We start from the raw sequence: 57,274 nt of genomic DNA on the forward strand, positions 1-57,274 counted from the left end.
TTCCCGCCGCGCCGCTGGTTGTGGCTGGCACCGATCGGTCTGGTCAATTCGGCGTTGCCGTTCGTGCTGTTCGCGTACGCCGCAGAGCGTGCGCCGGCTGCCATCGGTGCGATCTGCAATGCGATGACCGTGCTGTTTGCCGCGTTGATTGCGTTCCTGTTCTTCGGCGAGAAGATCGGTGTGCGCCGTGCGGGTGCGCTGCTGGTCGGCTTTGCCGGCGTGGTGGTGCTGGCCACGGCCAAGATCTCGGGCCTGAGCATTGGTACCGCGGTGCTGGCCGGTGCGGCGGCGTCCCTGCTGTACGGCCTGGGCGTGAACCTGGTGAAGCGGCACATGACCGGTCTGCCTTCGGCCGCTGCCGCCGCTGCCACGTTGTCGTGCGCCTCATTGTGGTTGTTGCCGATGGCGCTCACGCATCTGCCGCAGGGCCCGATTCCGGGCAAGGCATGGGGTGCGGCGATCGCACTGGGCGTGGTCTGCACCGGATTCGCCTTCCTGATGTTCTATCGCCTGATCGGCCGCATCGGCCCGTCGCGTGCGTCAACGGTGACCTACCTGGTTCCGTTGTTCGGTGCTGCGTTCGCTTGGTTGTTCCTGGGCGAAGCGGTGACGGTGCAGATGTTGATTGCCGGTGCGTTGATTCTGGGCAGCGTGGCGGTCAGCCAGAAGGGCTGAGGCTCATTGGCGCCCACGCATCGGTAGCGCCGGGCCATGCCCGGCGAGCCCTTTTCCGCGGCTGCGGGGAGGTGTCACTTTCTTTACTCGTGCAAAGAAAGTAACCAAAGAAACACGCCGCCACACCGCGAGCCGCCGTGCTTCGCACGTCGGTGCCCTGCGCTCCTCGGTCCGCCGAGGGACGGCGCGGGAACTCGCTGCGCTCAGACACCCGCGCCTCTTCGCCCTCGCCGGACCTGCGGTGCTCGGCTCGCTCAAGGCGGACCCAGATCAAAGGCCACAGCTGCACCCAGTATATCCACGCCATGCGTGGAGGCATTTGCTGTTGATCTTGACCTTTCAGTCCGTCTTGAGCGAGCCGAGCATCGCAGGGGACCGACGTACGAAGCACGGCGGCTCGCGGCCGGCGGAACGTTTCTTTTGGTTACTTTTCTTTGCGTACAAAGAAAAGTAACGCCCATGAACGGTGAAGCACCTTCAGCACGCGCCACGCGCAGAACCCGCGACGGCCTTACTTCACCGGCACCGGAATATTGCACAGGTCGATATGCCCGGCCGGGCGCTTGTAGAAATCATCCACGCGGTTGCGCCGCGCTTCGACCGTATCGGCGAAGGTCTTCGAGTCGGTGCGCAGCACCTGGATCGGCGTACGTTCGGCCACAGGTACATCACTGACGCGACGGATCGACATGATCGGCGTGCGCAGCTTCGGATCCGTGTAGAAACCCATCGGTGCCGGTCCGCGCGGGATCGCGCTGAGCAGTTCCATGCCCTTCAGCACGCGGCCGACCAGGGTGATGTTGCGGTCCAGCTGGCGCGGCGATTGGCCGGTCACCACGTAGAGTTCTGCACCGATGCTGCTGTCTTCCTCGTTGCTGCGGCCCGCACCCAGCATGCCGTAGCAGTGCGCCAGCCAGGCCTTGCCGGCCTGCGGGTCCTGACCGACCGGGAAGCCGTCGACGAAGCCGGTCTGCGCTGCCCAGCCATCGCGATCCGGCAGCACGCTCACCTTCAAACCGGTATTGGCACGCTCGAACTCGGCTGGCAGCTTGCGCGCGGCGCTGCCGAACGGCTTGGCCTTGGCTGCATCGTCGGCGTCGGCATCGCCGAACTGCACCACGAAGTTGTCCTGCGAGCGGTAGATGCTGGTGCCGTCCCAGAAGTGCTCGTGGGCGAAGGTCTGGATGTTGCCGACATGGCGCGGGGCGAACTGCGGCGCCAGCTCGATGATCACCCGCCCGGCCGGCAGGTCCATGTAGAGCAGGTTGGCCGGGTCCGGCGTGCGCCAGTCGCTGGCCGCCGAAGCATCGAGGATCTGCTGCGGGCTGCGGTAGGGCGTGGCCGCGCTGGCGAGTGCGGGCAGCAGGCAGGCCAGGGCGAGGGTGGTCAGGGCAAGGCGGCGACGGTGCGGCATGGGATCCCCGGAACATGAACGAGGCCTCGATTCTGCGCGAGCCGCACGGCCTCGCCAACCGGCAGAGTGACTAACGACACATTCGCTATAGCGGACTTCGCACTACTGTTGACTTCAACGTAGTGGAGGGCCGGTCATGTCCGAAGACGATGTCCACCTGAAGAAGTTCCAGAAGGAGCTCAGCGCCGGCACGGTCTCGTTGGCCCTGCTGGCGGTGCTGGCCCGCGCCGGGGAGCCGCTGTACGGCTACCTGATCGCCAAGGAGCTGGAGCGCGTGGGCGAGGGCGTGCTCAGCGGCAAGCAGAGCGCGCTGTACCCGGTGCTGCGCAACCTTGAAGGCGCCGGCCTGCTGGAGAGTCATGTGGAGCCATCCAGCAGCGGGCCGCCGCGCCGCTACTACCGCATCAACGCGCGTGGCCGGGAGGTGCTGGAGCAATGGCGCCAGGCCTGGCGTGACACCCGTGATTCCGTCGATTCCGTGTTGGAGGGGATACCGCAATGAACGACCTGAACCTGGCAGGCAACAGTCTGCCCAGCACCATTCCGCAGTACCTGGCGCAGTTGCGTGCGGCACTGGACGGTGCCGATCCGGCGATGGTGCAGGACGCCCTGTACGACGCCGAGGAATACCTGCGCTCTGAACTGGCAGCGCAACCCGGCCGCAGCGAAGCCGAGGTCATCGCCGATGTCGCCGGCAGCTACGGTGCACCGGACGAGGTGGCGGAGATCTATCGCGAAACCGAGCTCACGGTGAACCGCGCGCTGCGTACGCCGCGGGCCGACACGGGCCCGGTGCTGCGTGCAGCGGCCGAGGCCAGCGGTGCTGCACCGGCGGCGCAGCCGGCAGTCCCCGCGCAGCGTTCGCTGCTGGCGCGCTTCTTCGGCGTGGTGACCGACCCGCACACCTACGGCGCGCTGTTCTACATGCTGTTGTCGCTGGCCACCGGCATCTTCTTCTTCACCTGGGTGGTCACCGGCCTGTCGTTGTCGCTGGGCCTGCTGATCCTGATCATCGGCGTCCCGTTGACCGTGCTGTTCTTCGGCTCGGTGCGTGGGCTGGCGTTGCTGGAAGGGCGGCTGGTGGAAGCGCTGCTGGGTGAGCGCATGCCGCGCCGGCCGCAGTACACCGACCGCAGCCGCAGCTGGCTGCAGCGTATCGGCGACATGTTCACCGATGGCCGCACCTGGCTGACCCTGCTGTACTTCGTGCTGATGCTGCCGCTGGGCATCATCTACTTCACGATCGCGGTGACCCTGCTGTCGCTGTCGCTGGGTTTGATCTGGGCGCCGGTGGCGGCGATCTTCAGTGGCGATATCCCCGGCATCTACATCAACGACGTGAACGTTCTGCCTATGGCGGCCTCGCCGCTGGTGGCCATCGTGGTTGCAGCGGTGGGCGTGTTGCTGCTGCTGCTGACGATGCACCTGGCACGCGGCATCGGCAAGCTGCACGGAATGCTGGCCAAGAACCTGCTGGTGCGGTTGTAAAGCGGGAATCCACGCTTGGGTAGGTGCCAACCTTGGTTGGCACGATGCCGCCGGCATCGGGATTCACGGCAGAGCGCCAACCAAGGTTGGCATCTACCGGAAGCAGGGCGGGTTACCCCGCCTTGCGGCGCAGCGGGGTGACGTTGCTCTTCTTCTTCGTCGCCTTCGCTGCCGGGGCTTCGGCATGCGCGGCGAAGAAGTCACGCACCTTCGGGTAGACCACTTCGCGCCAGCGACGGCCGCTGAAGATGCCGTAGTGGCCCGCGCCTTCGACGATGAAATGCTCGCGGCGGTCAGCAGCAATGCCGGTGCACAGCGACTGCGCCGCTTCGGTCTGGCCGAGGCCGGCGATATCGTCCAGTTCGCCTTCAATGCTCAGCAGCGCGGTATCGCGGATCGCCGACGGATCGACCTTTTCACCGTTGACCACCCACTCGCCACGCGGCAGCAGGAAGTCCTGGAACACCACCGAGATGGTGTCCAGGTAGTACTTGGCCGGCATGTCCAGCACGGCGTTGTACTCGTCGTAGAAATTGCGATGCGCGTCGGCATCCTCCAGGTCGCCCTTCACCAGGTCGGTGTAGAAATCCCAGTGCGAACTGAAGTGGCGGCTGGGATTCATCGACAGGAAGCCGGCGTGCTGCAGGAAGCCGGGATACACGCGGCGACCGGCACCGGGATAGCTGGCCGGCACGGTGTGGATGACATTGTTCTCGAACCACGACAGCGGGTTCTGCGTGGCCAGGTTGTTGACCGCGGTCGGGCTGCAGCGCGCATCGATCGGGCCGCCCATCATCACCAGCGTGCGCGGCGTCGGTTCACCGCGGCTGGCCATCAATGACACCGCGGCCAGCACCGGTACGGTCGGCTGGCAGACACTGACCACGTGCAGGCGCTCGACACCGAGATGGCGGATGAACTCCTGGATGTAGGCGATGTAGTCGTCCAACCCGAACTCGCCTTCGCTGCCGGGCACCATGCGCGCGTCGACCCAGTCGGTCACGTACACACGGTGGTCGCGCAGCAGCGTGCGCACGGTGTCGCGCAGCAGCGTGGCATGGTGGCCGGACAACGGCGCCACCACCAGCACGAACGGCTGGTTGAGCATGGTGTGCAGCTGGTCGGCTTCATTGCTGTGGCGCTTGAAGCGCAGCAGCTTGCAGAACGGCTTGCTGAGTTCCTCGTGCACCACGATCGGCACGCGCTCGCCCTCGACCTCGATTTCGTTGATGCCCCACTCGGGCTTCTCGTAATCCTTGCCGATGCGATGGAACAGCTCATTGACCGCCGCCAGGCGATCAGCGCCGGGCATCTGCGACCACCAGTGTCCCTGGTTGGCGAAGAACTTGGCGTTGGCCTGGGCCTGGTGCACCCAGGGGGCGAGCAGGTTGCGGGTCAGTTCGTGCAGTTGATAGAGCATGCCGACCGAATATGTATGGTCTTATGTTGCCGCGCAGCATAGCGCATCCAACTGTCCCGGACGTTAAGCGCACTCAATGGGCGGTATTCAGCGGGCGGCCTGCTCCAGCGCGGCAGCTTCACCGGCCAGTGCTGGTCCCAGCCAGAGGTGGGACCCGACCGCCTGCAGGCCTTGGCGCGTCAGCTCGCGCCGGTACCAGCGGGCCGGACGTGACTGGAAACCGTCATGGTCGCCCTCGAATTCATCTTCGGCAGCGAAGGTCTCCAGGAACGCCACGCCTGCGGTCAGCTCGGCGACACCGGCCAGGCCCGCGCGCAGTTCGCGGTTGGGCACGTAGTGCATCACGTCCGAACAGACCAGCAGATCGACCGGGGCGCAGGGCCGCAGCCAGGCGAAATCGCCAAAGCTGGCGAGGTGCAGGTTGCGGGTCCGACCGTAGCGGCGCACAGCGTACTCGCTGCTGTCGAAACCGAGGTATTCGACCTTCGGACGCAGTTTCAGCAGCGGCGCGCGCCAGGCGCCTTCGCCGCAGCCGATGTCCAGCACGCTGCGGATCGGCCGTTCCAGGTAGTACTCGGCCGTGGCCACGGCGAGGGCGACCTTGCGCGCCAGGCGCGCGCTGCCACCGATATCGGCGCGGCGGTACCAGCGTTGGAAGTAGGCGGCGTCGTAGGTCTTGTCCATGGCGGTCCGGTGCAGTCGTGAAATCGGCGCCTATCGTACGGTGTTGCAGCACACCATGCGTCGATGTGTCGCGGCGGTTGCACGTGGGGTGGCCTCGCCACGACATGCGAGAATGACGGACATCCACGCCAGCCGCCGGAGCGAGCGCATGCAGAGCTACTACTGGGTCAAGACCTTCCACATCGTGTTCGTGGTGGCGTGGATGGCCACGGTGTTCTACCTGCCGCGCATCCTGGTGAACCTGTCCGAGACGGCGGGGCAGCCGGCGGTGGTCGAGCGCCTGCAGCTGATGGGCATGCGCCTGTACCGCTTCGGCCATTCGATGTTCGGCCTGGCGTTCGTGCTCGGCCTGGTGCTGTGGCTGGGCTACAAGGTGATTCCGGATTTCCCGACCATGGTCGCTCCGGGCGGTGCGGGCTGGCTGCATGCCAAGCTGGGCTTGGTGGTGGTGCTGCTGGCGTACTTCATCTGGATCGGGCGCCTGCTCAAGGGTGTGGCCAAGGGCAGGGCGCTGCCATCCTCGCGCGCGCTGCGCTGGATCAACGAGATTCCGTTGCTGGCGTTCATTCCGATCGTGTGGCTGGTGCTGGCCAAGCCGTTCTGAGATCCCGCATCCCGCGCGTTCGAACATGTCACTTTCTTGCTCGTGCAAGAAAGTAACCAAAGAACACGCCGCCTAACGCGAGCCGGTGCTACGCACCGGTTCCCTGCGCTTCTCGGTGAATCAGGGGGCGGCGCCGAACTCGCTGCGCTCAGACACCGGCGCCTCTTCGCCCCTGATTCCCCTGCGATGCTCGGCTCGCTCATGGCGGACCCCAACGTCAACAGCCGCAGCTACCCAGTAGATCCACGCCATGCGTGGATGCCGTCAGGGCGCAAACAAAAGAGCCGGGCGTCTGCCCGGCTCTTTGCGTATCCGACGTCAGGAAACGATCACGCCGCTTCGTACGTGCCGTAGCTGCGCAGGCGCTTGTAGCGCTGCTCCAGCAGCTCTTCGGTGGACAGCGCATCCAGCGCTTCCAGCTCGTTCAGCAGCACGGCCTTCAGGCGCTTGGCCATCTGCGTCGGGTTGCGGTGGGCGCCGCCGGTCGGCTCGCGCACGACCTTGTCGACCAGGCCCAGGCCCTTCAGGCGCGGCGCGGTCAGGCCCAGCTGCTCGGCAGCATCCTTGGCCTTGCCGGCGTCCTTCCACAGGATCGAGGCGCAGCCTTCCGGGGTGATGGTCGAGTACACCGCGTATTCCAGCATCACGGTGCGGTCGCCCACGCCCAGCGCCAGCGCGCCGCCGGAGCCGCCTTCACCGATCACGGTGCAGATGATCGGCACCTTCAGCTCGGCCATCTCGATCAGGTTGCGCGCGATCGCTTCGGACTGGCCGCGCGACTCGGCGTCGATGCCCGGCCAGGCGCCGGCGGTATCGATCAGGGTCAGCACCGGCAGGCCGAAGCGCTCGGCCATCTTCATCAGGCGCAGCGCCTTGCGGTAGCCCTCGGGCTTGGGCATGCCGAAGTTGCGCTTGATCTTTTCCTTGGTGTCGCGGCCCTTCTGGTGGCCGATGACCATCACCGAGCGACCATTGATGCGGGCCAGGCCGCCCATGATCGCCTTGTCGTCAGCGAAGGCACGGTCGCCGGCCAGTTCCTGGAACTCATCGCAGATGATGCGGATGTAGTCGGCGGTGTACGGGCGCGACGGGTGGCGTGCCAGCTGCAGCACCTGCCACGAGGTCAGGTTGCGGAAGATCTGTGCGGTACGCACGCGCAGCTTGTCCTGCAGCGCATGCACTTCGGCCTCGACATTGACCGCCGGCCCGGCACTGGCGTTGCGCAGTTCCTGGATCTTGGCTTCCAGGTCGGCGATGGGTTGCTCGAAGTCGAGGTAGTTCGGATTCATCGGAAGCCGTCGTGTAAAGAAGAGGGGAATTCTAGCCGAATGCGCAGGAACGGCCCGTACGCCTTCGTCTGGAAACCGACGGTAGCGCAGTGGGGGCCAGCGGCGCCAGTCGGGCCGCCGGCCGCCGGTTCAGGGCAGGACCAGCGCGCTGCGGGCCATTTCGGTGCTGCGGATCGTCACGAAGTCGTTGTAGGCCTGGTTGGCCGCCACCGGCAGCTTCGCGCCCAGCGTCATGGTGGCGTGGGTGAAGGCCATCTGCGCCTGGAAGTCTTCCTTGCGCAGGGCCTTCTGCTCGCTGGCCGTGGTGGCCTTCAGCCAGCGCGCATAGATGTCGCGCACGGGACCGGCATGGGCCTCGAAGGCCGGGTCCAGCGCGGGCAGCGCGGGCGCCGGTTGCAGCGTGTAGGCGGGTGCCACGTAGCCGGCGGGCTGCTCGCGCTTGTAGGCCCCGGGCTCGCCCATGCCGGCCTCGACATAGGCGATGAAGTCCGGCGCGGTGAAGATCTTGGTGCTGATCCTGCCGCCGGTCGAATCGACGTGGGCAACCACCTGCTCCTCGGGGAACGGCTCGCGCACGCCGAAGTTCCAGGTCTTGTCGATGAACAGGCCGTGGTGCTTTTCGAACGGTCCCTTGAACTCGACCCCACCCAGCTCGATGCCCAGGCCGCTGACGCCGAAGTTTTTCAGCTTGTCCTCGCCGGTCACATAGATCTCGCGCGCGGTCACGTATTCGCTGAGGCTGGGGTTGATCAGTCCGCCGCGGCCGTCGGCGTAGACGATGAAGCGCACGTCGCCCAAGCGGTCGGTATGCAGCTGATGCTCACCGGCAGCCAGGCTGATCGGCCGCGACGCGTGCGCGGCCACCGGCAGTTCCTTGCCATCGATGCTGATCGCCAGCGGCGCATCGGTCGGGTTGTCGATCTCGAAATCGACCTTGGAGGAACAGCCGGCCAGCGCGAGCGCGGCCACCATCGGCAACAACAGGTTCTTCATTGCGGGCAATCGTCCTTGACGTATGCAGCGGGAAAACAACAACGGATCCGGGGCCAGCCTCAGCTGGCCCAGGGCGGGCTGTAGCGCACCTTCAGCGTGCGCACCGCCGGCTCGGCGCGCAGCGCCTCCATCAGCTTGGAATCGACGCGCACCGCGCTCTGTCCGGAGACATCGAGCATGCCGGCGATGCCGCCATCGGGTCCCTTCAGCAGCAGGTCCAGGCGCAGGGGCGTGCGGCCGGGGCGATGGCGGTCGAGCAGGGCATCGATGCGCTCCCACACCGGCCGCTGCTGGCGCAGGTCCAGCCGCAGCGACAGGCGCGTGGCGTAGTTCGCACAGACCTCGTCGAAGTCCCAGCACTGGCGGATGCGCAACGCGAAGCCGCCATTGAATTCGTCTTCGCGCAGGCCGCCCTTGACCACCAGGATCCGGTCCTTGGTCATCAGGTGGCCGAACTCGGCCATGGCATCGGAGAACGCGCTGCATTCGACGCGGCCCCGACCATCTTCCAGCTGGATGAAGATCTGGCTCTCGCCCTTGCGGCGCACGCCGACCACCTGGCCGGCAAGCACGGTCTGCACTTCCGGGCGCCAGCGCTTCTCGCCGCCGCCACTGTTGCTGTTGGCGCTCCAGATCTTTTCCACCGAGCCCAGATCGGTACCGACCAGATCGCGCACGTCATCGCGCCAGGGATCGAACGGGTGGCCGCTGAGGTAGAAGCCCAGCGTGTCGCGCTCGCCGTTGAGGCGCTGCAGCAACGGCCATTCGTCGGTTTCCTGCAGCTCCAGGTGGATGGCCTGCACGCCCGGCTCGGGGCCGCCGAACAGCGAGTTCTGGCCGGACGCGCGCTCGCGCGCCATCTGTTCGGTGGCCTTGATCACTTCCGGCAGCTGCAGCATCAGCGAGGCACGGTTGTGGCCCAGCTCATCCAGCGCACCGCAGTTGATCATGGCTTCCAGCGTGCGCCGGTTGAGCTTGGCCGAACCGATGCGGGTGCAGAAGTCGAGCAGGTCGGTGTAGTCGCCGCCGCGCAGGCGCTCGTCCACCACCGCTTCGCAGGCCCCCTGGCCGACGCCCTTGATCGCACCCAGGCCGTACTGGATCGTGTCCGGCGTGGCCGCTTCAAACATGAAGGCGGACTGGTTCACCTTCGGCGGCAGCACGGTCAGGCCGAGGTTGCGTACCTCGTCCAGGAAGCCGACCACCTTTTCGGTGTTGTCCATGTCCGAAGACAGCGTCGCGGCCATGAACTCGGCCGGGTAATGGCGCTTGAGCCAGGCCGTCTGGTAACTGACCAAGGCGTAGGCGGCGGCGTGCGACTTGTTGAAGCCGTAGCCGGCGAACTTCTCCATCAGGTCGAAGATCGCATCGGCCTTGGCTTCGCCGACGCCGTCCTTGGCCGCACCTTCGCGGAAGATCTCGCGGTGCTTGGCCATTTCCGCCGGCACCTTCTTGCCCATCGCACGGCGCAGCAGGTCGGCGCCGCCCAGCGAGTAGCCGCCGACGATCTGCGCCATCTGCATCACCTGCTCCTGGTACACCATGATGCCGTAGGTGTCGCGCAGGATGCGCTCGGTGCGCGGATCGGGATACTCCACGTCTTCGCGCCCGTGCTTGCGGTCGACGAAGGAGGGAATCAGGTCCATCGGGCCGGGGCGATACAGCGACACCAGCGCGATCAGGTCTTCGAAACGGTCGGGCTTGGCGTCCTTCAGCAGGCGGCGCATGCCCGAGGATTCGAACTGGAACACCGCACCGGTATTGCCCGAGGCGAAGATGTCCTTGTAGGTGGGCGCATCGTCCAGCGGCAGCTGGGTGATGTCCACCGGCGGAATGCCGGCGCGCTCGTGGCGCTTGTTGATCGCCTTCACCGCCCAGTCGATGATCGTCAGCGTGCGCAGGCCGAGGAAGTCGAACTTCACCAGGCCGACTTCTTCAACGTCGTTCTTGTCGAACTGGGTGACCGGATTCTTGCCGCGGCCCTCTTCATCGTGTTCGGCGAACAGCGGGCAGAACTCGCTCAGCGGCTCGGGCGCGATCACCACGCCGCCGGCGTGCTTGCCGGCGTTGCGGGTGAGGTCTTCCAGCTGCCGCGCCAGGTCGATCAGGTCGCGGACATCGTCCTCGCTCTGGTAGCGCTGGATCAGCTCGGGCGAGGCCATCTCGCTGTCCTTGCCCTCACCCATCGCATCTTTCAGCGAGATGCCGAGGATGTTCGGGATCAGCTTGGCGACACCGTCGACCAGGCCATAGGGGAAGCCGAGCACGCGGCCGGAGTCGCGCACCACCGCCTTGGCCGCCATGGTGCCGTAGGTGATGATCTGGCTGACCCGCTCGCGGCCATACTTGCGCGCGACGTAGTCGATGACTTCGTCGCGACGGTCCATGCAGAAGTCGATGTCGAAGTCGGGCATCGACACGCGTTCGGGGTTGAGGAAGCGCTCGAACAGCAGGTTGTACGGCAGCGGGTCCAGATCGGTGATCTGCAGCGCCCACGCCACCAGCGAGCCGGCACCGGAACCGCGGCCCGGACCGATCGGGATGCCCTGCGCTTTGCCCCACTGGATGAAGTCGGCCACGATCAGGAAGTAGCCGGGGAAGCCCATCTTGATGATGGTGTCCAGCTCGAACTCGAGGCGGTCGCTGTAATCCTGCGCGGTCATGCCGGGCGCGATGGGATTCTTTTCCAGGCGCGCGGCCAGGCCCTTGCGCGATTCGCTGCGGATCCAGCTGTCCAGCGTCTCCTCGTCGGGCACCGGATAGTCGGGCAGGAAGTAGGTGCCCAGGCGCATCTCGATGTTGCAGCGCTCGGCCAGCGCCAGCGTGTTGTCGATCGCATCGGGGATGTCGGCAAACAGCGCGCACATCTCCTCGGCCGACTTCAGGTACTGCTGGTCGCTGTACTCGCGTGGGCGCTTGGGGTCATCCAGCACGCGGCCGGTGGAGATGCACACGCGTGCTTCGTGCGCGCTGAAATCGGACGGCGACAGGAAGCGAACGTCGTTGCTGGCGATCACCGGCAGGCCGCGCTGGCCGGCGGCCATCAACGCGAACTGGTTGAAGCTTTCTTCGCCATCACGGCCGGTGCGGGTCAGCTCCAGGTGCAGGCCATCACCGAACACGCGCTGCCAGTCGGCCAGCTGCTGTTCGGCCAGGTCATGCTTGCCATCCAGGGCCAGGCGCCCGGCCAGGCTGTCACGGCCGGCCAGGGCGAACAGGCTGGCGTTGCCGGCCTTCAGCCAGTCCGGGTGCACGGCCACGCCGCCCTCGGGGCGATGGCCTTCCATCCAGGCGCGGGTCAGCAGCCGCGACAGGCTCAGGTAGCCTTCGCGGTCGCGGCACAGCAGCGTCATCCGCCACGGGTCCTGGCCTTCCTCGGCGATCATCACGTCGGCGCCGGCGATGGGCTTGATGCCCACACCTTCGGCAGCCTTGTAGAACTTGACCAGAGCGAACAGGTTGTTGAGGTCGGTTACCGCCAGCGCAGGCAGGCCGAGTTCGACCGAGCGCGACAGCAGGTTGGCCTGCTTGGCTTTTTTCGGGTCAGCCTGGTCCGGCTTGGCCGGCACGCGGATGGTCGAGTCCGCCAGCGAGAACTCGGTGTGGACGTGGAGATGTACGAAGCGGGAGTTGGACATGCCGGACCAGGTTGGAGCGCGCAGGCCCCGGGTGCAGACGCGGGAATCGTCGCCGGGGTCGGGAAGCGCTGGAGTGCCCGGTCAGGGTAGCGAGGGCAGGGGGTGGCGACAAGCTCTTGACATGCCCGGGAAGACGGCCGGGTTCAGGCGTGCTGGAGGCCGCCTTCTGTAGAGCCGAGCCCATGCTCGGCTGCTGTGGACAGCCGAGCATGGGCTCGGCTCTGCAACTCCAGCAGGCTCAGGCGATGGCCGCGACAGCCGGCGTTTCCAGGCACGCGCGCACCGGGGCGAAGCTGCGCCGGTGCTCCGCGCACGGCCCGTGTTCACGCAGGGCGGCCAGATGCGCCGGGGTGCCGTAGCCCTTGTGCTGGTCGAAGCCGTACTGCGGGTGGCGAGCGTGCAGGTCCAGCATGTAGCGGTCGCGCGAGACCTTGGCCAGGATCGAGGCCGCCATGATCGCGCGGTCGATGCCATCGCCGCCGACCAGCGCCTGCGCCGGCAGCACCAGCCCCTTGGGCACTACGTTGCCATCGATGCGGGCGAAGCCGGCCACGTGGGCCACCGCCGCGACGACATCGCGCATGCCCTGCAGCGTGGCTTGATAGATGTTCAGGCGATCGATGGCTTCCACGTCCACCAGCACCACGTGCCAGGCCAGGGCGCGGTCGAGGATGCGGTCGTGCAGCTGCTCGCGGCGGGCCGCGGTCAGCTGCTTGGAATCATCCAGGCCGTTCAGTCGTGGCCGCTGTGGATCGAACACCACCGCTGCCACCGCGACGGGGCCAGCCAGCGGTCCCCGACCCGCTTCGTCGACACCGGCGATGCGGTGACCGGGGTCGATCACCGCGGCGCCATCAAACAGGGCCAGGCTGGCCGCTGCGGCATGGCGACGGCTCATGCTTTTTCCTGGCCGCGGACCAGCAGTTCGCCGACAGCATCGGCTGCGCGCGCCGAGGCGTTGCGGCGCAGGCGTTCATGCAGGCGTGTGTAGGTGCCCTGCAGGTCGGCGATCCGCTGCGGGTGGTCGAACCACTGCTGGACAGCGGCGGCCAGTTTCTCCGGCGTGCAGTCGTGCTGCATCAGTTCTGGCGCCAGGTCCTGACCGGCAAGGATGTTGGGCAGGGCGAAGCGGTCGACCTTGATCAACCCCAGCGCCTTCACCAGGCGGTACGTCAGTTCGTTGACCCGGTAGCCGACGACCATCGGCCGCTTCACCAGCATCGCTTCCAGGGTCGCGGTGCCGGAGGCCAGCACCACCACGTCGGCGGCGATCATCGCGTTGCGCGCCTGGCCGTCCAGTACATGCGAATAGGCCACCGGCAGTGCCGAGCGTGACAGCTGTTCTTCGATCAGACGACGGCAGGCCGCGTTGGCCGCAGGGACCACCACGTGCAGGCCGGGAATGCGCTCGGACACCTGCCAGGCGGCCTCGAAAAAGGCTTCGCCGAGCTTGGAGATCTCGCCCAGACGGCTGCCGGGAAGCACGGCCAGCACCTTGGCCGAGGCGGGCAGGCCGAGTTCGATCCGGGCCGCTTCACGGTCGACGTGCAGCGGGATGTCATCGGCCATCGGATGGCCGACGAAGCGCGCGTCGATGCCGTGCTTGGCGTAGATCGGTGGTTCCATCGGGAACAGGCACAGCACCAGGTCGGCGCTGCTGCCGATCTTCTCGGCGCGCTTCTCGCGCCATGCCCATACCGAAGGGCTGACGTAGTGCACGGTGCGCACGCCACGCTGTTTCAGCCAGCGTTCGATGCCCAGATTGAAGTCCGGAGCATCGATGCCGATGAACACATCCGGCTGCCACTCCAGCGCACGCTGGCGGAACGCCGAACGCAGCTTGAGCAGGCGCGGCAGATGGCGCAGCACTTCGGTCAGGCCCATCACCGCCAGTTCGCTGGCATCGTGCCAGGTCTGGCAACCGGCGCTGCGCATCGCATCGCCGCCGATGCCGGCGAATTCGGCATGCGGGAAGCGGGCTTTCAGTTCGCGTATCAGGCCCGCACCGAGCAGGTCGCCGGAGGCTTCACCGGCGACCAGCGCGATCCGCAACGGGCGATCACTCAGCACCCGGTGTGCAGGCACGCTGCCGGCCATCGAGGCCAGCGAAATCACCTCGGCGCCGGCCGGCGCCTGGCCGGTCGCGCTGCTCATCGCAGCAGGTGCCTCTCGGTGTGTTCGATGAAGTCCAGCATCGACTTGACGTCGTCGCTGTCGCGCGCTTGCTCGGCCAGCTGCGCCTTGGCTTCGGCCAGCGGCAGGCCCGCCACGTACAGCGTGCGGTAGGCGCGCTTGATGGCGGTGATGCGCTCGGGGTCGAATCCGCGGCGCTTCAGGCCCTCGCTGTTGATGCCGCGCGGGCGGCCCAGCGAGTCGGTGCCGACCATGGTGAACGGGGGCACGTCGCCATTGGTCAGCGCGCCCATGCCGAGGAAGGCATGCGCACCGATGCGGCAGAACTGATGCGCGCCGGCGAAGCCGCTGATGATCACGTAGTCACCCACGGTCACGTGGCCAGCCAGCGTGGTGTTGTTGGAGAACACGCAGAAGTTGCCGACGTGGCAATCATGGGCCACGTGCGTGTAGGCCAGCATCCAGTTGTCATCGCCGATGGTGGTGATGCCGCCGCCGCCGCCGGTGCCACGGTTGAGGGTGACGAACTCGCGGAACACGTTGCGGTCGCCGATCACCAGTTCGGTGCGTTCACCGGCGTACTTCTTGTCCTGCGGCTCGCCGCCGACCGCGACGTGGCCGATGAAACGGTTGTCGCGGCCGATCCGGGTCGGGCCGTGCACGCTGCAGTGCGGGCCGACCTGGGTGCCGGCACCGATTTCGACTTCCGGGCCGATGATCGTGAACGCGCCCACGCGGACATCGTCGGCCAGGCGCGCCGACGGATCGATCACGGCGGTGGGATGGATCAGGGGGGCGTTGTCGCTCATCTCGGGCCTCCAGCCAGGGTCATTCGCGGGTGCCGGCGCACAGCACCTCGGCGCAGGCGACGACTTCGCCGTCGACCTTGGCCACGCAGTCGTACACGGCCATGTTGCGGATTACGCGCTTGATCTCGACGTGCATTTCCAGCACGTCACCCGGTACCACCTGCTTGGTGAAGCGGGCTTTGTCGACCTTGACCATGTAGAACAGCTTGGACTGCGCATCGCGGCCCAGCGTCAACTGGGTCAGCACGCCACCGGCCTGGGCCATGGCTTCGATGATCAGCACGCCGGGCATGATCGGCTGGCCCGGGAAGTGGCCCTGGAAGAACGGCTCGTTGATGCTGACGTTCTTGGTCGCGACGATCGTGCGCTTTTCGTAGTCGATCGACACCACCTTGTCCACCAGCAGGAACGGGTAGCGGTGCGGAAGCAGCGTCTGGATCTGCGCCATGTCCGGCAGGGTCTGGGGCTGGCTCATTCTTTCTCCTTGCTCACAGACAGGATGCGACGGGCCAGTGCATCAAGCTGCTTGAAGCGCGCGGCGTTTTTGCGCCACGTGCGGTTGTCGGTCAGGGGCGTGCCGGAGGAATACTCGCCCGGCTCGGTGATGGAGTTGCGGACCACCGATTTGCCGGTGATCACGACCTTGTCGCAGATTTCGAGATGACCGACGACGCCAACGGCGCCGCCGAGCAGGCAGTAACGGCCGATCTTGGCGCTGCCGGCAATACCGGTGCAGCCTGCGATGGCCGAGTGGGCGCCGATCTGCACGTTGTGTGCGATCTGCACCAGGTTGTCCAGGCGGACGTCCTCGGCCAGCACGGTGTCTTCCAGCGCACCACGATCAACACAGGTGTTGGCGCCGATCTCGCAGTCGTCGCCGATGCGCACGCCGCCAAGCTGCGGCACCTTGATCCATTTGCCGGCATCCATTGCCAGGCCGAAGCCGTCGGCGCCCAGCACGGCGCCGGGATGGATGCGCACGCGCTTGCCCAGCTTGACGCGGGTGACCAGGGTGACGCGGGCGATCAGCTCGCAGCCGCTGTCGAGGGTGCAGTCTTCGCCGATGATGCTGCCGGCGCCGATGATGCAGTTCTCGCCGATGACGCTGCGTGCGCCGATGGTGACGAACGGGCCGACGTGGGCGCTGGCGGCGACCTGCGCCTGCGGATCGATCACCGCGCTGGGGTGGATGCCGGGCGGGCGGGTCGGGGCGATGTCGAACAGCGCGCCGATCTTGGCAAAGGTGGTGTAGGGATCCTTGGCAACCAGCGCGGTGCCGGGAGCTGCGTCGGCATCCTCGGCGCGCAGGACCACGATGCCGGCCTGGCTGTCGGCCAGCTGGGCGCGGTAGCGCGGGTTGGCGAGGAAGGTCAGCTGGCCGGCACCGGCATGGGCGAGGGTGGCCACGCCATGGATGGCGGTGCTCGGGTCGCCATGGACCTGCAGGCCGAACTGATCGGCGAGTTGCTGGGCGGTGTAGGTAGGAGTATTCACGGCGGGAGTTTAACGTGTGACGCCATTGCGGTCATGCGGGAGCAAAAGCCGGCGCCTGGTTGATCCGTGGGGCGATGGCGCAGGGGGCTGCCCAGGACACGCCGTAAACCCATCCCTGGGGGCTCGATGGCACCATCCATGGCGCCAACGGTCCTGCTCAGCCCCCTGCACCATCACCGGATGGTCTCCCGCGCGCGAGCGGATCCAACGTCCACAGTCGCCTGCAGCGCCGAGCCATACTCGGCTCACAGCGCGTCAGCGTGCGCTTCAATAACGAAAACGCCGGGCAATGCCCGGCGCTTCGTAACCCGTCTGGTGGAGAGCCCCCCTTCTGCTAAGGGGGGGCGCGCCAGCGGCGCGGGGGATAGGTGAAATGCGCGGGCAATTCACCGGAGGTGGATCAGTTCCGAGGAACGTCGTTCCTCAGAACTGGCCACCGAACGTGAACTGCAGGCGTTCGATCTCGTCGCCGTCCTTCTTCTTCAGCGGGAACGCGTAGCTGATCGAGATCGGGCCGACCGGGGCGCGCCACAGCAGGGCCACACCGGTGGACACGCGCAGCTCGTTGGCCTTGAAGTTGTCGGTGCCGTTGTAGACGTTGCCGAAGTCGACGAAGGCCGATACGCGGGCCGACGGGCTGTCGAACAGGCGCGGGAAGTAGGCTTCGACCGAACCGACGGTCTTCAGCGAGCCACCCAGCGGCTGGCCGTTCGGGTAACCGCTGGTGACTTCACGCGGGCCGAGGGTGTTGTCCTCGAAACCACGCACCGAGTTGGTACCACCGGCGTAGAAGTTCTCGTAGAACGGCAGGCCCGACGCGGTGACGGTACGGGTGGTGCCGTCGCCGTTGTCGATCACGCGGGTCTTGTCGTTGCCGTAGGAATCACCGTAGCCGATTTCGGCGCGGGTGTTGATCACCAGCGAGGGGATGATCGGCCAGTACTTGCTGATCTGGTAGTTCAGCTTGTAGTACTCGATGGTCGAACCCGGCAGCGTGGTTTCCAGGCCCACGCGCTGGTAGGTACCGCGGGTCGGCATGAAGTAGTCGTTGCGGGAGTCGCGCGCCCAGCCCAGCTCCGTGCGCCATGCATGGAAGGTACGGCTGCCGACGGCATCGATGTAGTCGATGATCGACTTCGGAGTCGAGCCCGCATACGTGGTGATCTGGTTGCTGTCGATGCCGAACATCAGCGAGACGGTGTCGGTCTCGGTGATCGGCACGCCGAACACCACCTGCGCCGAACCGTTGGTGCTGTTGTACTGCGCGGTGTTGAAGTCGGAGTAGTCCAGCTCGCGCCAGGACAGGTTGTAGCCCAGCGAGACGCCGTCATCGGTGAAGTACGGATTGGTGTAGCTGAAGCCGTAGCGCTGCAGGTAGCTGCTGCGCGAGGCTTCGACCGACACGCGGTTGCCGCCGCCCAGGAAGTTGTTCTGCGACAGCTGCACCGAGGTGGTCATGCCGTAGGACTGCGAATAGCCCAGGCCGAACACGAAGCTGCCCGAGGTGGTTTCCTTGACGTTGTAGACGACGTCGACCTGGTCGTTGCTGCCGCTGACGGCCGGGGTTTCCACTTCGACGCCTTCGAAGTAGCCCAGGCGCTGCAGGCGGATCTTGGAACGGTCGATCGCGGCCTGCGAGTACCAGCTGTTCTCGAACTGGCGCATTTCGCGGCGCATCACCTCGTCGGAGGTGCGGGTGTTGCCCTTGAAGATGATGCGGCGGACGGTCACGCGCGGGCCGGGCACGACCTGCATGTTGACCGCCACGGTCTGCTCGGCGCGGTTGGTGGTCGGAATCGGGTTCACCTTGGCGAAGGCGTAACCGATGTTGGACAGCGAGTTGGTGATCGAGTCGGAGCTGAATTCCAGCAGCGCACGCGAGAACGTGTCGCCGGACTTCTGCACGACCATGCGCTCGACGTCTTCCTGCGGCAGGATCGTATCGCCGCTGACCTTGATCTCGGAGATCTTGTACTGGTCACCTTCGGTCACGCCGGCGGTGATGAACATGTCGCGCTTGTCGGGGCTGATCGACACCTGCGTCGAGTCGATGCTGAAGTCGACATAGCCGCGGTCCAGGTACCAGGAATTCAGCTTCTCCAGGTCGCCGGACAGCTTCTCCTTGGAGTACTGGTCGTCACGGCGGTACCACGACGCCCAGTTGTGCTCCTTGGACTCCCAGTACTCCAGGATGTCCTTGCTGTCGTACTTCTCGGTGCCGACGATGTTGACGTGGCGGATCTTGGCCGCCTTGCCTTCCTTGATCGCGATGGCGATGTCGACGCGGTTGCGGTCCAGCGGGCTCACCGTCGGGGTGATGTCGACGGTGTATTTGCCACGGTCGTTGTACTGGCGGCGAAGTTCCTGGGTCACGCGGTCCAGGCTCAGGCGATCGAAGGTGCCGCCTTCGGTCAGGCCGATGTCGGACAGGCCCTTGAGCAGCTGGTCGGACTTGATGTCCTTGTTGCCGGTGACGGTCAGCTTGTTGATCGCCGGACGTTCCTTGACGGTCACCACCAGGATGCTGCCCTGGCGATCCAGCTGCACGTCTTCGAAGAAGCCGGTCTTGTACAGGGCGCGGATGGTCTCGCCGACCTTGCTGTCGGTGACGGTCTCGCCACGCTCGACCGGCAGGTAGGTGAACACCGTACCGGAGCTGATGCGCTGCAGGCCGTCGACGCGGATGTCGCTGACAGTGAAGGGCTCGGCTGCCTGGGCCAGGGCGGGAGCGCCGGTGACGGCGGCGAGGGCGAGGGCCAGCAGGCGGCGATTGGGGAGTCGCGTCATGTCACGTCCGGTAGGAAGGTCGATTTCATTGGTAAGGGATGCCGACGCTGTAGACGGCAAAAACATGGAAAAGTTCATCGCGGGACCAGGCCGAGGATGTCGTTGTAGAACGCCAATCCCATCAGCCCGGCCAGCAACGCCAGGCCGATGTATTGGCCGGCGGCGACGGCACGCTCGCTCAGCGGGCTGCCCTTGACCAACTCGATAAGGTAATACAGCAGGTGGCCGCCGTCCAAGATGGGGATCGGCAGCAGGTTGATGATGCACAGACTCAGCGACAGCAGGGCGAGGAACTGGATGAACCAATCCACGCCACGTTTGGCCGAAATATTGGCGACCCGGGCAATGGTGACCGGGCCGGAAACGTTCTGCAGCGAGGCTTTGCCGGTGACGATCCGGCCCATCATGGCCAATGAATCGGCGGCCATCCTGCCGGTTTCACGCACCGCCACCGTCACTGACTGCAGCGGGCCGAACTTGAGCAGGGTGTCGTAGGCGGGGCTGTAGCTCTGGGCAAAGCCGGCGCCGATCTGCCAGGTGGGTTGGCCCTTGCCGTCCTTGCCCTCGCGCGGGGTGATCTCCAGCGCCAGGCGCTCGCCGCCACGCAGCACCTCGATCATCGCCGGGCCACCGCGGCGGCCGAGGCTGCCCACTTCGCTGATGGCCTGCTCGACGCTGTCGATGCGCTGGCCGTCGATCGCCACGATCAGATCGCCGGTCTGCAGGTGACCTTCCGCCGCCGAACCCTTCACGATGTTGTCCACCAGCGGCGGCTGCAGCCACGCACGCCAGTACACGCCGGCCAGGATCGGAACCCGGCGTTCATCGAAACCGGCCGGAAGCTGCGACAGCGGCAGGGTGCGCGAGCGCAGCTGGTCTGCGGGGTCCAGAACTTCAAGGGTCACATCGCGACGGTCCATCGCCGCCGCGGTCAGGGCCATGCTGGCCTCACCCAGGGTGATCACATCACGGCCGTCCACGCTCAGCAGGCGGTCACCACTGCCGAGCCCGGCCGTGGCGGCCATGCCCGTAGCGCGGCCCACGGTTGCGGAATAGTCCTGCTTGCCGATCACGAACATCGCCCACAGCAGCAGGATGCACAGCAGCAGGTTGGCGATCGGGCCGGCGGCGACAATGGCGATGCGCTGCCATACGGTCTTGTGGTTGAAGGCCTGGCCGCGCTCGTGCGGATGGACCTCGACTTCGCGTTCGTCGAGGAATTTCACATAGCCGCCCAGCGGAATGGCGGCGATGGCGAACTCGGTGCCATGGCGGTCGCGGCGCGACCACAGCGGACGGCCGAAGCCGACCGAGAAGCGCAGTACCTTGACCCCGCACAGGCGCCCGACCCAGTAATGCCCGAATTCGTGGAAGGTGACCAGCAGCCCAAGGCTCACGATCATCCACCAGACCGATCCGATGAAGTCAGTCATGCAGGTTCACATTGGCGGACACGGGCGGCGGCGTCATACGGGATGGGTGCGCTGTTCAGGTGGCGGCGATGGCGTTCAGGGTCAGCTGGCGGGCCCGCTGGTCGGCGGACAACAGAACCTCAAGTGTATCGGCTGCTTCGGTCGGCAGTGTTGAAAGAGCGTTAGCAACCAGCGTCGGAATGGTCAGGAAGCCTATGCGGCCCTGAAGAAACGCTGAAACAGCCTCTTCGTTGGCGGCGTTCAGCACCGCGGGGGCGGTACCACCGGCGCGCATCGCCTGCCATGCAAGGGCCAGGCAGGGGAAGGCGTCGGTGTCGGGGGCCTCGAAATCCAGCCGGCCCTGGGTCAGCAGGTCCAGCCCGGACACGCCCGATTCGATCCGTTGCGGCCAGCCCAGGCCCACCGCCAGGGTGGTGCGCATGTCTGGCAGGCCCATCTGCGCCAAGGTGGAGCCGTCAACGAACTCCACCAGCGAATGCACCAGGCTCTGCGGGTGCACCAGCACCTCGATGCGCTCGCCGGGGATGCCGAACAGATGGTGGGCCTCGATCACTTCCAGGCCTTTATTCATCAACGTCGCCGAATCGACCGAGATCTTCGGTCCCATCGACCACTTCGGGTGCGCCACGGCCTGGGCGGGGGTGACCTGCTCCAGTTCGGCGCGGCTGCGCCCGCGGAACGGTCCGCCCGAGGCGGTCAGCAGGATGCGGCGCACGCCGGCACCGTCGAGGCTGGCATCACGTGAACGCAGGCACTGGAAGATCGCGCTGTGCTCGCTGTCGATCGGAATGATCTCGGCGCCGGCACGTTCGGCGGTACGGGTCAGCAGTTCGCCGGCCAGTACCAGGGATTCCTTGTTCGCCAGCAGGATGCGCTTGCCGGCCGCAGCTGCGGCCAGGGTCGAGGACAGGCCGGCGGCGCCGACGATGGCGGCAACCACGGTATCGCAGGCGTCACTGGCCGCCAGCTGGTCCAGCGCGGCATGGCCGGCGTGGGCCTGGGTGGCCAGGCCGGCATCGCGCAGGCCGTCACGCAGTTCGGCATACAGGGTTTCGTCGGCGATCACCGCATGCGCGGGCCGGTGCTGCCGGCACAGGGCCAGCAGCGCCTGTACCTGGCGGCCGGCGGCGAGCACGGTGGCCTGGTAACGCAGCGGATGGCGGGCGATCACGTCAAGCGTGGAGGCACCAATCGAACCGGTGGCGCCGAACACGGCGACCCGGCGCAGGTCTGCAGCAGCATCCATGGTCAGAACCCGAAGATTTCCTTGCCCAGTGCGAACACCGGGATGGCCGCCAGCACGCCGTCGACGCGGTCGAGCACGCCGCCGTGGCCGGGGATCAGGTGGCCTGAATCCTTGGCGCCGGCATGGCGCTTGATCAGGCTTTCGAACAGGTCGCCCAGTACCGAGGCGAACACGGCCACCACCGAGGTGACCAGCAGGCCCGGCAGGTGCGCGGCATCGATGCCGGCCAGCCAGCCCAGGCCGACGGCCACCGCAACACCGGCGATCAGCCCACCGACGAGGCCTTCCCAGGTCTTGTTCGGGCTGATCCGCGGTGCCAGCTTGTGCTTGCCGAAGTGACGGCCGGCGAAGTAGGCGCCCGAATCAGCGGCCCAGACCAGCGCCAGCGCGGCCAGCAGCCACAGGTGGCCCTGATGGCCCGGCGGGTCGCCGCCGGCATGGATCAGTACCAGCGCCGCCCACGCCGGGACGATCGCCAGGGTACCGGCCAGCAGCTTGAGGATGCGTGCCGGACTGCCGGGTTGCGCGCCGAAGTTGAAGAAGCGCAGCCACACCAGCGCGCCCAGCCACCAGGCCACGCCCACCAGGGTCGCGATCTGGAACAGCACCAGGGTGCCGGCATCAGCCCACACCAGCAGCACCATCAACACAAGGTTGAGGACCAGCAGCACGGTGCGGGCGAGGGTGTCTTCGACATCGGCCAGTTTCAGCCATTCCCACAGGCCGATCAGCAGCACGGCAGCAGCGGCGGCGGCCAGCCATTGCGTGGGCAGCAACAGGATCGCAGCAATGGCGACCGGCGCCATGATCAGCGCGGCGAGGACTCGGGTCTTGGTCATGGGCTGGACGTCTCGGTGGCCAGGGCGGCGATCTGGGCGCTGGTCAGGCCGAAGCGGCGCTCACGGCTGGCGTAGGCATCCAGCGCCAGCTGCAGCTGCGCGGCGTCGAAATCCGGCCACAGCGCTTCGGTGAACCACAGCTCGGTATACGCCAACTGCCACAGCAGGAAATTGCTGATGCGGGTATCGCCGCCGGTGCGGATGAACAGGTCCGGTGGCGGCAGGTCGGCCAGAGCCACCTGTCGCCCCAGCAGGGATTCGTCGATCTGCTCGGGAAGCAGGCGGCCGGCGGCCACTTCAACGGCCAGCGCGCGTGCGGCACGGGCGATGTCCTGGCGGCCACCATAGCTGGCGGCGATCGACAGGGTCAGGGCACTGTTGTCGGCGGTGCGCTGTTCGGCCAGCTGCATGCGGCTGACCAGCCCGGCGCCGAAGCGCTCACGTTCGCCGATGAAGCGCACACGCACGCCGCGCCGATGCAGCTCGTCCACTTCGCGATCGAGCGCGCCGAGGAACAGCTTCATCAACGCATCGACTTCTTCCTGCGGCCGGCCCCAGTTCTCGCTGGAAAACGCGAACAGGGTCAGCGCCGGAATGCCCAGTTCCAGGCAGCGCTCGATGGTACGGTTGACCGCACGCGCACCGGCCCGATGGCCGATGACGCGGGGGCGACGGCGCTGCTGTGCCCAACGCCCGTTGCCATCCATGATGATGGCAACGTGGCGCGGCAGGGCGGCCGGCAGGGGAGGCGGGACTGAAGGCATCGACTTCAGACCGACATCAGTTCCTTTTCCTTGTCGGCGACGACCTTATCGATGTCCTTGATGTTGGCGTCGGTCAACTTCTGGATATCGTCTTCGCCGCGCTTCTTCTCGTCTTCGCTGATGACCTTGTCCTTCAGCAGCTTGGCGACTTCCTTGTTCGCATCCTGGCGGATGTTGCGCACGGCGATCTTGGCGCCTTCGCCTTCCTTCTGTACCTGCTTGGTCAGTTCCTTGCGGCGCTCTTCGGTCGGCGGCGGCAGGTTGACGCGGATCGAGGTGCCGATGGTGTTCGGGGTCAGCTCGATGTTGTACAGGCCCTTCTCGATCTCCTTGATCATGCTCTTGTCGAAGGGCGTGACCAGCAGGGAGTGGGCGTCGGGGTTGGAAATGGACGCGACCTGGTTCAGCGGCGTGCTGGCGTTGCCGTAAGCATTGACCGTGACGCGGTCCAGCAGGGCCGGCGTTGCGCGACCGGTGCGGATCGAGGTGAGGGTGTGCTTAAGAGCGTCGATGCTCTTGGCCATGCGCGTCTGCGCGTTGTTCTTGATGTCGTTGAGCATCGCCAGGGTCCTGGATGTAACTGGAATCGGGCGATTATAGGCGAATACGGGACGCCGCCGGGCCTGAATCGGCCCGGAGGTCGCCTTGCGCTCAGCCTCAGGCCGGGTCGCGGCCCTGGACGAGGGTGCCGATGTTCTCGCCGTGCAGGATCTTCAGCAGCTCGCCCGGCTGTCCCATGTCGAACACGCGCATCGGCAGGTCGCTGTCACGGGCCAGGGCGAAGGCGGCGGTATCCATCACTTCCAGGCCACGACGGATCACTTCGTCGTAGCTCAGGCTGTCGAAACGGACGGCGTCGCTGTACTTGTTCGGATCCTTGTCGTACACGCCATCGACCTTGGTTGCCTTCAGCAGCAGGTCGGCGCCGATCTCGATGGCGCGCAGGGCTGCGCCCGAGTCGGTGGTGAAGAACGGGCTGCCGACGCCTGCGGCGAAGATCACCAGGCGGCCTTTTTCCAGATGGCGGATGGCGCGGCGGCGGATGTAGTCCTCGCACACGTCGTTGATCTTGATCGCGCTCATCACGCGGGCCTTGGCGCCCACTTTTTCCAGCGCATCCTGCATGGCCAGCGCGTTGATGACCGTGGCCAGCATGCCCATCTGGTCGCCGGTGACGCGGTCCATGCCGCCAGCGGCCAGGCCTGCACCGCGGAAGATGTTGCCCCCACCGATGACCAGGGCGACTTCGGCGCCGGCTTGCTGGGCTTCGACGACTTCACGGGCCAGGCGATTGATGATCTTGGGGTCGATGCCGTAGTCCTCATCTCCCATCAGCGCCTCCCCGGAAAGTTTCAACAGGATGCGGCGATAGGCGAGCTTGGACATAGGGACCTCGGGTGCGTGGAAATCGCGGGCGATTCTACGCGCAAGCGGCGCGCGGCCAAAGCGTTTTGTGCACTGCGGCGCAAAATACCGGTGTGCCCCGTACATCCGGGGCGCACCATTCAGCCCAGCTCGGCGCCCGCAGTGGCAGACAGTTCATCATGCCCCAGTTCGCCGGGAGAGCGTGCAATGACCCGGTTGCGGCCCAGGTTCTTGGAGCGGTAAAGCACGTCATCTGCAGCGCGCAGCAGGTCCTGCACGCCGGCAAAACGCTCGTAGCCGCCCTGAGTGGCTACTCCGGCCGAGAAGGTGATGAACAGCGGACCGCCTTCCAGTTCCGCCATCGGAGTGGCGACGATGTTGGCCAGCACCCGGCGGATCACGTCCAGCGCCACCGATTCGCTGGTGTTGGGCAGCAGGGCGACAAACTCCTCGCCGCCGAAGCGGGCCACGGTGTCGCTGTTGCGCAGCTGCCCCTGCAGCTTGCCGGCAAAGACGCGCAGCACCTCGTCACCGGTCAGGTGGCCGTGCGCATCGTTGATTTTCTTGAAGTCATCCAGGTCGATGAAGGCCACCGACAACGGCCAGCCATGGCGGCCGGCACGCAGGAATTCCTGTTCAAGCACGGCTTCGAGCTGGCGGCGGTTGAGCACGCCGGTCAGGGCGTCGCGATGGGCCTGGTCGGCCAGGCGCTTGGCACGGGCCTCGAATTCATCGGCGCGCCGGCGGGCCTGGTCGGCATCCTGCAGCTCGCGCAGGTTGCGCAGGGTGGCCAGCTCCTGGGCGTGGTCGATCAGCTCACGCACGCGGGCCGGCGAATTCAGGCCGTTCTCGAACAGGCTGGCGATGTCCGGCAGCGCTTCGCTGATCCGGGCCAGGACCTGGTCGAAGCGTGCACTGTCCAGCTCCAGCCGGTCGTGGACCTGCTGCAGGGCGCGCTCGCGGGCGGCATCGGCGTCTTCATCCAGCCAGATGTCGGCAACGGCGCCAGACAGCTGTACGCAGGCCTGGAATGGATTCTCGGCGGCACCTTCGTCTTCGCTGTGGCGGATGCTGTCGACCAGGTAACGCGGCAGGCCCCACTCCTCGGCTACCCATGCACCGACGTCGGCGTGGCTGCAGCCGAGTTCCTGGCGCTCGCGCGCGATCAGGTCGGGGTTGTCGCGCGCTTCGCGCAGCAGCGGCAGGTAGCGTTCGGATTCGGCCTGGGCCAGGCACAGCACGCCCATGTCCTGCAGCAGCCCGGCCAGCATCAGCTCCTCCAGCCGGCGCAGGCCGCGGGCCTGGCCGAGCTGGCTGGCCGCCAGCGCGCTGAGGATGCTGCGCTTCCAGGCGCGTTGGCGCAGGTCGTGGTCGGCGCCGCCTTTGCCGGTCAGGCCCTGGGTGACAGTGAAGCCCAGGGCGAGGCTGATCGTAGCGTTCAGCCCGAGCATGGTCAGCGCCTGGCCGAGGTTCTCGATCCGGCGCCGGCTGGCGTACAGCGGCGAATTGGCGATGCGCAGCATGCGGGCACTCAACGCCATGTCGATGGCGATGATGTCCGCAGCGGTTGCGATGTCCGCTTCCGGATCCTGGGCCAGTTCGATGATGCGCAGGGCAATACCGGGCGGCGAGGGGAGGTTGCGGCAAAGCGCCAGTGCAGCTGTCAGCTCGGGAGGCATGTCGGGTCGTTCAATTCCATTAGGACAAGAATACCTAGGAATGCATCACAGTCCGCGATTTTCGTTCCTGTTATGTGACTGCAGGTTCCCTGTGCCGAGTATCGGCTTGATTCGCACGCAACGCAAAGACCCTTGGTTCCGGTGTGCGCACCAACGGAATGGGCACCCACATGCAGCGCACCAACGGTGCGCACCCGCAGAAGGGGCGCCCACCGCGGCGGCAGGCATAAAAAAAGAGCCGCGGTTTCCCGCGGCTCCTTCTGGTTTCATCACAGCCGTGAGGCTGGAATCAGACCTGCATCGCCTTGGCAACTTCGGCGGCGTAGTCTTCCACCACCTTCTCGATGCCTTCGCCAACGACCAGCAGCTGGAAGCCAGCCACGTCGGCGCCGGCAGCCTTGACCACCTGCTCGACGGTCTTGTCGCCGTCCAGCACGTAGCTCTGGCCGTACAGGGTCACTTCGCTGACGATCTTGTTGATCTTGCCGCTGATGATCTTTTCCAGGATGTCGGCCGGCTTGGACTTGTCCTTCTCGGACATCTTGGCCAGTTCGATTTCCTTTTCCTTTTCCACGAACTCGGCCGGCACATCGGCAGCCTTGTTGTGCGGCGGCTTCAGCGCAGCCACGTGCATGGCCAGGCCGCGAGCCAGTTCGGCGTCGCCACCGATCAGGTCGACCAGCACGCCGACCTTGCCGTTGGTGTGGACGTAGGAACCCACGTTGCCGGTGGTGTCCAGCTTGACCAGGCGACGGATCTGGATGTTTTCACCCAGGGTCTGCACGGCGGTCGCGCGGGTTTCTTCGACGGTCTGGCCGGTCGGCAGGGTGGCCGACTTCAGGGCTTCCACATCGGTGGCGCCCGATGCCAGGGCAGCGGCAGCGACGGAATCAACGAAGTTCTTGAAGTTGATGTCGTTGGCGACGAAGTCGGTTTCCGAGTTGATCTCGACCAGCACGGCCTTGCCGCCGTCCTGGGCCAGGCCCAGACGACCTTCGGCGGCCACGCGGTCAGCCTTCTTGTCGGCCTTGGCAGCGCCGGACTTGCGCAGCGCTTCAGCAGCGGCGTCGATGTTGCCGCCGGCCTCGGTGAGCGCCTTCTTGCATTCCATCATGCCGGCGCCGGTGCGCTCGCGCAGTTCCTTGACCAGGGAAGCAGTGATTTCCACGGGATTACCTCACGAAAGAAAGGGGTTGGGCCGGCATGGTGGCCGGCCCGTGTGACAGTTTCCTGTCGTCGCGCCATCGGCAGCGGACAGGAAAGGTGGGCGCAAGGCGCCCACCGGGGCCTGGATCAGGCCTGGGCTTCGCCCTTGTCGGCAGCAGCCTTCTTGGCCGGAGCGCGGCGAGCCGGCTTGCCTTCTTCGGCAGCAGCGTCGGCGAACTCTTCTTCACGGACGGTGGCAGCGTGCGGTGCAGCAGCCTTGCCTTCCAGCACGGCGTCAGCAGCAGCGCGTGCGTACAGCTGCACGGCACGGATGGCGTCGTCGTTGCCCGGGATTGCGTAATCCACCAGCTCCGGGTTGTAGTTGGTATCGACGACGGCGATCACCGGGATGCCGAGCTTCTTGGCTTCCTTGATGGCGATGTCTTCGTGGCCGATATCGATGACGAAGATCGCGTCCGGCAGACGGTTCATGTCCTTGATGCCGCCCAGCGAGGCTTCCAGCTTGTCGCGCTCGCGACGCAGGCCCAGCACTTCGTGCTTGACCAGCTTCTCGAAGGTGCCGTCGGACTCACCGGCTTCCAGTTCCTTCAGGCGGGCAACCGACTGCTTGACGGTACGGAAGTTGGTCAGGGTGCCGCCCAGCCAACGCTGGTTCATGAACGGCATGCCGCAACGCTCGGCTTCTTCGCGGATCGACTCGCGCGCGCTGCGCTTGGTGCCCAGGAACAGGATGGTGCCGCGCTTCTGGGCAACCGACGAGATGAAGTTCATCGCATCGTTGAACAGCGGGACGGTCTTTTCCAGGTTGATGATGTGGATCTTGCCGCGGGCGCCGAAGATGTACGGAGCCATTTTCGGGTTCCAGTAGCGGGTCTGGTGGCCGAAGTGGACGCCGGCTTCCAGCATCTGACGCATGGTGACCTGGGGCATTGCAATACTCCTGATGGGGAACCGGCGAATCCGCCCGCGGGATAGGTATGCGGGACGCGTGGAAACGCTGATGGTTCCGGGGTTGGGCTTCCCTGTTGCCTCCGTGGCCGAACTCCTTGCGGAGCACCCCGGCACGGATGGGGGCAGCAGGTGTGGATTCACCGGTGACGTCCGGTGTGGACGGCGTCCCGCGCACAGGGCGGCAGGACATCCCGGGGATTATAGCCCGCTTGGCTGGCGCGCTGCAATTGCAGGTACCGGCGCGGCCAGGATCACCGCTGTGCCGTCCTGCAGGCGGGCGTGGAACCGGCCGCCTGCATAGCCATCGGCGCGCGGTGGCAGCTGCCACTGGCGCTGGCGCGCGGCCAGTACGTAGCCGGCAAGACCGGGCAGCAGCAGGCTCCGGTGGCCGTCGGCGGCCTCATAGGCAAGGTCGCTCAGGCGCGCGTGCCCGGTGCCACGGTTCAGCAGTCGCAGCATGAACTGCGACCCGTTGACCACCACCTCTGCCCGCAGGGAAGGGGCCGCCGTGGGGACCGGTTCGCCGCGGAACAGGGGCAGTGAATAGCGTGGCATGGCCGGTTCTGCCGGTGCCAGGATGATACGGAATGCCTGTTCGACGGCCACCGGCGCCGACGACGCCGGCAGCAGCCAGACGCGCTGGCGCGCACCGGCAGGGAGATCCAGCAGGGTCGGACTGGCCAGCACCTGCGCGCTGCGTTGCAGCTGTTCGGCCCCCGGTTGCTGGTCCCACGCCCAGACCTGCACCTGGCCGCGCCAATGCCCAGGGCCGGGGTTGTGCAGCCACAGCTCGGATCGCCCCTGTGCGGCCGGCAGGCGCAGGGTGGTCGGCATCAGATCCAGCGCCTGCACGGGCATGGGCAGCAGTGCCAGCAACAGGGGCAGTAGCCGGTGCATCAGTAGTCAGTAGTAGGTGGTGGGCGGTTCGGAGGTCGCACGCCCTTGCTCGTCCTGCGCTGGCGGGGCCAGTTCACGGACCTGTGGCGGCAGATGCAGGATGTCGCTGTGCTGCTGCGGTACCGGGCAACGCGCGCCGCCCTCCGTGCCGGTGCAGCCTTCAACCACGGTCAGGCGGATCTGCAATGGGACGGGTGCCGGGTCGGCCCGCGCGGTCGTGCCGGCGATGGACATCGCTGCGATCAGTACTGCCCGAACCACCTGCCATCCACCCTGTTGTCGATCTGATGCGCGGTATCGGCCGACATGGGCGATTCTGTAGTGCGGGGCGCCCCTCAGTAGGTGATCGTCACCTGTACCAGGTCGTTGTAGGTGCCGGCCGGCGGTTGGCCGCTCACCGGCGGTACCCGGCCGTAGATCGTCAACGGTTGCGCGCTGCCAGTGCCGACGCCGCTGAAGGTGTCCACGTTGAGCGTATTGCCCCAGCGCTGGCTGCGTGCAGCATCCCGATACAGCTCATAGGTCAGGTAATAGTTGTTGCTGCCGATGGTGGTGCGCATGCGCCGGGTACTGCTCAGTGCAGGGTTGTTCTGGCCGTTGTCGAGGCTGATCTGGAACGCGGTGCGCTTGAGGCAGGTCAGGGTGAGGGTGGCGGTCTGGTCGATGTTGGCGGGAATGCCGCCGGTAACGTTGCCGAAATTCATGGTGGTGGTGAGGTAGCTGCCGCATTGTGGCAGCACGTTGGCAGTGGCATTGAAGGTGAAGGCATTGCTGGCGGTGTTGGTGCCGGTAGCGCCGCCATTGCAGGTGGCCGGAACGGTGGCGTTGCCCAGCAGCACCTCGTTCCAGGCCCAGGTCAGCACCACGCTGGCGCCGCTGAACGTGCTGCTGTAACTGCCCGATGCCAGCACCTGGTTGGCCGGGATCTGCGCGAACAACTGCACGCTCTGCGCGCCGCTGCCGCCGGTCAGCAGGGGCACGTTGTAGGTCATGGTCAGCTCCTGCGCCGGCGGTACGCCGCGCGGGGTCAGGCCGGTTACCTGGCTGTAGTTGGAAGTGTTGTAGAGCTGGAAATTGAGTGTATCGCCGCTGCCGTTGACCATCGTTCGCCACGGCGTGGTGGTGCTGCCGCCCGTGCCGTTGCCGATGCCCACGCAGACGCGTACGCCGGTGGTGGCGAGCAGGCTCAGCGCGGCGGTGGTGCAGGTCACGGTGATGTTCAGCGTGCCCGAGGTCGGGCCGGCGGCGCCGCTGTTGACGTTGCCGAACGGCAGCAGGGCGTCTGCGGTTGCCGTGCATACGGCCGCGGCGCGGGCCGGCGTGCTGGGCAGCAGGCATGCAAGCAGCAGGCCAAGCAGCAGGCGCAGGCTCATGGTGCCACCTCCGGCACGCATTGCAGGGGCGCCGGACGAGGCCGCGCACCCGCGGCGACCACCTGCGGCGATGCGGGTACCCGCGTACGGCACTGCCCTCGGCTGGTGGTGATGTACAGCACGGTGCCAGCGGCCACGTCTTCCAGGTACAGCAGTCCGTCGTAACCGACCGAGGCCTGGCGGCCATCCGCCAGTTGCACCTCGCTGCCTGCTTCCAGCGGCTGCCCCGCCATGTCCTGCACGGTGAGGGTCAACGACGGCCGCGAGCGCAGGTTGAAGGTCAGCCCGGTGCCGGCACGCTGGCGCGGTGTTACCCAGTCCTCGATGCGATCGGCGCGCATGTCCGCCGGCAGGTCCAGGGTGTCGATGGAGACGCGGTTACGCTGCCAGGACAGCAGTGGGCTGACCAGCAGCAGGCCACGATCGTCGGTGACACCGATCAGGCGGTTCTCAAGCCGCACCGGTACACCGCCCACGCCATTGGTGCTGACCACGGCGAAGGCATCGGCGACTTCGCGCGCGGCGAAGGTGTGCCCGGCCATCCACACCAGGCTGCCGCTGGCGCTGCCATAGGCGTAGTTGAGGCCAGACTGGCGCGAGGCACCCAAGGCATAGCGGCCGACATCGTTGAGGATGCCGACTTCGGCCAGGCCGCCGCTGCCGTCGTCGCCGTGGCGCACCTGTGCGCGCCAACCGATACCGCCGGCGCTGCCGTCGCCCGGTACCGGCTGGGTGACATCGGCGACCCAGCTCTGGCGGTCGCCGTTGCGCTGGCTGGACAGGCTGGCCTGGCGGTTGTTGCCCAGGCTTGCGGTCAGCGACAGGTAGACACTGCGGTCATCGCTGTTGTCCAGGTTCTGGTTGACTGACAGGTAGGCCGACCAGCGCTGGCTCCAGCTGCGTGACCAGAACAGGCTGGCATAGCGGTTGTCCTCGCCATCGGGATAGCGCAGGCGCAGGTAGCTGGCGCTCAGGGAGCCCAGGCGCAGCAGGTCCAGGCCGACCGTGGCCTGCTCGCTGATGCTGGGCGGCAGGTTGGCCTGCAGCGCGCCCAGGTCGCGGTAGTCGCCGTGGCTGCGCACGCTGCGCAGATTGACGTTGAAACGACGGTTGTTCCAGCTGTACCCCAGCGCCCACTGGCCGCCCTGCAGGCCCTGGTAGCGGCTGTGGGCGTACGCGGCATTGACCACGCCCGCGCCGCCCAGCAGCCACCAGCCGCCCACGCCGGCCTGTGCCAGGCCGCCGCCACCTTCGGCGTGTGCTTCGCCGGTGAATGTGTCGCTGACGCCGCCGCGCCAGCTGGCGCTTGCCACGGTACGGTCGTCGTAGGCGAAGGAGCGCTCGCCGAACTGCTCGCGCAGCTGGCCGACGCCGAGCGACCAGTCCGACAGGCCCTTGGCCAGCAGTTGCTGGGTGCCGTAGAAGCTGAAATCCAGGGTCTGCATGCGGCCGAACGCATCGGTGACCACGACCTGCGCGCTGCCGTTGCCGCTGATGCCCGGTTGCGCCGCCAGCTGGAATGGTCCGACCGGCACCTGGCCGCTGTACTGGCGCAGGCCATCGACATACAGCTCGACCGTGGATGGCACCACCGCCTGGCCGAGGAAGGCCGGCGTCGGGGTAAGCACACGGTACGGCTGCAATCCGTAATTGCGGCCGATCTGCAGGCCGCCCAGGCGTACCGGCCGGCTCCAGTCGACGAAGCCGCTGTAGAAGTCGCCCACCTCCAGAGTCAGCGCCCTGTCCGGGAAATCCAGGGTCCAGCGCGTGTCCAGGCGTACGCTGTCGCTGCGCCAGTGGCGGTCTCCGGTCTGGTAGCGACGGCTGACCGCGGTGTTCTCGAAGGTGCCGGCACCCACGCCGAACATCCGCAGTTCAGAGCTCAGGGTCAGATTGCCGAGGCGGTCGACGCGGCTGCCATACAGGTCGTAATTGAGCAGGACGCCGGGCGAGGCGCTGCTGCGCGGCGCGCGCGCCTGCGGGCGGCTGAGCACGGTCGTGGGCAGGGTCAACTGGTCCAGTGGCACGTCCAGCGCGAGGGTCTGCAGGTGGGCGTCATAACGCACCACCGCGCCGCTGATCTGGTCCAGATACACGGGAGCATCGCCACTGGCATTGAAACCGAGCTGGCGCAGGATCTCGGGGCTGGCCTGCAGGCGGCCGCGATTGTCGGTGAAGGGCAGCAGGCCGCGTGGCGTGCTGTTGAGGGTCACGTCCAGGTACAGCGTCTGGTTGGCCGTGAGTGGGGTCGGTGGCGGCAGCAGGGCATCGGCGGAGACCCCGGAGGCATCGGCTGCATGGGCCGCCGGGGACAGGGCCGCACCGAGCGCTGCGCTCATCAGCGCCTCAGCGAGCCGGTGGTGGCGGCAGCGACGTCTGTTCCGACTCGCCATTGAGCTTGGCCGTGATCTGGTCGTTGTCGCGGTCGATCGCCGTGCGCTCCAGCGGCCAGCGCATGACCTGGCCGGGCAGCACGTAGCCCAGCAGGCCGGGATGGACGATGCGCGGCCGCTCCGGGCTGCCCAGGGCGAGGTCGGCGATCTGCGCGTAGCTGTTGCCGGTATTGCCTACTTCCACGCCGTTGCGACCGTCGTCCAGCCGGACTAGGCGGGCGTGCAGCTGCGGTGCCAGCCGGCCGCCGGCGCCGGGTTGCACGAACACCGGGATGGAATAGCGCAGTACGAACTGCATGCCTTCGCTGCGCGTGGCCAGATCGGGCACCTCATCGACGATCAGCCGGTAGTACTGCTGCGCAGCCGGTGCGTCGGCAACGGCGCGCATGACCCGCACCAGCTGCTGCTGGCCCGCTGCCAGTTCCTGCATCGGTGGCGTAGCCAGCAGATCCTCGGTGGGCAGCAGTTGCTCCTTCCCGTCCTGCTGTACCCAACGGAACACCCTTACCTGCAGCTTCACCGGCGAGGTGCCGCTGTTGGTCAACCACAGTTCGCCAGCGCGCTGGCGTGCTTCCAGCTGCAGGCTGGTGGGGGCGACCTGCAAGCTGGTCGCCGAGACCTCGTTGACCCCAAGCAGGCTGAAGACGAGCAGCGCCACGCCGGTGGCGCGCCACGGGCGGGATCCGGCCATGCGGGCGTGCTCCATCAATAGGTGATCGTGGCGGTAACGGTATCCAGGTAGTTGCCGGTAGCAGCGTTGGCCGTGCTCAGGTTGAGGATCTGGCCGTAGACGATGTAGGGCACCGCCAGCCCGGTGCCGATGCCGGCCTGGGTGTTGGTGCCGGTGGTGGCGCCCCAGACCAGGGTGTGTGCGGCATCCTGGTAGAGCTGGTAGCCCACGTAGTTGTTCGCGGTGACTGCGGCGTTGGTGTTCTTCATCCGCCGCGTGGTGACGTCATTGGCCGTGCCGGCATTGGCACCGGCATTCAGCGCGATGGTGTACGGGGTCAGCGCCGAACACTGCGCGGTCACGGTGCCCTGGCCCAGGGTGGGGGTGGCGGTGGTGGAGGCGGCGGTACCGAAGTCGACGTTGGTGGCCGCAGCGGCAGTGATGGTGCAGGCCTTGGTGACCACCAGGGTGACGTTGAACGTGGTGGTGTCGGCGGCGGCCGCCGGGCCGGCCAGCAGCAGGGCCAGGGCCCAGGCCAAAGGGGAACGAGCTGCGGATCGCATGGACAACCTCCCTGACCCGAAGGTCCGTTGAACAGGGCGAAAACGGCACGTTCGGCGCCGTTTTGACGACAGTGGGGCCAGCGTAGGCACCGCAAGTGTCTGTATTCCGTGAGAAACAGGCTATCGAAAGGGTGTGGACCATCACGCTTTCACCTTCCTTGCCGGATCCGTGCATGGCCCGGATCGCCAGTTGGGTGGCGTTCGTTCAGATTGCGGCCGGATCGGCGATAATGGGAGCCATGAGCGTGAATATCAAAACCCCGCAGGAAATCGAGATGATGCGCATCGCCGGCCGCCTGGCCAGCGAAGTGCTCGACATCGTCACCCCCCACGTCAAGCCCGGTGTCACGACCGAGGAACTGGACCGCATCTGCCACGACCACATCGTGAACGTGCAGGGCGCCATTCCGGCCAACGTCGGCTACCGCGGCTTCCCCAAGACCGTGTGCACCTCGGTCAACAATGTCATCTGCCACGGCATTCCCAGCGAAGGGAAGGTCCTCAAGGATGGCGACATCATCAATATCGACGTCACCGTCATCAAGGACGGCTGGCATGGCGACACCAGCCGCATGTATTTCGTCGGCACCCCGTCGGTGATGGCCAAGCGCCTGGTCGACGCCACCTATGAGGCCATGTGGCGCGGCATCCGCGCGGTGCGTCCGGGTGCAACCCTGGGCGATGTCGGCCATGCGATCCAGAGCTATGCCGAAGGCGAGCGTTTCAGCGTGGTGCGCGAGTACTGCGGCCACGGCATCGGCAAGGTCTACCACGATGAACCGCAGGTGGTGCACTACGGCCGTCCGGGCCAGGGCCTGGTGCTGCAGCCCGGCATGACCTTCACCATCGAGCCGATGATCAACGAGGGCACCCGCTACAACAAGGTGCTGCCCGATGGCTGGACCGTAGTGACCAAGGACCGCAAGCTGTCGGCGCAGTGGGAGCACATGATCGCGGTCACCGAGACCGGCGTGGACGTGCTGACCCTGTCGCCGGGCGAGTCGCAGGTCTCCTGACGATGCTGCCGGCGAGTTCGCTGCTGGACACGCCGGCCGCGTCGCTCAACGACCCGGACTGGGCTGCTGCCGCGCGCGATGCGCTGCAGCAGGCCGACACGCGCCTGTACCGCCGCTTCGACCAGGGTGACAACATCGAGCGCCTGCTGGCGTTGCGCGCGCGCGCGGCCGATCACCTGATCCGCCATGCCTGGCAGCGCTGCCTGCCGGCCGACAGTGGCCTGTCGCTGTTCGCAGTGGGTGGTTATGGGCGTGGTGAACTGTTCCCGCGTTCGGACATCGACCTGCTGGTGTTCGGCGATCCGCAGGCGCAGCTGGCCCACGAAGAGTCGCTCGCGCGGCTGTTCGCGTTGCTGTGGGATTGCGGCCTGGCGGTCAGTCACGCGGTGCGTTCGGCGGCGCAATGCAGCGAGGCCGCTGCCGACCAGACCGTGCTGACGGCGTTGATCGAAGCGCGCCCGCTGATGGCCGATGAGGCGGCGCGGCGTGCGCTGCGTGCGGCGGTGGATGACCGCGAACTGTGGCCACCGCGTGCTTTTTTCCTGGCCAAGCTCGAGGAGCTGCGCAACCGTCACCAGCGCTTCGGTGACACTGCCGACAACCTCGAGCCGGACCTGAAGGATGGCCCCGGCGGCCTGCGCGATCTCAACACGCTGGGCTGGATGGCGCTGCGTGCGTTTGGTGTGCGCGATCTGGAAGCGCTGGTCGGCCTCGGCCACCTGGGCGCTGACGAGGCCGCTGCACTGAAGCGCGAACGCGCGGTGCTGGCACGACTGCGCTTCGGCCTGCACCTGGTGGCGCGCAGGCCCGAAGAGCGCCTGCGCTTCGATTACCAGAAGACCCTGGCCGCGCGCCTGGGCTTTGAAGACGACGGCGAAAGCCTGGGCGTCGAAAAGATGATGCAGGGCTTCTACCGCGCAGCTTCGGTGGTGCGGCGGATCAGCGATCGTCTGCTGCAGCGCTTCGAGGAACAGTTCGATGGCGAGGCGCAGCCCGAGCCGCTGACCGTGGGGTTCGCCCTGCGCCGTGGCTATCTGGCGGCCAACGATGCCGACTGGCCGAACGCGGACATCGGCCAGGTCTTCGCGCTGTTCGCCAGCTGGGCGAACAATCCGCAGATCCGCGGCCTGCATTCGTTGACCGCGCGCGCGCTGGCCGAATCGCTGCCGCTGCTGCCGGCCTATGACCAGGCGGACCCTGACGCGCGCGAACAGTTCATGGCCCTGCTGCGTGGCCAGCGCCCGGTCGACACGCTTTCGCGCATGGCGCGGCTGGGCGTGCTGGGGCAATGGATTCCCGCGTTCGCCCAGGTCAGCGGGCGCATGCAGTTCGACCTGTTCCATGTCTACACCGTCGACCAGCACACGCTGATGGTCCTGCGCAACATGGGGCTGTTCGCCAGCAGTCGCGCCGACGAACGTTTCTCGATAGCCCATGAAGTCTGGCCGCGCCTGCGCAAGCCCGAGCTGCTGCTGCTGGCCGGCCTGTTCCACGACATCGCCAAGGGCCGTGGCGGCGATCATTCCGAACTGGGCGCGGTCGATGCACGGGCCTTCTGCCACGCGCAGGGGCTGAGTGGTTCGGATACCGAACTGGTGGCCTGGCTGGTCGAACAGCACCTGCGGATGTCGGTGACCGCGCAGAAGCAGGACATCGCCGACGCGGACGTGATCCATCGTTTCGCGACCCTGGTCGGCAGCCGCGACCGCCTGGATTACCTCTATCTGCTGACCTGCGCCGACATCGCCGGCACAAGCCCAAAGCTGTGGAATGCGTGGAAGGACCGGCTGCTGGCCGATCTGTACTTCGCGACCCGGCGCGCGCTGCGCGAGGGCCTGGAGCACCCGGTGCCGGCCGCCGAGCGCGTGGCCGAAGCGCGCGACAGCGTGCGTGCGCTGGTGCGCGAGCAGGGCTACGACGATGCCACCATCGACCGCCAGTTCGCGGTGATGCCCGACGAAGGCTTCATCCGCCTGCGCCCGGAACAGCTGGCCTGGCAGGCCGCCGCGCTGGTACCGATCAAGCAGGGCCAGACGCTGGTGAAGGTACGTCGGATCAGCGTCGACGACCCGGCACTGGAAGTGTTCGTGCACTCGCCGGACCGTGACGGCCTGTTCGCCGCGATCGTGATGACGTTGGACCGCAAGGGCTACGGCATCCACCGCGCGCGCGTGCTGGATGGTCCTGCCGACACGATTTTCGATAATTTTGAAGTGAGCCCGGCCGATACGTTTGCCGATGGCAGCAGCGCCAACCTGGAAGCAGCCTTGCGTGAGGCGCTCAGTGGCGATCTGACGCGGCTGCGTCCCTCGCGCCGGGTGGTGCCGCGCCAGCTGCGCCATTTCCGTTTTGCCCCGCGCATCGAGTTCCGCGATGAACCCGGCGCAACCCGTTTCGCCCTGGTCGCACCCGACCGTCCCGGCCTGCTGGCCGACGTGGCGTTCGTGCTGCGCAACCAGGGACTGCGCGTGCAGGACGCGCGCATTGCCACATTCGGCGAACGCGCCGAAGACACCTTCGTGATCAGTGACGAACACGACCTCCCCCTGACTGAATCCGCCCGGCAGCAGCTGCATGACGCAATGCTGGCCTGCCTGGACCCTGATCGAAACGCCGGAGACCCCGCCTGATGGCCACCAAGCCTGCAAAGAAGACTGCCGCGACCGCCAAGAGCGCAGCAGCCAGAAAGACCACTGCCGCTGACCCGGTTGCGAAGAAGACTGCCGCGCCGAAGAAGGCTGCGGTGAAGAAGGCACCGGCGAAGAAGGCCCCGGCCAAGACCGCCGAAGCCGCGCGCGCCGAGAACATCGCACGCAAGTCGCTGCGCAAGCCGGCCGGCCCGGGCGTGGAAGAACTGAAGTTCGGCATCGAAAGCGCCTTCGAGCGCCGCGCCACGCTCACCCTGCACGAACTGGAAGGCTCGACCCGGCCGCTGGTCAACCGTGTGATCGACGGCCTGGAAAGCGGCGAATTCCGCGTCGCCGAGCCGGACGGCCATGGTGGCTGGAAGGTCAACGAATGGCTGAAGAAGGCGGTGCTGCTGTATTTCCGCGTCAACGACATGGCCGTGGTCGATGCACGCCCGGCACCGTTCTGGGACAAGGTCGAATCGCGCTTTGCCGGCTATGACGAGGCGAAGTTCCGCCGTGGTGGCGTGCGCGTGGTGCCGGGCGCGATCGCCCGTCGCGGCACGTATTTCGGCAAGGACGTGGTGCTGATGCCGAGCTTCACCAACATCGGCGCCTACGTCGGCGAAGGCACCATGGTCGACACCTGGGCCACCGTCGGTTCCTGCGCGCAGATCGGCCAGCACTGCCACCTGTCCGGTGGTGCCGGCATCGGCGGCGTGCTCGAGCCGCTGCAGGCCAGCCCGACCATCATCGAAGACCATTGCTTCATCGGTGCGCGTTCGGAAGTGGTGGAAGGCGTGGTCGTCGGCCATCACAGCGTGATCGGCATGGGCGTGTTCCTCAGCCAGAGCACCCGCATCTACAACCGCGCCACCGGCGAAATCAGCTACGGCTACATCCCGCCGTACAGCGTGGTGGTGTCCGGCTCGCTGCCGAGCAAGGACGGTACCCACTCGCTGTACTGCGCGGTGATCGTCAAGCAGGTCGATGCCCGCACCCGCAGCAAGACCAGCGTCAACGACCTGCTGCGCGGCCTGGCCGACTGACGGAGCCGCACGCATGAGCACCACCGTCTACGGTCTGAAGAACTGCGATACCTGCAAGAAGGCGAGCAAGTGGCTGGACCGCTTCGGCGTGCCGTACACCTTCGTCGACTACCGCGACAACAAACCCAGCCCGGAAACGCTGCTGGAATGGGCCGCCCAGCTGGGTGGCCTGGCGGCAATGGTCAACAGGTCCTCCACCACCTGGCGGCAGCTGCCGGACAACCGCAAGGCTGCCGATTCGGAAGCGGAGTGGAAACTGCTGCTGCGCGAATACCCGCAGCTGATCAAGCGCCCGCTGGTGGTGACCGCCGACGGTAAGGTCAGCCAGGGTTTCAGCGACAACGGCTTCAAGGCGCGCTTCGGCGTGGGCGGCGCGTGAGCGCCGTCCTCGACCTGGCCTGCGATCTGATTGCACGGCCGTCGGTGACCCCGGACGATGCCGGTTGCCAGGCGCTGATCGGTGAACGTCTGCAGGCAGCCGGTTTCACCTGTGAGCACCTGCGGCTGGGCGAGGTCGACAACCTGTGGGCCACCCACGGCAGCGGCGCACCGGTGCTGGTCCTGCTGGGCCACACCGACGTGGTGCCGCCGGGCCCGCGCGAGGCATGGCAGAGCGATCCGTTCGCACCGCAGATCCGCGATGGCGTGCTGTACGGTCGTGGTACCGCGGACATGAAGGGCAGCGTGGCTGCGTTCGTGGTCGCTGCCGAACAGTTCGTTGCCGCCCATCCGCAGCACACGGGCACGCTGGCGGTGCTGCTGACCAGTGATGAAGAGGGCGATGCCATCGATGGCGTGCGCCATGTCGCACGGCTGTTCGCCGAGCGCGGCCAGCGTATCGACTGGTGCATCACCGGCGAGCCGTCGTCCACCACCACGCTGGGTGACCTGCTGCGCGTGGGACGGCGTGGCAGCCTGTCGGCCAAGCTGCGCGTGCAGGGTGTGCAGGGCCATGTGGCCTATCCGGACAAGGCGCGCAACCCCATCCATCTTGCCGCGCCGATGCTGGCCGAACTGAGCGCACGGCGCTGGGACGAGGGCTATGAGAGCTTCCCGTCGACCAGCCTGCAGATCTCCAACATCCATGCCGGTACCGGCGCCAACAACGTGATTCCCGGTGAGCTGGAGGTGGATTTCAACATCCGCTACAACCCGCATTGGGATGCACCGAAGCTGGAGACGGAGATCACCGCGTTGCTGGACCGTCATGGCCTGCACTACACGCTGAAGTGGCACCGCAGCGGCGAGCCGTTCTACACGCCCGAAGGGACGTTGCGTGCAGCGGCGCGCGCGGTCCTTGCCGAGCACACCGGACGCGCGCCGGAAGAGAGCACCGGTGGTGGCACCTCCGATGCGCGCTTCATCGCGCCACTGGGTGCGCAGTGCATCGAAGTCGGCCCGGTCAACGCCAGCATCCACCAGGTGGATGAAAACGTGCGCGTGGACGAGCTGGAAGCGCTGCCGGGGCTGTACCAGCGACTGGTTGAACGCCTGCTGGTGTAGTGCTCGTCCAGCAGGTCGCTGTGGATACGCCGGGCATGGCCCGGCGCTATTCCGAGAACTGGAAGAATGGCGGTTTGATCGCTTCGCGCCAGTACGACTCGTCGGCCATGTAGAAGTCCTGCGCGTGGGCCTTGGCGAACCACGCCGCCGCCGCATCCACGTTCTTCTGCAGGCCATCGCCGCCGCGGCCGAGTGCCAGCCCGGCCAGGTACTGGCCATACACGTTGCCCTGTGCAGCGGCACGCTCATACCAGCGCAGCGCTTCGGTTTTGTCCTGCACCACGCCGATGCCGGCCTCGTACAGCGTGCCCAGGTCCACCTGCGCTTCGGCATCGCCGCGCGCGGCGCGGCGCTGGATGCGCGCGATCACCGGATTCGGTGAGGCATCAGCGCTGAGCGGAGCGCCGGGCTTCGCCGAGCCACTGGTGGCATCGCGCAACGGCTGCAGCTTGTACAGGTGGCGCAGGTAGACCGCGCGGCGCAGGCGCCAGCGCAGCGCGCCCTCCATGTCGCCACGTCGCTCATACCACGTCTCCAGATCGCTCATCGCATACGGCGAGCCGTGATAGGCGGCGCTGTGGTACCAGCGGTAGGCCTTGCGCGCGGAGGGTTTGAGCACCACCGCGTCGGGCTTCTGCGGGGTATCAGCACTGTCCAGCCGGCCGCGTTCCAGGATCCTGCCCAGCTGTTCCTCGGCGCTTGTGGTGCGGTGCGTGCGCGGCGTGGTGGCAGCGGCGCGCGCATACCAGTCCAGTGCGCGCACGTCGTTGCGGTACTGGTACAGCTTGGCCACGCGCAACGCCGAATCGAACTGGCCATCGGCAGCTGCGGCCAGGGCGTCGCGTTCGCTGTCATCGACCGGGCGGGTGGGCGTGGTCGCACAGCCGGCCAAGGCGATCATGGCCAGGAGGGGCAGCAGGCGACGGCAGCAAGGGTTCATCCATGAATTCCGGAAAGCGGGCAGGGGATTATCCGGGTCGCTACCGGCGTGGCCGCTGAATCGGTTGCCATCGCAACTGTTGCGCCGCGCCGGAAACCCGGTTACGGTCGGATCCATGTCGCTCCGCCTGGCTACCGCCGTCAACAACACCAACCGCAATAATCTGCGCGCGAATAATCGTGCGCGGCCGATGCGGGACTGCGCCCTGGGTAGATAGATAGCAACATACGCCCGGACACCAGAAAACCCGCATCGGCCGATGCGGGTTTTTTTGTGCCCGGGCGCAGCCCCACCCGGGCCTGGATGGCCGGTCGAACACCTTCCCCCCGTGTACTTCCCCACAACAGGAGTTCCACCCATGTGTTCGATCTTCGGTATTTTCGGCCTGCAGGCCGGTGACGATCTTCCTTCCCTGCGCCGCCATGCGCTGGAGCTGTCGCAGCGCCAGCGCCATCGCGGCCCAGACTGGAGCGGCGTGTACCTGGACGAAGGCGCGCTGCTGGTCCACGAGCGCCTGGCCATCGTCGATCCGGCCGGCGGCTCGCAGCCGCTGCTGTCCGCAGACGGGCAGCTGGCGCTGGCGGTCAACGGCGAGATCTACAACCACCAGCAGCTCAAGGCCGGCCTCGCCGAAGCCTATGCCTTCCAGACCGGTTCGGACTGTGAGGTGATCAACGCGCTGTATCGCCAGGGCGGATCGCCGGCGCAGTGGCTGGAACAGCTCAACGGCATCTTTGCCTTCGCCCTGTGGGACCGTGCAGCCGGCCGTGTGCTGGTGGCGCGCGATCCGGTTGGCGTGGTGCCGCTGTACTGGGGCCATGATGCGCAGGGGCGGCTGCGCGTAGCGTCTGAAATGAAGGCGCTGGTCGATACCTGCGCCGACGTTGCCCAGTTCCCGCCGGGCCATTACTACGACAGCGCCAGCGGCGAACTGGTGCGCTACTACCAGCAGCCGTGGCGCGAGTACGACGACGTGCAGGGCCGCCAGGCCGATCTCGCCGAGCTGCGCCAGGCCTTCGAACATGCGGTCGAACGCCAGTTGATGAGTGACGTGCCGTATGGCGTGCTGCTGTCGGGCGGGCTGGATTCATCGCTGGTGGCCGCCGTGGCGGCACGTTATGCGCGCCGTCGCATCGAAGATGGCGGCCAGAGCGAAGCCTGGTGGCCGCGCCTGCATTCGTTCGCCATCGGCCTGAAGGGTTCGCCGGATCTGGCCGCTGCTGCGGTCGCCGCCGAAGCGCTGGGCACCGTGCACCACGGCTTCGAATACACCTTCGAAGAAGGCCTGGACGTGCTGCCGGAGGTGATCCGCCACATTGAAACCTACGACGTCACCACCATCCGCGCCTCCACGCCGATGTTCCTGCTGGCGCGCCGTATCAAGGCGATGGGCGTGAAAATGGTGCTGTCCGGCGAAGGCAGTGACGAGATCTTCGGCGGCTATCTGTACTTCCACAAGGCTCCGGACGCACGCGAATTCCACCAGGAACTGGTGCGCAAGCTCGATGCCCTGCACAACTACGATTGCCTGCGCGCCAACAAGTCGATGATGGCCTGGGGCGTGGAGCCGCGCGTGCCGTTCCTGGACCGCGAGTTCCTCGACGTGGCCATGCGTTTCGATGCCGCGCACAAGATGGTCGGCGCCGGCTTCGGTGGTCGCCGCATCGAGAAGGCGGTACTGCGCGAGGCCTTCCAGGGCTATCTGCCGGACAGCATCCTGTGGCGGCAGAAGGAGCAGTTCAGCGATGGCGTCGGCTACGGTTGGATCGACGGACTGAAGGCGCACGCCGAAGCGCAGGTCAGCGACCGCGTACTGGCCGCCGCCGACAAGCGCTTCCCGCACAACCCGCCGCAGACCAAGGAGGCGTACTACTACCGCCACCTGTTCGAGCAGTTCTTCCCCAGCCACGCGGCGGCTGAAACCGTGCCGGGTGGCAAGTCGATCGCCTGTTCCTCGCCGGCTGCCATTGCCTGGGATGCCAGCTTTGCCGCCGCCGCCGATCCGTCGGGCCGCGCCATCGCCGGGGTGCACGAGCAGGCGTTGGCCTGACCGGCAGTGCCCGGTCGCCTGACAACGGTAGCGCCGGACCATGCCCGGCGAGCGCACAGCGCCGGAGCAGGCAAGGACGTATCATCGGCGCCCTGCACATTGGGGAATGTTCATGGACGTACAGACCGGAGGTCCCGTGCGACCGACGAAGTGGGCGTGGCGGTACCTGGTATGGGCTGGCGTGCCGTTGCTGGTCGGCCTGCTGCTGGCCCGCTATGCCGGGCCCGGGCTGCCGACGGTGGCCAGCAAGGCCGAGGCCGTGGTCGGCAGTGATTGGGCGCATCACCTGGCTTCACCGCTCGGCCTGTTCCTGCTGCAGCTGCTGGTGCTGTTGCTGGTCGCCAAGGGTGCCGGCGCGCTGTTGAAGCGTTTCGGACAGCCGGCGGTGATCGGTGAGATGGCCGCCGGCCTGATGATGGGGCCGCTGTTGCTGGGCAGTCTGCTGCCGCAGGTGCATGGCGCGCTGTTCCCGGCCGCTTCGCTGGGGCCGCTGGGCATGCTCAGCCAGCTGGGCGTGCTGATGTTCCTGCTGGTGGCCGGCGCCGAGCTGGATCTGGGCGCGCTGCGTGGGCGTCGCCGATTCGCCTTCACCGTCAGCCACGCCGGCATCGCGGTGCCGTTCGTGCTCGGCGTGGTCCTGGCGATCTGGCTGTATCCGCAGCACGGTCCGCAAGGCGTGAGCTTTACCGCGTTCGCGCTGTTCGTTGGCATCTCGATGAGCATCACCGCCTTCCCGGTGCTGCTGCGCATCCTCGCTGATCGCGGCATCACCCACACATCGCTGGGGCAGACCGCCATCGCCTGCGCGGCGCTGGGCGATGCGACCGCGTGGTGCCTGCTGGCGTTGATCGTGGCGGCAGCGCAGGCTACCGGCTGGTTGCCGGCCAGCCTCAACCTGCTGTGCGTGGTGGCGTTCATCGCGCTGATGCTGGGGCTGGTGAAGCCGTGGTTTGCCCGGCAGACGATCGCGCCCGGTCGTGAAGGGCGCTGGCTGCTGGGCATCCTGCTGCTGTCGCTGGCCAGTGCGCTGGTTACCGAAGTGCTCGGCATCCACGCGCTGTTCGGCGCATTCGCTGCGGGTGTGGCGGTGTCGTCCAACGCGCAGCTGCGGCAGCTGCTGGTGGCCCGGGTCGAACCGTTCGCGGTGACCCTGCTGCTGCCGCTGTTCTTCGCCATGACCGGCCTGCGCATGCGTGCCGACGCGCTGCACAGCAGCGACATCCTGCTGTGCGTGGTGGTGATCGCAGTGGCCACGGTGGGCAAGCTGCTGGGCACCTGGAGTGCGGCGCGCAGTACCGGCATGGCCTCGCGCGAAGCGTGGCGACTGGGGGCGCTGATGAACACGCGCGGGTTGATGGAACTGATCGTGCTCAACCTGGGTTACGAGCTGGGCCTGCTTGGCGACCGCCTGTTCGCGGTGCTGGTGATCATGGCGCTGGTGACCACTGCGATGACCGGGCCGCTGTTGAACCTGATCGAGCGCCGCAAGGCCTGAGCCGGCCGCGCGGGCGGGCATCTTGTAGCGCCGAGCCCATGCTCGGCTCCGCACCAGAAGCAGTCGAGCATGGGCTTGGCTCTACAGCGTGCAACGCACCCTCTCGCATGTGTCGGCCGCCGTCAGGGCACCGGTACCAGCGTCATCGTGTGCTGTGCCTTGCCGGGCAGGAACGGGGTGGGGCGACCATGCACCCAATCCTCATGCCCCGCGCCCCAGTAAGGCGACAGCGGATGGCCGCTCTGCCCACCCGGCATGTGCACGATGCCGTCGGCTTCGTGGCCGGGCGAGACCACCATCCGCTGCGAGGCACCGAAGGTCGGCGTCTGTACACGCGGCATGTCACGGTCGCCGGGCAGCGGATCGGCCGGCATGCACAACCAGCGACTGGCGAAGGCGGGCAGGGCGCGCGCGACCGGATGGCAGATCGCTGCGGTATTGCGCTCGCCCCAGCTGCGGTGCGCCAGCGGCCCCTGCTTGGACAGCTCGGCTTCGGTGCGATGTGCAGCATCGGCCAGCAGCGCATCCCAGCTTGCGTACGCGGGCGGCAGCAGGTTGGCGGGGCGCTGTTCCAGCATCGGCCAGGCGACGCCTTCCAGCTGCGCCAGGCGCGGTGCCAGGAAATCCTCGCCCAGCTGCGCCCGGGCCGGTGCCAGCAGCGCATCGGTCAGCGTGTCGAGCACCTGTGTACGGAATTCGCGCACCACCCGGTAGCTGGTCGAATTGATCGCGGCGCGTCCGTCCCAATGCTCGCTGACCGTTCTCAACCGCTTCAGTGCCGGATCGTCGCTGTGCTCGATCACCTCCTGCAGCAGCACCCACCAGCGCTGCAGGAACACTGCGCGGTCGTCCAGCTGGATTGCCAGCAGGTCGTGTTCGTCGAAGCGTTCCTGGGTCGCCAGCAGGTCACGGATCTGCCGACCGCGTGCGCCGAGGTCGTAGCCGCCATTGCCGACGGTGGCCAGGGTCGCCTCGTCCACCACGCGGCTGTTGGCGGTCCACAGCCGATGCGCGGGTGGATCGATCAGGCTCGGCGCGGCGTCGCTGCGGATCGGCCAGGGCGCGCAGCCCTGGTTGGCCTGATTTTCATTGAAACCCAGTGGCGCGCAGCCCGGGCCACGGTCAGGCCGCGCGCCGATCAGTCGCCACGCGATGCGCCCGCTGCGGTCGCCGACCACCAGGTTCTGCGCGGGAATTCCGGCGTGGTCGGCAATCTGCAGGGCCTGGTGCAGATCGGCAGCGCGTGCCATGTCGGCGAAGTCCATGCGCACCGCACCCGGCAACTGCGCGACCCAGCGCAGAGCGTCGCCGCTGCCATCGGCGTGGGTGTGCAGGATCGGCCCCCACGCGGTTTCGCGCACCGGGAATTGCACGTCGGTGCCGCCGGCCACGACGATCCGCTCATCATGCACGGTCACCGCAGCGTCGGCGGGTTCGCTGCGGAAGTCAGCGGTGTCGATGTAGCTGTTGGTGAAGCCCCAAGCGACATGGCCATTGCTGCCGACAATCACCGCCGGCACGCCCGGCAGCGAGAACCCGCTGACGTCGACCCGGCCACCTGCGGCCTGCGGATCGGGGTAGCGCAGGCGCACACGGAACCACAGGCTGGGCGCGCGCAGGCCCAGGTGCATGTCGTCGGCGACGATCGCACGGCCATCGGCGGTCAGCGCGCCGGCAATGGCGAAATTGTTGCTGCCGACCGCGTCGGCATCTTCCGCAGCCGCGCCGGTCGAGGCCTTCAGCGTGCGCAGGTCCAGCTGGCTGGCATCGGGCAGGGGGGCGTTGCCACGGGGAGCGCCGGCCAGCGGTGCATCCCACTCGCTGCCGTCGTGCGCCAGCAGGGCGTACAGGGCAGGCGGCACCACCGCGCGGATGCGTTGCAGGGCCAGTTCGGACTGGTTGCCGGGGTCCTGCAGGTCGGCGTACATGGCCAGGCCTGCCAGTACACTGTCGCTGGCCTGCCACGGTCGGGGTGCCTGCCGCAGCAGCAGGTAGGCCCACGGCCGTACCGCCAGGCTGTCCAGGCCCTGGTTGACCCCGTCCACATAGGCGCGCACGGCTGCAGGGTCGCTGCCCAGCGCATCCTGCAGATGGGCCTCGGTGCGCGCGCGCAGGCGGTGTACGCGCATGCGCTTGTCGGCTTCGATCGCCTTCGCCCCGAACAGCGCGGACAGTTCACCGGCGGCACTGCGCCGCATCAGGTCCATTTCGAAATAACGTTCCTGCGCGTGAATACGGCCGAGCGCCCGCAGCGCATCGGCCTTGTTGCCAGCGGTGATGGTGACCACCCCCAGCGCATCGCGCTCCACGCTGACCTTGCCGGCCAGCCCGGGCAAAGGGCGCTCGCCGTCCAGCTCGGCCAGGCTGCCGCGCAGCAGTAACCACAGGACCAGCACCGCGAGCAGCACGATCGCGACCAACGCACCCAGAATCCACCGCCACGTACGACGCATTGCAGGTCCTTCCCGAGCATGTCGGCCGATTGTAGCCGCAGGCGCAACTGCGACTGATTCCGATTAGATCACCGTATTTCCAGATGGGGCACCATGGGCGCCATCGATTCACAGGAGCTCCCCCCATGAAAGGCAACCCGGACGTCATCGCCTGCCTGAAGGAACTGCTGCGCGGCGAACTCGCCGCCCGCGACCAGTACTTCATCCACTCCCGCCGCTACGAGGACCAGGGCCTGTTCGCGTTGTACGAACGCCTGAACCACGAGATGGAAGAGGAGACCCAGCATGCCGACGCGCTGCTGCGCCGGATCCTGTTCCTGGGCGGCGACCCGGACATGCGCCCGCATGCCACCGAGCCGGGCAAGACCGTGGAGGAGATGCTGCGCAAGGACCTGGATACCGAATACGCCGTTCGCAACAACCTCGCCGCCGGCATGAAGCTGTGCGAGGAGAAGGGTGACTACGTGAGCCGCGACATGCTGCTGGCGCAGCTGAAGGACACCGAGGAAGACCACGCGTGGTGGCTGGAGCAGCAGCTGGGCCTGATCAAGCGCATCGGCCTGGAGCTGTACCAGCTGAGCAAGATCGACGGCAGCGGCGCCCCGGCGCACTGACCGACGCCGCTTTCGGTAGAGCCGAGCCATGCTCGGCTGCTTTCCGGTAGAGCCGACCGCTGGTCGGCTGCTGTACCTGATGTAGAGCCAAACCATGCTTGGCTGCATTTCGCAGAAGCGCAACGTCCCGTCGCCCGCCAGCACCGGAGCACCGCCAGCCAGCCTTCGCCCGCCAGCTGCTCCACCGCCCGCCAGCCGACAAACAAAGAAGCCGGGGAATGCCCCGGCTTTTTTGTGTCTGACGTCCCGTTCCCGGTAGCGCCGGGCAGGGTGTGTCAACCAAGGTTGACACCTACCGTCATTCGACCGACAGCCCTTCCACCTTCTGCCAGCCACGCGGCAGCAGGTGGCCACGGGTGGCGCGGGCGCCCAGATAGGCCTCGAGCTCGTTGAACTTCAGGCCCATCGTGCGCTGGCCGCTGCGTACCTGCAGGGTCTGCCCCGGGCTGATCGCCACGATTGCCACCACGCGCTCGGTGGCGAGCTTGGCCTTGGGGATCTCGATGATCTTGTTGCCCTTGCCCTTGTCCAGTTCCGGCAGGTCGTTGGCGGCGATCGCCAGCAGGTTGCCCGAACTGGTCACCGCGACGATGCGGTCGGTGGCGACGTTGGCCACCACCGACGGCGTAAGCACCGACGAGCCCGCCGACAGGTTCAGCATCGCCTTGCCGGCCTTGTTGCGGCCGATCAGGTTCTCGAAGCGGGTGACGAAACCATAACCGTGGGTCGAGGCCAGCACGAAGCGGGTATCCGGTTCGGCGCTGGCCAGGGTCACGAAGCTGGTGCCCGCGGCCGGCGAGAAGCGGCCGGTCAGCGGTTCACCGTTGCCGCGCGCCGAGGGCAGGGTATGCACCGGCGTGGAGTAGGCGCGGCCTTCGCTGTCGAGGAACGCGACCTGCTGGGTGCTGCGTGCACGCACCGCGCCCTGCAGGGCATCGCCATCGCGATAGGACAGGGTCGAGGCATCGATGTCGTGGCCCTTTGCGGCACGGATCCAGCCCTTCTCGGACATCACCACCGTCATCGGTTCGCTCGGCACCAGCTCGGTCTCGTCGATGGCCTGCGCCGCCTGGCGCTGCACCAGCGGCGAACGGCGCTCGTCACCGAACTTCTTGGCATCGGCCTGCAGCTCGTCGCGGATCAGCTTCTTCAGCTTGGCCTTGCTGTCGAGGATGCTCAGGATCTTGTCGCGTTCCTTGGCCAGCTCGTCCTGCTCGCCGCGGATCTTCATCTCTTCCAGGCGGGCCAGCTGCTTCAGCTTGGTTTCCAGGATGTACTCGGCCTGATCCTCGGACAGGCCGAAGCGCGCGATCAGCGCCGCCTTCGGTTCGTCCTCGGTACGGATGATGTGGATCACCTCGTCCAGGTTGAGGAACGCCACCAGCAGGCCTTCCAACAGGTGCAGGCGACGCTCGACCTTCTGCAGGCGGTGCTGCAGGCGGCGGGTGACGGTGCTGCTGCGGAACGCCAGCCATTCGCTGAGCAGCGTCTTCAGGTTCTTGACCTGCGGACGGCCGTCCAGCCCGATCACGTTGAGGTTGACGCGGTAGCTGCGCTCCATGTCCGTGGTCGCGAACAGGTGGCCCATCAGCTGCTCGGCGTCGACGCGGTTCGAGCGCGGCACCAGCACCACGCGCACCGGGTTGGCGTGGTCGGACTCATCGCGGATGTCTTCCAGCCACGGCAGCTTCTTGGCGCGCATCTGTGCGGCGATCTGCTCGATCACCTTCGACGGCGACACCTGGAACGGCAACGCGGTGACCACCACGTTGTGTGCTTCCTTGATGTAGGTCGCACGCGCACGCACGCTGCCGTTGCCGGTCTCGTACATGTTCCGCAGGTCGTTGGCCGGGGTGATGATCTCGGCGTTGGACGGGTAGTCGGGGCCCTTCACGTGCTCGCACAGGTCGCGCACGCTGGCGTCCGGGTCGTCCAGCAGATGCAGCAGCGCGCTGACGATCTCGTTGAGGTTGTGCGGCGGCACATCGGTGGCCATGCCCACGGCAATGCCGGTGGTGCCGTTCAGCAGCAGATGCGGCAGGCGTGCCGGCATCCAGGTCGGTTCCTGCAGGGTGCCGTCGAAGTTCGGCGCCCAGTCGGTGGTGCCCTGGCCCAGTTCGCCCAGCAGCACTTCGGCGATCGGTGTCAGCTTGGATTCGGTGTAACGCATCGCCGCGAACGACTTCGGGTCGTCGCTGGAACCGAAGTTGCCCTGGCCTTCGATCAGCGGATAGCGGTACGAGAACGGCTGCGCCATCAGCACCAGCGCTTCGTAGCACGCGCTGTCGCCATGCGGGTGGTACTTACCGATGACGTCACCGACGGTACGCGCGGACTTCTTCGGCTTGGACGCGGCATTCAGGCCCAGCTCGCTCATCGCATAGATGATGCGGCGCTGCACGGGCTTCAGGCCGTCGCCGAGGAACGGCAGGGCGCGATCCAGGACCACGTACATCGAGTAGTCGAGGTAGGCGCGTTCGGCGTACTCGCGCAGCGGCAGTTGTTCGAAACCGTGGAACACGGGGCGGGCAAGATCGGTCATGCGGCGTTGTTACCTATGTCGGGAGGCGGTGACGGCGGTCGCCGCTCTCAATCCAGTGATTATCCGGATGCGGCGGGGGATGCCAAGCCGCGTGCAGGGTCAAGGCCCGGTTCCAGGCCGTGACCGGCCCGTGCCAGGTAGCGTCCGGGCGGTAGCCCGAAGTGTCGCCGGAACACGGTGACGAAGGCGCTGGCGCTGCTGAAGCCCAGTGCATGGGCGATATCGGCCACGCTGCGGCCCTCGCTGAGCTGGCGCAGCGCCTCGGCCAGCCGCGCCTGCTGGCGCCACTGGGCGAAACTGAGGGTGGTCTCGTCGCGGAAATGGCGGGTCAGGCTGCGCGGCGACAGGCCGGCCCAATGCGCCCACTGCGCCAGCCCGCGCTCGTCGGCCGGGTCGGCCAGCAACTGTGAGGCGATCTTCAGCAGGCGTCGGTCGCGCGGCATCGGCAGATGCATGCGCTGGCGCGGCGCGGTGCGGATCTCGTCCAGCAGCACGTTGATGATGTGCTGCCGCTCGGTGGTGCTCTCGTAATCCTGTGGCCAGTCGCAGATGCGTTCGGCCACCGCCTGCGCCAGCCGCGAGATGCCCAGCACGCACGGATCGGCCGGCAGTTCGGCGCACAGCGGTGCGGCCAGCACCATGCCCCAGCCGCGCAGGGGTCCATCGATGTGGACCGTATGCGGTTCGGCTGGTGGCATCCAGCCCGCCGAGCCCGGCGCCAGCGACCAGGTGCCATGTGAGGTGCGGGTGGTCAGCAGGCCGCGTTCAACGCAGATCAGCTGCGCGCGGACGTGGTGATGCCAGTCCACTTCGCGGGCCAGGCCCTGCGGGCTGTCGAAGCGGAAGGCGATGACCGGCGGGCCGTCATTGCGCTCGAACCAGTCCAGCGCTTCTTCACGCAGCAGGGTGGCAGGCCCGGGTTCGCCCGCCTTCACATGGGCTGGGGGTGGCTTGAATATGACATTCATTGGCTGGATTGTACTACCGGGCCAGTTGGGAGCGCCATTAAGGTGGCGCCTTCACCTGATCCAGCCCATTGCTGCAACACAGCATTCGATGCCAGATCGAATATTTCCATTGAGAAATATTTTTTTTGGAAGAGAATGCTCCCCCATGATCTGTCCTGCAACCACTCCCCCCAGCTTCGGCCTGCTGCTGCGCCAGGTGCGCGACGGCCTGGTCCGCCAGCTCGACGCGTCCATGGCCGAAGAAGACCTCGGCATCGGCTTCACCCACTACATCGGGCTGAAGGTGCTCTCGAACATGGCGCCGTGCACGGCCAACGAACTGGCCCAGGCCATCGACCAGGTGCCCAGTGCGGTCACCCGCCTGCTGGACAAGCTGGAAGCGCTCGGTTGCGTGCGCCGCGAGCCGCATGCCCAGGACCGGCGTGCGCTGCAGATCGTATTGACCGAAGAAGGCCGCGCGCTGTGGGCGCGGTTGAAGCTGCGCGGCGACGCGGTGATGGATTACGCCCTGCGCGATCTGTCCGCCGACGAACGCACGCAGCTGCTGTCCCTCCTGACCCGAATCCGCGATTCCCTGACGACCCCATGAACCCGATCCCGCATCCCACTCTCCGCCGGTCCGGGCGCGCGCTGCTGGTTTCAGCGCTGGCCCTGGCCCTGGCCGCCTGCGCCAGCAGCCGCGGCCTCACCCCGCAGGGCCACGTGCTCGACGTGGACAGCCTGCACAGCGAACGCACCCTGGCCGACAGCGACCTGAGCGCCGCCGGTTTTCCCGCCCAGGACTGGTGGAAGGCACTGGGCGATACGCAGCTGGATGCGTTGATCGCCGAAGGCCTCGCCGGCCATCCGAGCCTGGACGCCGCCGATGCACGCCTGCGCCAGGCACAGTCACAGGTCGGCACCGCACGCGCCGATCGCCTGCCCAGCCTGTCCGTGTCCGGTGGCTACACCGGCCTGCGCCTGCCCGAATCGATGGCCGGCGATGAAATCGGTGGCCACTACGCCGGCAGCAGCCAGGTTGCCTTCGATTTCAGCTACGGCATCGACCTGTGGGGCGGCAAGCGCGCCGCCTGGGAAGCCGCCGTGGACGGCGCCCATGCCGCTACCGTCGAGGCCCAGGCCGCACGCCTGAACCTGTCCACCGGCATCGCCCAGGCTTATACCGATCTGGCTTACGCCTGGCAGCTCAATGACGTAGCTGAAGAAGAACTGGCGCGCTCGCAGAAGTCGCTGGAGCTGACCCGTCAGCGTCGTAGCGCCGGCATCGACAGCGACCTGCAGGTGCGCCAGGCCGAAGCCCGTGTGCCGGCCGCACAGCAGCAGTTGCTGGCGGCGCAGCAGCGTATCGATGCGGGACGCACTGCGTTGGCCGCGCTGGTCGGCAAGGGCCCGGACCGGGGCCTGTCGATCGAACGCCCGCGCGCGATGAACCCGTTGGCGCTGCAGCTGCCGGGTGTGGTGCCCAGCGAACTGCTTGGCCGTCGCCCCGACATCGTCGCCGCGCGCTGGCGGGTGGAAGCGGCCGACAAGCAGATCAAGGTCGCCAAGACAAAGTTCTACCCGAGCCTCAACCTGACCGCGCTGGCCGGCGTGGTCGCGCCGAATGTCGGCGACCTGCTGCAGAGCAGTTCCAGCTTCGCCTACATCGGTCCGGCGCTGAGCCTGCCGATCTTCGAAGGCGGCAAGCTGCGCGCCAACCTGGCCAACACCGATGCGCAGTACGACCTGGCCGTAGCGAACTACAACCAGGCGGTGCTCGATGCACTGCGCGACGTCGCCGACCAGGTCAACGCGGTGCGCTCGCTGGCGCAGCAGGCGCAGTCGCAGCAGCAGGCGGTGGATACCGCACGCGCCGCGTTCGACCTGGCCCAGCAGCGCTACCGCGCCGGCATCGGCAGCTACCTGGACGTGCTGACCGCGCAGTCCACCCTGCTGCAGTCGCAGCAGCAGCTGGCCGGCCTGCAGTCGCAGCAGCTGCAGACCTCGGTGCGCCTGAGCAAGGCGCTCGGCGGTGGTTTCCAGCCCAGTGACGCCGACGCCGCACCGCTTGCTTCCCATTCCGATTCCTCGCATTCCTGAAGACGCCTGCCATGAGCCAGACCCAAGACACTGCGGCCCCCGCCGCCCCCAACCGTCGCGGCAAGCTGCTGCGCGGCCTGTTCGTGATCGTCGTGCTGCTGCTGGCGGCACTGGCGCTGTGGTACTTCATGTTCGGCCGTTGGTTCGAAGAGACCGACGACGCCTACGTGCAGGGCAACCAGGTGCAGATCACCCCGCTGGTGGCCGGTACCGTGGTTGCCATCAACGCCGATGACGGCATGCGCGTGGAGCGCGGCCAGCTGCTGGTGCAGCTGGACCCGGCCGATACCTCGGTAGCCCTGCAGCAGGCTGAAGCCAACCTGGCCAAGACCGTGCGCCAGACCCGTGGCCTGTACCGCAGCGTCGAGGGTGCACAGGCAGATCTGAACGCGCGTCAGGTGACCCTGAAGCGCGTGCGCGACGACTTCGCACGCCGCAAGGGCTTGGCCGCCACCGGCGCCATTTCCAACGAAGAACTGGCCCATGCCGGCGATGAGCTGGCGGCTGCCGAAGCGGCCGTGGCCGGTTCGCGCGAGACCGTCGAGCGCAACCGCGCGCTGGTCGATGACACCGTGATCGCCACCCAGCCGGATGTGCAGGCCGCCGCCGCGCAGCTGCGCCAGGCCTTCCTCAACAATGCGCGTTCGGGCATCGTCGCGCCGGTCACCGGCTATGTCGCCCGTCGTTCGGTGCAGGTCGGTCAGCGCGTGCAGCCGGGCAATGCGCTGATGGCGGTGGTGCCGACCGAGCAGATGTGGGTCGAAGCCAACTTCAAGGAAACCCAGCTGCGCCACATGCGCCTGGGCCAGGAAGTGGAGCTGAAGTCGGACCTGTATGCCGGCGACGTGAAGTACAAGGGCCGCATCGACAGCCTCGGCCTGGGCACCGGTTCGGCGTTCTCGCTGCTGCCGGCGCAGAACGCCAGCGGCAACTGGATCAAGATCGTGCAGCGCGTGCCGGTGCGCATCGCCATCGATGCCAAGCAGCTGGCCGAACACCCGCTGCGCATCGGCCTGTCGATGAAGGCTGAAGTGAGCCTGCGCGACCAGAAGGGCGAAGTGCTGCCGAGCGCGGCCGCCAAGGGCACGGTGTTCGACACCGACGTGTACGCCAAGCAGTTGCACGATGCCGATGAGGTGATCCACACGATCATCCAGGGCAACCTGCCGCAGCAGGGCAAGGCGAGCTGAGGCCGGCCATGTCCGCACAAGCTCCAGCTGCGCCCGGCTCTCCGGGCGCACCGGCGGCGCCGGGTGCGGCCGCCGGCTTCCTGCCACCCAGTGTGGCCCTGTGCACCGTGGGCCTGGCGATGGCCTCGTTCATGCAGGTGCTCGACACCACCATCGCCAACGTCTCGTTGCCGACCATCGCCGGTAATCTTGGCGCCAGTTCGCAGCAGGCGACATGGGTCATCACCTCGTTCGCGGTGAGCACCGCGATCGCGCTGCCGCTGACCGGCTGGCTCAGCCGTCGCTTCGGCGAGCGCAAGCTGTTCGTGTGGGCCACGCTGGCCTTCGTGATCACCTCGCTGCTGTGCGGCCTGGCCCAGAGCATGGGCATGCTGGTGCTGTCACGCGCGCTGCAGGGCTTCGTCGCCGGCCCGATGTACCCGATCACCCAGTCGCTGCTGGTCTCGATCTATCCCAGAGAAAAGCGCGGACAGGCGCTGGCGCTGCTGGCGATGATCACCGTGGTGGCGCCGATCTGCGGGCCGATCCTCGGTGGCTGGATCACCGACAACTACAGCTGGGAATGGATCTTCCTGATCAATGTGCCGCTGGGCATCTTCGCAGCGCTGGTGGTCGGTAACCAGTTGAAGGGGCGCCCGGAACACGTCGAAAAGCCGAAGATGGACTACGTTGGCCTGGTCACCCTGGTGATCGGCGTAGGTGCCTTGCAGCTGGTGCTCGACCTGGGCAACGACGAGGACTGGTTCTCGTCGATGAAGATCGTGGTGCTGGCCTGCGTGGCGGTGGTGGCGCTGACCGTGTTCCTGATCTGGGAACTGACCGACAAGGATCCGATCGTCGACCTGAAGCTGTTCCGGCACCGCAACTTCCGCGCCGGTACGCTGGCGATGGTGGTGGCCTACGCGGCGTTCTTCAGCGTGGCACTGCTGATTCCGCAGTGGCTGCAGCGCGACATGGGTTACACCGCGATCTGGGCGGGCCTGGCGACGGCGCCGATCGGCATCCTGCCGGTGATCATGACCCCGTTCGTGGGCAAGTACGCATCGCGCTTCGACATGCGCATGCTGGCCACGATCGCGTTCGTGGTGCTGTCGATGACCAGCTTCCTGCGGTCGGGGTTCAACCTGCAGGTGGACTTCCAGCACGTGGCCGGCGTGCAGCTGATCATGGGCATTGGTGTCGCGCTGTTCTTCATGCCGGTGCTGCAGATCCTGCTGTCGGATCTGGATGGTCGTGAGATCGCGGCCGGCTCGGGCCTGGCCACGTTCCTGCGTACGCTGGGCGGCAGCTTCGCCGCGTCGCTGACCACCTGGCTGTGGGCGCGTCGTACGCAGGTGCATCACGCGGACCTGACCGAGCACATTTCGGCCTACCAGCCGGGGATGCAGGACCAGGTGGCGGCGATGGGGCAGGGCGATCTGCAACATGGTGCGGCGGTGCTGAACAACATGATCAACCACCAGGCATCGCAGATGGGCTTCAACGACATCTTCTTCCTGCTGGGCTGGATCTTCCTGGCGATCATCACCTTCCTGTGGCTGGCCAAGCCACCGTTCGGTGCAGGCGCAGGTGCTGCCGCCGGTGGCGGGCACTGATCGATCGTTGTTGTTGAAACGCAGAAACCCCGCCGGAAGGCGGGGTTTTTGTTTGGGTGTTGCTGGTGGTGCGGGGCCATGCCTTTCAAATAGCGTGCCGTGGCACATCCAGGTCAAGCGCACTGGCTCAGGCCTAGCGTGTGCGATACACGCGCTTGAACACCACACGATCGCGGAACAGTTGGCTGATCGCCCACATTCCTGCCACAAGTACGACACCACCCGTGACCCAGCCGGCAGGGGCCTGCACGCGGCTACCGACAAATGCGCCGCAGATGATGGCGGCGACGATGACAAGCAGGTGCGCTTCCTTCGAGGCGCCGTAATGGACCTCGGCCTGGCATCCCACGCAGACGGTTATGCCGGAGTTGGAGTTGGTGTGGCA

Annotated in this window: 48 protein-coding genes (2 of these 48 only partly in view); 16 read left to right on the forward strand and 32 right to left on the reverse strand. The window is 66.9% G+C overall.

Annotated features, from left to right (window positions below):
* Window positions 1-675, forward strand: the 3' portion of a protein-coding gene (locus HFK18_RS02430; protein ID WP_180164144.1) for a DMT family transporter. Its footprint begins 198 nt before the window's first position; only the last 675 of its 873 coding nucleotides appear in the window; the start codon falls outside the window, past its left edge; the stop codon is at window positions 673-675.
* 511 nt (window positions 676-1,186) lie between these two features.
* On the opposite strand, the gene HFK18_RS02435 is transcribed toward HFK18_RS02430, so the two are convergent.
* Window positions 1,187-2,089, reverse strand: coding sequence for a peptidylprolyl isomerase (locus HFK18_RS02435; RefSeq protein WP_180164146.1), 903 nt, complete (start codon window positions 2,087-2,089; stop codon window positions 1,187-1,189).
* Between the two features lie 136 nt (window positions 2,090-2,225).
* Between HFK18_RS02435 and HFK18_RS02440 the strand changes: the two genes are divergently transcribed.
* Both HFK18_RS02440 and HFK18_RS02445 read left to right on the forward strand, forming a co-directional pair.
* Window positions 2,226-2,591: a PadR family transcriptional regulator gene (locus HFK18_RS02440; RefSeq protein WP_089239815.1), complete on the forward strand. Its 366-nt coding sequence runs from the start codon at window positions 2,226-2,228 to the stop codon at window positions 2,589-2,591.
* Window positions 2,588-3,577 carry a sensor domain-containing protein gene (locus HFK18_RS02445; RefSeq protein ID WP_180164148.1) on the forward strand — a complete coding sequence of 330 codons (990 nt, stop codon included), beginning with the start codon at window positions 2,588-2,590 and terminating at the stop codon, window positions 3,575-3,577. Before HFK18_RS02440 ends, HFK18_RS02445 begins: the two co-directional genes overlap by 4 nt.
* 112 nt (window positions 3,578-3,689) lie before the next feature.
* On the opposite strand, the gene phaZ is transcribed toward HFK18_RS02445, so the two are convergent.
* Window positions 3,690-4,997: a polyhydroxyalkanoate depolymerase gene (gene phaZ / locus HFK18_RS02450; RefSeq protein ID WP_100464249.1), complete on the reverse strand. Its 1,308-nt coding sequence runs from the start codon at window positions 4,995-4,997 to the stop codon at window positions 3,690-3,692.
* 87 nt (window positions 4,998-5,084) lie between these two features.
* Window positions 5,085-5,681: a class I SAM-dependent methyltransferase gene (locus HFK18_RS02455; protein ID WP_089239821.1), complete on the reverse strand. Its 597-nt coding sequence runs from the start codon at window positions 5,679-5,681 to the stop codon at window positions 5,085-5,087.
* 148 nt (window positions 5,682-5,829) lie between these two features.
* Here HFK18_RS02455 and HFK18_RS02460 point away from each other — a divergent pair, with 148 nt between their 5' ends.
* A complete protein-coding gene (locus HFK18_RS02460; RefSeq protein ID WP_025877688.1) occupies window positions 5,830-6,285 on the forward strand; it encodes a CopD family protein in 456 nt (151 codons plus the stop codon).
* Window positions 6,286-6,614: 329 nt separating this feature from the next.
* Here the strand turns inward: HFK18_RS02460 and HFK18_RS02465 are convergent, their stop codons facing one another.
* The 24 genes from HFK18_RS02465 to HFK18_RS02580 all read right to left on the reverse strand — a co-directional run bounded on the left by HFK18_RS02465 (window position 6,615) and on the right by HFK18_RS02580 (window position 34,768).
* Complete coding sequence (locus HFK18_RS02465; RefSeq protein ID WP_180164150.1) at window positions 6,615-7,574, reverse strand: acetyl-CoA carboxylase carboxyltransferase subunit alpha; 960 nt, start codon at window positions 7,572-7,574, stop codon at window positions 6,615-6,617.
* 129 nt (window positions 7,575-7,703) lie between these two features.
* The gene (locus HFK18_RS02470) at window positions 7,704-8,567 is read right to left on the reverse strand and encodes a hypothetical protein (protein WP_180164152.1); all 864 of its coding nucleotides are present in this window, start codon (window positions 8,565-8,567) and stop codon (window positions 7,704-7,706) included.
* A gap of 59 nt (window positions 8,568-8,626) precedes the next feature.
* Entirely contained in the window at window positions 8,627-12,205 is a 3,579-nt protein-coding gene (gene dnaE, locus HFK18_RS02475) for a DNA polymerase III subunit alpha (RefSeq protein ID WP_180164154.1), read from the reverse strand.
* Between the two features lie 238 nt (window positions 12,206-12,443).
* Window positions 12,444-13,103: a ribonuclease HII gene (locus tag HFK18_RS02480; protein WP_180164156.1), complete on the reverse strand. Its 660-nt coding sequence runs from the start codon at window positions 13,101-13,103 to the stop codon at window positions 12,444-12,446.
* Window positions 13,100-14,302, reverse strand: a complete 1,203-nt coding sequence (gene lpxB, locus HFK18_RS02485) for a lipid-A-disaccharide synthase (RefSeq protein ID WP_240196373.1) — start codon at window positions 14,300-14,302, stop codon at window positions 13,100-13,102. The genes HFK18_RS02480 and lpxB overlap by 4 nt, the downstream gene beginning before the upstream one ends.
* 53 nt (window positions 14,303-14,355) lie before the next feature.
* Complete coding sequence (lpxA, locus tag HFK18_RS02490; protein ID WP_100552012.1) at window positions 14,356-15,147, reverse strand: acyl-ACP--UDP-N-acetylglucosamine O-acyltransferase; 792 nt, start codon at window positions 15,145-15,147, stop codon at window positions 14,356-14,358.
* Window positions 15,148-15,166: 19 nt separating this feature from the next.
* Complete coding sequence (gene fabZ / locus HFK18_RS02495; protein ID WP_089239833.1) at window positions 15,167-15,622, reverse strand: 3-hydroxyacyl-ACP dehydratase FabZ; 456 nt, start codon at window positions 15,620-15,622, stop codon at window positions 15,167-15,169.
* Complete coding sequence (lpxD, locus tag HFK18_RS02500; protein WP_093817747.1) at window positions 15,619-16,641, reverse strand: UDP-3-O-(3-hydroxymyristoyl)glucosamine N-acyltransferase; 1,023 nt, start codon at window positions 16,639-16,641, stop codon at window positions 15,619-15,621. Before lpxD ends, fabZ begins: the two co-directional genes overlap by 4 nt.
* Window positions 16,642-17,064: 423 nt before the next feature.
* Window positions 17,065-19,428 (reverse strand): outer membrane protein assembly factor BamA, encoded by a 2,364-nt coding sequence (bamA, locus tag HFK18_RS02505; RefSeq protein WP_089239837.1) that lies wholly within the window; start codon window positions 19,426-19,428, stop codon window positions 17,065-17,067.
* Window positions 19,429-19,502: 74 nt separating this feature from the next.
* The gene (rseP, locus tag HFK18_RS02510) at window positions 19,503-20,861 is read right to left on the reverse strand and encodes an RIP metalloprotease RseP (RefSeq protein WP_180164160.1); all 1,359 of its coding nucleotides are present in this window, start codon (window positions 20,859-20,861) and stop codon (window positions 19,503-19,505) included.
* A 55-nt stretch (window positions 20,862-20,916) separates the two neighbouring features.
* On the reverse strand, window positions 20,917-22,107 hold the full coding sequence (locus tag HFK18_RS02515; RefSeq protein WP_180164162.1) for a 1-deoxy-D-xylulose-5-phosphate reductoisomerase: 1,191 nt from the start codon (window positions 22,105-22,107) through the stop codon (window positions 20,917-20,919).
* A gap of 2 nt (window positions 22,108-22,109) precedes the next feature.
* Complete coding sequence (locus HFK18_RS02520) at window positions 22,110-22,946, reverse strand: phosphatidate cytidylyltransferase (RefSeq protein ID WP_025877667.1); 837 nt, start codon at window positions 22,944-22,946, stop codon at window positions 22,110-22,112.
* A complete protein-coding gene (uppS, locus tag HFK18_RS02525) occupies window positions 22,943-23,710 on the reverse strand; it encodes a polyprenyl diphosphate synthase (RefSeq protein ID WP_100464280.1) in 768 nt (255 codons plus the stop codon). Before uppS ends, HFK18_RS02520 begins: the two co-directional genes overlap by 4 nt.
* 5 nt (window positions 23,711-23,715) lie before the next feature.
* A complete protein-coding gene (gene frr / locus HFK18_RS02530) occupies window positions 23,716-24,270 on the reverse strand; it encodes a ribosome recycling factor (RefSeq protein WP_089239845.1) in 555 nt (184 codons plus the stop codon).
* A 97-nt stretch (window positions 24,271-24,367) separates the two neighbouring features.
* Window positions 24,368-25,096 (reverse strand): UMP kinase, encoded by a 729-nt coding sequence (pyrH, locus tag HFK18_RS02535; protein ID WP_025877663.1) that lies wholly within the window; start codon window positions 25,094-25,096, stop codon window positions 24,368-24,370.
* 119 nt (window positions 25,097-25,215) lie between these two features.
* On the reverse strand, window positions 25,216-26,754 hold the full coding sequence (locus HFK18_RS02540) for a GGDEF domain-containing protein (RefSeq protein ID WP_100552016.1): 1,539 nt from the start codon (window positions 26,752-26,754) through the stop codon (window positions 25,216-25,218).
* Between the two features lie 289 nt (window positions 26,755-27,043).
* A complete protein-coding gene (tsf, locus tag HFK18_RS02545; RefSeq protein WP_100464286.1) occupies window positions 27,044-27,922 on the reverse strand; it encodes a translation elongation factor Ts in 879 nt (292 codons plus the stop codon).
* Between the two features lie 125 nt (window positions 27,923-28,047).
* The gene (gene rpsB / locus HFK18_RS02550) at window positions 28,048-28,851 is read right to left on the reverse strand and encodes a 30S ribosomal protein S2 (RefSeq protein WP_099821427.1); all 804 of its coding nucleotides are present in this window, start codon (window positions 28,849-28,851) and stop codon (window positions 28,048-28,050) included.
* Between the two features lie 219 nt (window positions 28,852-29,070).
* On the reverse strand, window positions 29,071-29,769 hold the full coding sequence (locus HFK18_RS02555) for a fimbria/pilus periplasmic chaperone (protein WP_180164164.1): 699 nt from the start codon (window positions 29,767-29,769) through the stop codon (window positions 29,071-29,073).
* 6 nt (window positions 29,770-29,775) lie between these two features.
* On the reverse strand, window positions 29,776-30,003 hold the full coding sequence (locus HFK18_RS02560) for a hypothetical protein (protein ID WP_180164166.1): 228 nt from the start codon (window positions 30,001-30,003) through the stop codon (window positions 29,776-29,778).
* A 101-nt stretch (window positions 30,004-30,104) separates the two neighbouring features.
* Complete coding sequence (locus HFK18_RS02565) at window positions 30,105-31,142, reverse strand: spore coat protein U domain-containing protein (RefSeq protein WP_180164168.1); 1,038 nt, start codon at window positions 31,140-31,142, stop codon at window positions 30,105-30,107.
* Window positions 31,139-33,481: a fimbria/pilus outer membrane usher protein gene (locus HFK18_RS02570; RefSeq protein ID WP_180164170.1), complete on the reverse strand. Its 2,343-nt coding sequence runs from the start codon at window positions 33,479-33,481 to the stop codon at window positions 31,139-31,141. Before HFK18_RS02570 ends, HFK18_RS02565 begins: the two co-directional genes overlap by 4 nt.
* Before the next feature lie 7 nt (window positions 33,482-33,488).
* Window positions 33,489-34,241 (reverse strand): molecular chaperone, encoded by a 753-nt coding sequence (locus HFK18_RS02575; protein ID WP_100464299.1) that lies wholly within the window; start codon window positions 34,239-34,241, stop codon window positions 33,489-33,491.
* Window positions 34,241-34,768 (reverse strand): spore coat U domain-containing protein, encoded by a 528-nt coding sequence (locus tag HFK18_RS02580; RefSeq protein ID WP_099821422.1) that lies wholly within the window; start codon window positions 34,766-34,768, stop codon window positions 34,241-34,243. Before HFK18_RS02580 ends, HFK18_RS02575 begins: the two co-directional genes overlap by 1 nt.
* A 173-nt stretch (window positions 34,769-34,941) precedes the next feature.
* Between HFK18_RS02580 and map the strand changes: the two genes are divergently transcribed.
* From map to dapE, 5 genes are read left to right on the forward strand one after another with little or no spacing between them, the layout of a single operon-like run.
* A complete protein-coding gene (gene map / locus HFK18_RS02585; RefSeq protein ID WP_100464301.1) occupies window positions 34,942-35,784 on the forward strand; it encodes a type I methionyl aminopeptidase in 843 nt (280 codons plus the stop codon).
* Between the two features lie 2 nt (window positions 35,785-35,786).
* Window positions 35,787-38,414, forward strand: a complete 2,628-nt coding sequence (locus HFK18_RS02590; protein ID WP_180164172.1) for a [protein-PII] uridylyltransferase — start codon at window positions 35,787-35,789, stop codon at window positions 38,412-38,414.
* On the forward strand, window positions 38,414-39,460 hold the full coding sequence (dapD, locus tag HFK18_RS02595; RefSeq protein ID WP_180164174.1) for a 2,3,4,5-tetrahydropyridine-2,6-dicarboxylate N-succinyltransferase: 1,047 nt from the start codon (window positions 38,414-38,416) through the stop codon (window positions 39,458-39,460). Before HFK18_RS02590 ends, dapD begins: the two co-directional genes overlap by 1 nt.
* A gap of 13 nt (window positions 39,461-39,473) precedes the next feature.
* A complete protein-coding gene (locus tag HFK18_RS02600; RefSeq protein WP_165376701.1) occupies window positions 39,474-39,839 on the forward strand; it encodes an arsenate reductase in 366 nt (121 codons plus the stop codon).
* Window positions 39,836-40,963 (forward strand): succinyl-diaminopimelate desuccinylase, encoded by a 1,128-nt coding sequence (dapE, locus tag HFK18_RS02605; RefSeq protein ID WP_180164176.1) that lies wholly within the window; start codon window positions 39,836-39,838, stop codon window positions 40,961-40,963. The genes HFK18_RS02600 and dapE overlap by 4 nt, the downstream gene beginning before the upstream one ends.
* A 46-nt stretch (window positions 40,964-41,009) precedes the next feature.
* Here dapE and HFK18_RS02610 read toward each other — a convergent pair whose 3' ends face one another.
* Complete coding sequence (locus tag HFK18_RS02610; RefSeq protein ID WP_180164178.1) at window positions 41,010-41,903, reverse strand: tetratricopeptide repeat protein; 894 nt, start codon at window positions 41,901-41,903, stop codon at window positions 41,010-41,012.
* 358 nt (window positions 41,904-42,261) lie between these two features.
* Between HFK18_RS02610 and asnB the strand changes: the two genes are divergently transcribed.
* Together asnB and HFK18_RS02620 are read left to right on the forward strand one after the other, a co-directional pair.
* Entirely contained in the window at window positions 42,262-43,953 is a 1,692-nt protein-coding gene (gene asnB, locus HFK18_RS02615; protein ID WP_180164180.1) for an asparagine synthase B, read from the forward strand.
* A gap of 106 nt (window positions 43,954-44,059) precedes the next feature.
* Entirely contained in the window at window positions 44,060-45,448 is a 1,389-nt protein-coding gene (locus tag HFK18_RS02620; RefSeq protein WP_180164182.1) for a cation:proton antiporter, read from the forward strand.
* A gap of 122 nt (window positions 45,449-45,570) precedes the next feature.
* Here the strand turns inward: HFK18_RS02620 and HFK18_RS02625 are convergent, their stop codons facing one another.
* Entirely contained in the window at window positions 45,571-47,901 is a 2,331-nt protein-coding gene (locus tag HFK18_RS02625; protein ID WP_180164183.1) for a penicillin acylase family protein, read from the reverse strand.
* 125 nt (window positions 47,902-48,026) lie between these two features.
* Here HFK18_RS02625 and bfr point away from each other — a divergent pair, with 125 nt between their 5' ends.
* Entirely contained in the window at window positions 48,027-48,515 is a 489-nt protein-coding gene (gene bfr / locus HFK18_RS02630) for a bacterioferritin (protein ID WP_025877631.1), read from the forward strand.
* Between the two features lie 298 nt (window positions 48,516-48,813).
* Here the strand turns inward: bfr and parC are convergent, their stop codons facing one another.
* Both parC and HFK18_RS02640 read right to left on the reverse strand, forming a co-directional pair.
* On the reverse strand, window positions 48,814-51,057 hold the full coding sequence (gene parC / locus HFK18_RS02635) for a DNA topoisomerase IV subunit A (RefSeq protein ID WP_180164185.1): 2,244 nt from the start codon (window positions 51,055-51,057) through the stop codon (window positions 48,814-48,816).
* A gap of 59 nt (window positions 51,058-51,116) precedes the next feature.
* Window positions 51,117-52,025 (reverse strand): helix-turn-helix transcriptional regulator, encoded by a 909-nt coding sequence (locus tag HFK18_RS02640; protein ID WP_180164187.1) that lies wholly within the window; start codon window positions 52,023-52,025, stop codon window positions 51,117-51,119.
* Between the two features lie 145 nt (window positions 52,026-52,170).
* On the opposite strand from HFK18_RS02640, the gene emrR reads away from it, so the two are divergent.
* From emrR to emrB, 4 genes are read left to right on the forward strand one after another with little or no spacing between them, the layout of a single operon-like run.
* Window positions 52,171-52,614: a multidrug efflux system transcriptional regulator EmrR gene (emrR, locus tag HFK18_RS02645; RefSeq protein ID WP_089239884.1), complete on the forward strand. Its 444-nt coding sequence runs from the start codon at window positions 52,171-52,173 to the stop codon at window positions 52,612-52,614.
* Window positions 52,611-54,104: a multidrug efflux transporter outer membrane subunit EmrC gene (emrC, locus tag HFK18_RS02650; RefSeq protein WP_180164189.1), complete on the forward strand. Its 1,494-nt coding sequence runs from the start codon at window positions 52,611-52,613 to the stop codon at window positions 54,102-54,104. The genes emrR and emrC overlap by 4 nt, the downstream gene beginning before the upstream one ends.
* A gap of 11 nt (window positions 54,105-54,115) precedes the next feature.
* On the forward strand, window positions 54,116-55,294 hold the full coding sequence (emrA, locus tag HFK18_RS02655; protein ID WP_089239888.1) for a multidrug efflux MFS transporter periplasmic adaptor subunit EmrA: 1,179 nt from the start codon (window positions 54,116-54,118) through the stop codon (window positions 55,292-55,294).
* Between the two features lie 8 nt (window positions 55,295-55,302).
* The gene (gene emrB, locus HFK18_RS02660) at window positions 55,303-56,889 is read left to right on the forward strand and encodes a multidrug efflux MFS transporter permease subunit EmrB (protein WP_180164191.1); all 1,587 of its coding nucleotides are present in this window, start codon (window positions 55,303-55,305) and stop codon (window positions 56,887-56,889) included.
* Window positions 56,890-57,022: 133 nt separating this feature from the next.
* Here emrB and HFK18_RS02665 read toward each other — a convergent pair whose 3' ends face one another.
* Window positions 57,023-57,274: the 3' portion of a hypothetical protein gene (locus HFK18_RS02665; protein WP_180164193.1), read on the reverse strand. 27 nt of this gene lie beyond the right edge of the window; the window shows 252 of its 279 coding nt (coding positions 28-279); its start codon lies beyond the right edge, outside the window — the gene reads right to left on this strand; it ends in the stop codon at window positions 57,023-57,025.

Origin of the sequence: Stenotrophomonas sp. SbOxS2 (assembly GCF_013416715.1) — a bacterium.
Classification (GTDB): Bacteria; Pseudomonadota; Gammaproteobacteria; order Xanthomonadales; family Xanthomonadaceae; genus Stenotrophomonas; species Stenotrophomonas lactitubi.

Bases quoted from the DNA above. Each gene is read 5' to 3' on its own strand.
- HFK18_RS02435 (WP_180164146.1), bottom strand. From the start codon at position 2,089: ATGCCGCACCGTCGCCGCCTTGCCCTGACCACCCTCGCCCTGGCCTGC.
- HFK18_RS02440 (WP_089239815.1), top strand. From the start codon at position 2,226: ATGTCCGAAGACGATGTCCACCTGAAGAAGTTCCAGAAGGAGCTCAGC.
- HFK18_RS02445 (WP_180164148.1), top strand. From the start codon at position 2,588: ATGAACGACCTGAACCTGGCAGGCAACAGTCTGCCCAGCACCATTCCG.
- phaZ (WP_100464249.1), bottom strand. From the start codon at position 4,997: ATGCTCTATCAACTGCACGAACTGACCCGCAACCTGCTCGCCCCCTGG.
- HFK18_RS02455 (WP_089239821.1), bottom strand. From the start codon at position 5,681: ATGGACAAGACCTACGACGCCGCCTACTTCCAACGCTGGTACCGCCGC.
- HFK18_RS02460 (WP_025877688.1), top strand. From the start codon at position 5,830: ATGCAGAGCTACTACTGGGTCAAGACCTTCCACATCGTGTTCGTGGTG.
- HFK18_RS02465 (WP_180164150.1), bottom strand. From the start codon at position 7,574: ATGAATCCGAACTACCTCGACTTCGAGCAACCCATCGCCGACCTGGAA.
- HFK18_RS02470 (WP_180164152.1), bottom strand. From the start codon at position 8,567: ATGAAGAACCTGTTGTTGCCGATGGTGGCCGCGCTCGCGCTGGCCGGC.
- dnaE (WP_180164154.1), bottom strand. From the start codon at position 12,205: ATGTCCAACTCCCGCTTCGTACATCTCCACGTCCACACCGAGTTCTCG.
- HFK18_RS02480 (WP_180164156.1), bottom strand. From the start codon at position 13,103: ATGAGCCGTCGCCATGCCGCAGCGGCCAGCCTGGCCCTGTTTGATGGC.
- lpxB (WP_240196373.1), bottom strand. From the start codon at position 14,302: ATGGCCGGCAGCGTGCCTGCACACCGGGTGCTGAGTGATCGCCCGTTG.
- lpxA (WP_100552012.1), bottom strand. From the start codon at position 15,147: ATGAGCGACAACGCCCCCCTGATCCATCCCACCGCCGTGATCGATCCG.
- fabZ (WP_089239833.1), bottom strand. From the start codon at position 15,622: ATGAGCCAGCCCCAGACCCTGCCGGACATGGCGCAGATCCAGACGCTG.
- bamA (WP_089239837.1), bottom strand. From the start codon at position 19,428: ATGACGCGACTCCCCAATCGCCGCCTGCTGGCCCTCGCCCTCGCCGCC.
- rseP (WP_180164160.1), bottom strand. From the start codon at position 20,861: ATGACTGACTTCATCGGATCGGTCTGGTGGATGATCGTGAGCCTTGGG.
- HFK18_RS02515 (WP_180164162.1), bottom strand. From the start codon at position 22,107: ATGGATGCTGCTGCAGACCTGCGCCGGGTCGCCGTGTTCGGCGCCACC.
- HFK18_RS02520 (WP_025877667.1), bottom strand. From the start codon at position 22,946: ATGACCAAGACCCGAGTCCTCGCCGCGCTGATCATGGCGCCGGTCGCC.
- uppS (WP_100464280.1), bottom strand. From the start codon at position 23,710: ATGCCTTCAGTCCCGCCTCCCCTGCCGGCCGCCCTGCCGCGCCACGTT.
- frr (WP_089239845.1), bottom strand. From the start codon at position 24,270: ATGCTCAACGACATCAAGAACAACGCGCAGACGCGCATGGCCAAGAGC.
- pyrH (WP_025877663.1), bottom strand. From the start codon at position 25,096: ATGTCCAAGCTCGCCTATCGCCGCATCCTGTTGAAACTTTCCGGGGAG.
- HFK18_RS02540 (WP_100552016.1), bottom strand. From the start codon at position 26,754: ATGCCTCCCGAGCTGACAGCTGCACTGGCGCTTTGCCGCAACCTCCCC.
- rpsB (WP_099821427.1), bottom strand. From the start codon at position 28,851: ATGCCCCAGGTCACCATGCGTCAGATGCTGGAAGCCGGCGTCCACTTC.
- HFK18_RS02555 (WP_180164164.1), bottom strand. From the start codon at position 29,769: ATGCACCGGCTACTGCCCCTGTTGCTGGCACTGCTGCCCATGCCCGTG.
- HFK18_RS02560 (WP_180164166.1), bottom strand. From the start codon at position 30,003: ATGTCCATCGCCGGCACGACCGCGCGGGCCGACCCGGCACCCGTCCCA.
- HFK18_RS02565 (WP_180164168.1), bottom strand. From the start codon at position 31,142: ATGAGCCTGCGCCTGCTGCTTGGCCTGCTGCTTGCATGCCTGCTGCCC.
- HFK18_RS02570 (WP_180164170.1), bottom strand. From the start codon at position 33,481: ATGAGCGCAGCGCTCGGTGCGGCCCTGTCCCCGGCGGCCCATGCAGCC.
- HFK18_RS02575 (WP_100464299.1), bottom strand. From the start codon at position 34,241: ATGGAGCACGCCCGCATGGCCGGATCCCGCCCGTGGCGCGCCACCGGC.
- HFK18_RS02580 (WP_099821422.1), bottom strand. From the start codon at position 34,768: ATGCGATCCGCAGCTCGTTCCCCTTTGGCCTGGGCCCTGGCCCTGCTG.
- map (WP_100464301.1), top strand. From the start codon at position 34,942: ATGGCCCGGATCGCCAGTTGGGTGGCGTTCGTTCAGATTGCGGCCGGA.
- HFK18_RS02590 (WP_180164172.1), top strand. From the start codon at position 35,787: ATGCTGCCGGCGAGTTCGCTGCTGGACACGCCGGCCGCGTCGCTCAAC.
- dapD (WP_180164174.1), top strand. From the start codon at position 38,414: ATGGCCACCAAGCCTGCAAAGAAGACTGCCGCGACCGCCAAGAGCGCA.
- HFK18_RS02600 (WP_165376701.1), top strand. From the start codon at position 39,474: ATGAGCACCACCGTCTACGGTCTGAAGAACTGCGATACCTGCAAGAAG.
- HFK18_RS02610 (WP_180164178.1), bottom strand. From the start codon at position 41,903: ATGAACCCTTGCTGCCGTCGCCTGCTGCCCCTCCTGGCCATGATCGCC.
- asnB (WP_180164180.1), top strand. From the start codon at position 42,262: ATGTGTTCGATCTTCGGTATTTTCGGCCTGCAGGCCGGTGACGATCTT.
- HFK18_RS02620 (WP_180164182.1), top strand. From the start codon at position 44,060: ATGTTCATGGACGTACAGACCGGAGGTCCCGTGCGACCGACGAAGTGG.
- HFK18_RS02625 (WP_180164183.1), bottom strand. From the start codon at position 47,901: ATGCGTCGTACGTGGCGGTGGATTCTGGGTGCGTTGGTCGCGATCGTG.
- bfr (WP_025877631.1), top strand. From the start codon at position 48,027: ATGAAAGGCAACCCGGACGTCATCGCCTGCCTGAAGGAACTGCTGCGC.
- parC (WP_180164185.1), bottom strand. From the start codon at position 51,057: ATGACCGATCTTGCCCGCCCCGTGTTCCACGGTTTCGAACAACTGCCG.
- HFK18_RS02640 (WP_180164187.1), bottom strand. From the start codon at position 52,025: ATGAATGTCATATTCAAGCCACCCCCAGCCCATGTGAAGGCGGGCGAA.
- emrR (WP_089239884.1), top strand. From the start codon at position 52,171: ATGATCTGTCCTGCAACCACTCCCCCCAGCTTCGGCCTGCTGCTGCGC.
- emrC (WP_180164189.1), top strand. From the start codon at position 52,611: ATGAACCCGATCCCGCATCCCACTCTCCGCCGGTCCGGGCGCGCGCTG.
- emrA (WP_089239888.1), top strand. From the start codon at position 54,116: ATGAGCCAGACCCAAGACACTGCGGCCCCCGCCGCCCCCAACCGTCGC.
- emrB (WP_180164191.1), top strand. From the start codon at position 55,303: ATGTCCGCACAAGCTCCAGCTGCGCCCGGCTCTCCGGGCGCACCGGCG.